The 57,671-nt window shown below is 29.9% G+C and carries 60 protein-coding genes, 3 tRNA genes, 1 pseudogene and 1 riboswitch (2 of these 65 running past the window's edge); of the genes and pseudogenes, 34 read left to right on the top strand and 30 right to left on the bottom strand.

Annotated elements, in window-relative coordinates; genetic code table 11:
• Positions 1-475: the 5' portion of a ComF family protein gene (locus OD91_RS06055; protein ID WP_144895496.1), read on the bottom strand. It extends 212 nt beyond the left edge of the window; only the first 475 of its 687 coding nucleotides appear in the window; the start codon lies at positions 473-475; the stop codon falls past the left edge of the window.
• Positions 476-526: 51 nt separating this feature from the next.
• On the opposite strand from OD91_RS06055, the gene OD91_RS06060 reads away from it, so the two are divergent.
• The gene (locus OD91_RS06060) at positions 527-1,090 is read left to right on the top strand and encodes a class I SAM-dependent methyltransferase (protein ID WP_144895497.1); all 564 of its coding nucleotides are present in this window, start codon (positions 527-529) and stop codon (positions 1,088-1,090) included.
• A gap of 45 nt (positions 1,091-1,135) precedes the next feature.
• Positions 1,136-2,677: a glycine--tRNA ligase gene (locus OD91_RS06065; protein WP_144895498.1), complete on the top strand. Its 1,542-nt coding sequence runs from the start codon at positions 1,136-1,138 to the stop codon at positions 2,675-2,677.
• Between the two features lie 69 nt (positions 2,678-2,746).
• Here the strand turns inward: OD91_RS06065 and OD91_RS06070 are convergent, their stop codons facing one another.
• The 4 genes from OD91_RS06070 to OD91_RS06085 all read right to left on the bottom strand — a co-directional run bounded on the left by OD91_RS06070 (position 2,747) and on the right by OD91_RS06085 (position 7,985).
• Positions 2,747-3,247: a DUF3575 domain-containing protein gene (locus tag OD91_RS06070; protein WP_144895499.1), complete on the bottom strand. Its 501-nt coding sequence runs from the start codon at positions 3,245-3,247 to the stop codon at positions 2,747-2,749.
• 74 nt (positions 3,248-3,321) lie between these two features.
• Positions 3,322-6,699: a hypothetical protein gene (locus tag OD91_RS06075; protein ID WP_144895500.1), complete on the bottom strand. Its 3,378-nt coding sequence runs from the start codon at positions 6,697-6,699 to the stop codon at positions 3,322-3,324.
• 31 nt (positions 6,700-6,730) lie between these two features.
• A complete protein-coding gene (locus OD91_RS06080; RefSeq protein ID WP_186434411.1) occupies positions 6,731-7,228 on the bottom strand; it encodes a methylated-DNA--[protein]-cysteine S-methyltransferase in 498 nt (165 codons plus the stop codon).
• A complete protein-coding gene (locus OD91_RS06085) occupies positions 7,221-7,985 on the bottom strand; it encodes a TatD family hydrolase (RefSeq protein WP_144895501.1) in 765 nt (254 codons plus the stop codon). The genes OD91_RS06080 and OD91_RS06085 overlap by 8 nt, the downstream gene beginning before the upstream one ends.
• Positions 7,986-8,020: 35 nt before the next feature.
• Between OD91_RS06085 and OD91_RS06090 the strand changes: the two genes are divergently transcribed.
• The 3 genes from OD91_RS06090 (at position 8,021) to OD91_RS06100 (ending at position 9,042) form a co-directional block, all read left to right on the top strand.
• A complete protein-coding gene (locus OD91_RS06090; RefSeq protein WP_144895502.1) occupies positions 8,021-8,470 on the top strand; it encodes a retropepsin-like aspartic protease in 450 nt (149 codons plus the stop codon).
• A gap of 41 nt (positions 8,471-8,511) precedes the next feature.
• The gene (locus OD91_RS06095; protein WP_144895503.1) at positions 8,512-8,961 is read left to right on the top strand and encodes a GatB/YqeY domain-containing protein; all 450 of its coding nucleotides are present in this window, start codon (positions 8,512-8,514) and stop codon (positions 8,959-8,961) included.
• Between the two features lie 7 nt (positions 8,962-8,968).
• A tRNA-Arg gene (locus tag OD91_RS06100) sits at positions 8,969-9,042 on the top strand.
• Positions 9,043-9,103: 61 nt separating this feature from the next.
• Here OD91_RS06100 and rpe read toward each other — a convergent pair.
• On the bottom strand, positions 9,104-9,760 hold the full coding sequence (rpe, locus tag OD91_RS06105; RefSeq protein ID WP_144895504.1) for a ribulose-phosphate 3-epimerase: 657 nt from the start codon (positions 9,758-9,760) through the stop codon (positions 9,104-9,106).
• A 98-nt stretch (positions 9,761-9,858) separates the two neighbouring features.
• Complete coding sequence (locus OD91_RS06110; protein ID WP_144895505.1) at positions 9,859-10,722, bottom strand: RNA polymerase sigma factor RpoD/SigA; 864 nt, start codon at positions 10,720-10,722, stop codon at positions 9,859-9,861.
• Positions 10,723-10,951: 229 nt separating this feature from the next.
• Between OD91_RS06110 and OD91_RS06115 the strand changes: the two genes are divergently transcribed.
• The 3 genes from OD91_RS06115 to OD91_RS06125 are packed head-to-tail and all read left to right on the top strand — an operon-like array spanning position 10,952 to position 12,569.
• On the top strand, positions 10,952-11,521 hold the full coding sequence (locus OD91_RS06115; RefSeq protein ID WP_144895506.1) for an RNA polymerase sigma factor: 570 nt from the start codon (positions 10,952-10,954) through the stop codon (positions 11,519-11,521).
• A 2-nt stretch (positions 11,522-11,523) separates the two neighbouring features.
• On the top strand, positions 11,524-11,712 hold the full coding sequence (locus OD91_RS06120; RefSeq protein ID WP_144895507.1) for a hypothetical protein: 189 nt from the start codon (positions 11,524-11,526) through the stop codon (positions 11,710-11,712).
• Between the two features lie 29 nt (positions 11,713-11,741).
• The gene (locus tag OD91_RS06125; RefSeq protein WP_144895508.1) at positions 11,742-12,569 is read left to right on the top strand and encodes a small-conductance mechanosensitive channel; all 828 of its coding nucleotides are present in this window, start codon (positions 11,742-11,744) and stop codon (positions 12,567-12,569) included.
• A 449-nt stretch (positions 12,570-13,018) separates the two neighbouring features.
• Here the strand turns inward: OD91_RS06125 and OD91_RS06130 are convergent, their stop codons facing one another.
• Positions 13,019-13,633 carry a deoxynucleoside kinase gene (locus OD91_RS06130; RefSeq protein ID WP_144895509.1) on the bottom strand — a complete coding sequence of 205 codons (615 nt, stop codon included), beginning with the start codon at positions 13,631-13,633 and terminating at the stop codon, positions 13,019-13,021.
• Positions 13,634-13,803: 170 nt separating this feature from the next.
• A complete protein-coding gene (gene metK, locus OD91_RS06135; RefSeq protein WP_144895510.1) occupies positions 13,804-15,060 on the bottom strand; it encodes a methionine adenosyltransferase in 1,257 nt (418 codons plus the stop codon).
• 254 nt (positions 15,061-15,314) lie between these two features.
• A riboswitch (SAM riboswitch) is annotated at positions 15,315-15,426 on the top strand.
• A 43-nt stretch (positions 15,427-15,469) separates the two neighbouring features.
• Between metK and OD91_RS06140 the strand changes: the two genes are divergently transcribed.
• From OD91_RS06140 to OD91_RS06170, 7 genes are all read left to right on the top strand, one after another.
• Positions 15,470-16,477, top strand: a complete 1,008-nt coding sequence (locus OD91_RS06140; protein WP_144895511.1) for a homocysteine S-methyltransferase family protein — start codon at positions 15,470-15,472, stop codon at positions 16,475-16,477.
• A gap of 11 nt (positions 16,478-16,488) precedes the next feature.
• Positions 16,489-16,770 (top strand): antibiotic biosynthesis monooxygenase, encoded by a 282-nt coding sequence (locus OD91_RS06145; protein ID WP_144895512.1) that lies wholly within the window; start codon positions 16,489-16,491, stop codon positions 16,768-16,770.
• Positions 16,770-19,445: a methionine synthase gene (gene metH, locus OD91_RS06150; protein WP_144895513.1), complete on the top strand. Its 2,676-nt coding sequence runs from the start codon at positions 16,770-16,772 to the stop codon at positions 19,443-19,445. Before OD91_RS06145 ends, metH begins: the two co-directional genes overlap by 1 nt.
• Positions 19,446-19,543: 98 nt before the next feature.
• On the top strand, positions 19,544-20,497 hold the full coding sequence (metF, locus tag OD91_RS06155; RefSeq protein WP_144895514.1) for a methylenetetrahydrofolate reductase [NAD(P)H]: 954 nt from the start codon (positions 19,544-19,546) through the stop codon (positions 20,495-20,497).
• Between the two features lie 124 nt (positions 20,498-20,621).
• Positions 20,622-20,939: a thioredoxin gene (trxA, locus tag OD91_RS06160; protein WP_144895515.1), complete on the top strand. Its 318-nt coding sequence runs from the start codon at positions 20,622-20,624 to the stop codon at positions 20,937-20,939.
• 69 nt (positions 20,940-21,008) lie between these two features.
• Positions 21,009-21,929: a DUF58 domain-containing protein gene (locus OD91_RS06165; protein ID WP_144895516.1), complete on the top strand. Its 921-nt coding sequence runs from the start codon at positions 21,009-21,011 to the stop codon at positions 21,927-21,929.
• A 65-nt stretch (positions 21,930-21,994) separates the two neighbouring features.
• Positions 21,995-22,068: transfer RNA gene (locus OD91_RS06170), tRNA-Asp, on the top strand.
• Positions 22,069-22,122: 54 nt separating this feature from the next.
• Here the strand turns inward: OD91_RS06170 and OD91_RS13715 are convergent.
• The 3 genes and pseudogenes from OD91_RS13715 to OD91_RS06180 all read right to left on the bottom strand — a co-directional run bounded on the left by OD91_RS13715 (position 22,123) and on the right by OD91_RS06180 (position 24,182).
• Complete coding sequence (locus OD91_RS13715; protein ID WP_370511750.1) at positions 22,123-22,290, bottom strand: YegP family protein; 168 nt, start codon at positions 22,288-22,290, stop codon at positions 22,123-22,125.
• 6 nt (positions 22,291-22,296) lie between these two features.
• A pseudogene (locus tag OD91_RS13720) lies at positions 22,297-22,449 on the bottom strand (YegP family protein); the annotation flags it as partial.
• A 104-nt stretch (positions 22,450-22,553) separates the two neighbouring features.
• Positions 22,554-24,182 (bottom strand): sodium/sugar symporter, encoded by a 1,629-nt coding sequence (locus OD91_RS06180; protein WP_144895518.1) that lies wholly within the window; start codon positions 24,180-24,182, stop codon positions 22,554-22,556.
• A 163-nt stretch (positions 24,183-24,345) separates the two neighbouring features.
• Between OD91_RS06180 and OD91_RS06185 the strand changes: the two genes are divergently transcribed.
• The 5 genes from OD91_RS06185 to OD91_RS06205 are packed head-to-tail and all read left to right on the top strand — an operon-like array spanning position 24,346 to position 29,135.
• The gene (locus tag OD91_RS06185) at positions 24,346-25,344 is read left to right on the top strand and encodes a GntR family transcriptional regulator (protein WP_144895519.1); all 999 of its coding nucleotides are present in this window, start codon (positions 24,346-24,348) and stop codon (positions 25,342-25,344) included.
• A gap of 9 nt (positions 25,345-25,353) precedes the next feature.
• Complete coding sequence (locus tag OD91_RS06190) at positions 25,354-26,238, top strand: aldose 1-epimerase (protein ID WP_144895520.1); 885 nt, start codon at positions 25,354-25,356, stop codon at positions 26,236-26,238.
• A gap of 1 nt (position 26,239) precedes the next feature.
• The gene (galK, locus tag OD91_RS06195; protein WP_144895521.1) at positions 26,240-27,397 is read left to right on the top strand and encodes a galactokinase; all 1,158 of its coding nucleotides are present in this window, start codon (positions 26,240-26,242) and stop codon (positions 27,395-27,397) included.
• Positions 27,398-27,405: 8 nt separating this feature from the next.
• Entirely contained in the window at positions 27,406-28,428 is a 1,023-nt protein-coding gene (locus tag OD91_RS06200) for a UDP-glucose--hexose-1-phosphate uridylyltransferase (protein ID WP_144895522.1), read from the top strand.
• 5 nt (positions 28,429-28,433) lie between these two features.
• Positions 28,434-29,135, top strand: coding sequence for a hypothetical protein (locus OD91_RS06205; RefSeq protein WP_222428670.1), 702 nt, complete (start codon positions 28,434-28,436; stop codon positions 29,133-29,135).
• On the opposite strand, the gene OD91_RS06210 is transcribed toward OD91_RS06205, so the two are convergent.
• From OD91_RS06210 to OD91_RS06220, 3 genes are all read right to left on the bottom strand, one after another.
• A complete protein-coding gene (locus OD91_RS06210) occupies positions 29,132-31,453 on the bottom strand; it encodes a TonB-dependent receptor domain-containing protein (protein WP_222428671.1) in 2,322 nt (773 codons plus the stop codon). The genes OD91_RS06205 and OD91_RS06210 overlap by 4 nt on opposite strands.
• A gap of 66 nt (positions 31,454-31,519) precedes the next feature.
• Complete coding sequence (locus tag OD91_RS06215) at positions 31,520-32,437, bottom strand: FecR family protein (RefSeq protein ID WP_144895524.1); 918 nt, start codon at positions 32,435-32,437, stop codon at positions 31,520-31,522.
• Positions 32,438-32,488: 51 nt separating this feature from the next.
• Entirely contained in the window at positions 32,489-33,001 is a 513-nt protein-coding gene (locus OD91_RS06220) for an RNA polymerase sigma factor (RefSeq protein ID WP_144895525.1), read from the bottom strand.
• A gap of 234 nt (positions 33,002-33,235) precedes the next feature.
• On the opposite strand from OD91_RS06220, the gene OD91_RS06225 reads away from it, so the two are divergent.
• On the top strand, positions 33,236-34,408 hold the full coding sequence (locus OD91_RS06225; protein WP_144895526.1) for a hypothetical protein: 1,173 nt from the start codon (positions 33,236-33,238) through the stop codon (positions 34,406-34,408).
• Positions 34,409-34,539: 131 nt separating this feature from the next.
• Here the strand turns inward: OD91_RS06225 and OD91_RS06230 are convergent.
• Positions 34,540-34,612 (bottom strand) — tRNA-Met (locus tag OD91_RS06230).
• Positions 34,613-34,724: 112 nt separating this feature from the next.
• Here OD91_RS06230 and era point away from each other — a divergent pair.
• From era to OD91_RS06245, 3 genes are all read left to right on the top strand, one after another.
• Positions 34,725-35,606, top strand: coding sequence for a GTPase Era (gene era, locus OD91_RS06235; RefSeq protein WP_144895527.1), 882 nt, complete (start codon positions 34,725-34,727; stop codon positions 35,604-35,606).
• A 53-nt stretch (positions 35,607-35,659) separates the two neighbouring features.
• Positions 35,660-36,970, top strand: coding sequence for a ribosome biogenesis GTPase Der (gene der, locus OD91_RS06240; RefSeq protein ID WP_144895528.1), 1,311 nt, complete (start codon positions 35,660-35,662; stop codon positions 36,968-36,970).
• Positions 36,971-37,048: 78 nt separating this feature from the next.
• Positions 37,049-39,433: a GAF domain-containing protein gene (locus OD91_RS06245; RefSeq protein ID WP_144895529.1), complete on the top strand. Its 2,385-nt coding sequence runs from the start codon at positions 37,049-37,051 to the stop codon at positions 39,431-39,433.
• On the opposite strand, the gene OD91_RS06250 is transcribed toward OD91_RS06245, so the two are convergent.
• The gene (locus OD91_RS06250) at positions 39,430-40,635 is read right to left on the bottom strand and encodes a Pycsar system effector family protein (RefSeq protein ID WP_144895530.1); all 1,206 of its coding nucleotides are present in this window, start codon (positions 40,633-40,635) and stop codon (positions 39,430-39,432) included. The two genes, OD91_RS06245 and OD91_RS06250, sit on opposite strands and share 4 nt — an antisense overlap.
• Before the next feature lie 181 nt (positions 40,636-40,816).
• Between OD91_RS06250 and msrB the strand changes: the two genes are divergently transcribed.
• The 10 genes from msrB (at position 40,817) to OD91_RS06305 (ending at position 47,828) form a co-directional block, all read left to right on the top strand.
• On the top strand, positions 40,817-41,266 hold the full coding sequence (msrB, locus tag OD91_RS06255; protein ID WP_144895531.1) for a peptide-methionine (R)-S-oxide reductase MsrB: 450 nt from the start codon (positions 40,817-40,819) through the stop codon (positions 41,264-41,266).
• 3 nt (positions 41,267-41,269) lie between these two features.
• Positions 41,270-41,557 (top strand): glutaredoxin domain-containing protein, encoded by a 288-nt coding sequence (locus OD91_RS06260; protein ID WP_144895532.1) that lies wholly within the window; start codon positions 41,270-41,272, stop codon positions 41,555-41,557.
• A gap of 4 nt (positions 41,558-41,561) precedes the next feature.
• Positions 41,562-42,056 carry a peptide-methionine (S)-S-oxide reductase MsrA gene (gene msrA / locus OD91_RS06265; protein WP_144895533.1) on the top strand — a complete coding sequence of 165 codons (495 nt, stop codon included), beginning with the start codon at positions 41,562-41,564 and terminating at the stop codon, positions 42,054-42,056.
• 19 nt (positions 42,057-42,075) lie between these two features.
• Complete coding sequence (locus tag OD91_RS06270; RefSeq protein WP_144895534.1) at positions 42,076-43,020, top strand: aldo/keto reductase; 945 nt, start codon at positions 42,076-42,078, stop codon at positions 43,018-43,020.
• Between the two features lies 1 nt (position 43,021).
• Positions 43,022-43,537 carry a peptide-methionine (S)-S-oxide reductase gene (locus tag OD91_RS06275; protein WP_144895535.1) on the top strand — a complete coding sequence of 172 codons (516 nt, stop codon included), beginning with the start codon at positions 43,022-43,024 and terminating at the stop codon, positions 43,535-43,537.
• Positions 43,534-43,800, top strand: coding sequence for a hypothetical protein (locus OD91_RS06280; RefSeq protein WP_144895536.1), 267 nt, complete (start codon positions 43,534-43,536; stop codon positions 43,798-43,800). Before OD91_RS06275 ends, OD91_RS06280 begins: the two co-directional genes overlap by 4 nt.
• Before the next feature lie 20 nt (positions 43,801-43,820).
• Positions 43,821-45,377 carry a YdiU family protein gene (locus OD91_RS06285; protein ID WP_144895537.1) on the top strand — a complete coding sequence of 519 codons (1,557 nt, stop codon included), beginning with the start codon at positions 43,821-43,823 and terminating at the stop codon, positions 45,375-45,377.
• Positions 45,378-45,413: 36 nt separating this feature from the next.
• Positions 45,414-46,433, top strand: a complete 1,020-nt coding sequence (locus OD91_RS06290) for an XdhC family protein (protein WP_144895538.1) — start codon at positions 45,414-45,416, stop codon at positions 46,431-46,433.
• A 3-nt stretch (positions 46,434-46,436) separates the two neighbouring features.
• Positions 46,437-47,012 (top strand): NTP transferase domain-containing protein, encoded by a 576-nt coding sequence (locus tag OD91_RS06295; protein WP_144895539.1) that lies wholly within the window; start codon positions 46,437-46,439, stop codon positions 47,010-47,012.
• Between the two features lie 339 nt (positions 47,013-47,351).
• A complete protein-coding gene (locus tag OD91_RS06305; protein ID WP_144895541.1) occupies positions 47,352-47,828 on the top strand; it encodes a hypothetical protein in 477 nt (158 codons plus the stop codon).
• Here the strand turns inward: OD91_RS06305 and OD91_RS06310 are convergent.
• The 13 genes from OD91_RS06310 to OD91_RS06370 all read right to left on the bottom strand — a co-directional run.
• Positions 47,821-48,666 carry a hypothetical protein gene (locus OD91_RS06310; protein ID WP_144895542.1) on the bottom strand — a complete coding sequence of 282 codons (846 nt, stop codon included), beginning with the start codon at positions 48,664-48,666 and terminating at the stop codon, positions 47,821-47,823. The two genes, OD91_RS06305 and OD91_RS06310, sit on opposite strands and share 8 nt — an antisense overlap.
• Positions 48,667-48,676: 10 nt before the next feature.
• Complete coding sequence (locus tag OD91_RS06315; protein ID WP_144895543.1) at positions 48,677-49,519, bottom strand: YgcG family protein; 843 nt, start codon at positions 49,517-49,519, stop codon at positions 48,677-48,679.
• Complete coding sequence (locus OD91_RS06320) at positions 49,516-49,953, bottom strand: TPM domain-containing protein (protein ID WP_144895544.1); 438 nt, start codon at positions 49,951-49,953, stop codon at positions 49,516-49,518. Before OD91_RS06320 ends, OD91_RS06315 begins: the two co-directional genes overlap by 4 nt.
• Entirely contained in the window at positions 49,954-50,559 is a 606-nt protein-coding gene (locus OD91_RS06325; RefSeq protein WP_144895545.1) for a LemA family protein, read from the bottom strand.
• 65 nt (positions 50,560-50,624) lie between these two features.
• Entirely contained in the window at positions 50,625-51,377 is a 753-nt protein-coding gene (locus OD91_RS06330; RefSeq protein WP_144895546.1) for an SDR family NAD(P)-dependent oxidoreductase, read from the bottom strand.
• 7 nt (positions 51,378-51,384) lie between these two features.
• On the bottom strand, positions 51,385-51,633 hold the full coding sequence (locus tag OD91_RS06335) for a hypothetical protein (RefSeq protein WP_144895547.1): 249 nt from the start codon (positions 51,631-51,633) through the stop codon (positions 51,385-51,387).
• Between the two features lie 19 nt (positions 51,634-51,652).
• The gene (locus OD91_RS06340; RefSeq protein WP_144895548.1) at positions 51,653-52,018 is read right to left on the bottom strand and encodes a hypothetical protein; all 366 of its coding nucleotides are present in this window, start codon (positions 52,016-52,018) and stop codon (positions 51,653-51,655) included.
• A complete protein-coding gene (locus OD91_RS06345; RefSeq protein ID WP_144895549.1) occupies positions 52,018-53,076 on the bottom strand; it encodes a phosphotransferase family protein in 1,059 nt (352 codons plus the stop codon). Before OD91_RS06345 ends, OD91_RS06340 begins: the two co-directional genes overlap by 1 nt.
• A gap of 1 nt (position 53,077) precedes the next feature.
• Positions 53,078-54,295, bottom strand: coding sequence for an acyl-CoA dehydrogenase family protein (locus OD91_RS06350; protein WP_144895550.1), 1,218 nt, complete (start codon positions 54,293-54,295; stop codon positions 53,078-53,080).
• A gap of 15 nt (positions 54,296-54,310) precedes the next feature.
• The gene (locus OD91_RS06355; RefSeq protein WP_144895551.1) at positions 54,311-55,084 is read right to left on the bottom strand and encodes an SDR family NAD(P)-dependent oxidoreductase; all 774 of its coding nucleotides are present in this window, start codon (positions 55,082-55,084) and stop codon (positions 54,311-54,313) included.
• Complete coding sequence (locus OD91_RS06360) at positions 55,084-56,898, bottom strand: acyl-CoA dehydrogenase (RefSeq protein WP_144895552.1); 1,815 nt, start codon at positions 56,896-56,898, stop codon at positions 55,084-55,086. Before OD91_RS06360 ends, OD91_RS06355 begins: the two co-directional genes overlap by 1 nt.
• A 169-nt stretch (positions 56,899-57,067) precedes the next feature.
• Positions 57,068-57,397, bottom strand: coding sequence for a MerR family transcriptional regulator (locus OD91_RS06365; RefSeq protein ID WP_144895553.1), 330 nt, complete (start codon positions 57,395-57,397; stop codon positions 57,068-57,070).
• Between the two features lie 9 nt (positions 57,398-57,406).
• Positions 57,407-57,671: the 3' end of a M23 family metallopeptidase gene (locus OD91_RS06370; RefSeq protein WP_144895554.1), read on the bottom strand. 701 nt of this gene lie beyond the right edge of the window; the window shows 265 of its 966 coding nt (coding positions 702-966); its start codon lies beyond the right edge, outside the window; the stop codon is at positions 57,407-57,409.

Raw genomic sequence — 57,671 nt, forward strand, 5'->3', positions numbered from 1 at the left:
TTGATGATACTTTTATTAATATATCTTTTTTGTAAGGAATATTTAATTTACTTTCTAAACTTTTACCAAAAGTAGCTAGTTGATTATATCCTCTTTTTTTTAATTTATTTTCATGCAACGGAACTGGAATAATATAATCTACATCATTAAACTGATTTGATTCTTTTAATAAAACACCAAACCAATTCCCAATCAGAGAACCAATTTCCTGATTTCCTTTATATTTTAAATGATGAATTAAGGTTTTAATTTTTCCTTTTTTTCTGAAATAAAAAAAAGAAATTGCTTTTTCAACTGGAATTCTTCCATAAAAAATCTGAGAAACTTTATTATGCTGATAATTTTTAAAATCGATTATTGGTAAATCATGCCTACAAGCAGTACAAATTATTTTTTCTGATTGCAACAAACTTTCAGAACAAGTTGTACAAATTTTTGGAAAGAATAAATAGAATATATCTTTTAAAAATCGCATCTTTACAAAGCCTTTTTTTTTAGAAAGATAATCATTATTGAACATTTCCTTTTGACAAGCAAATTAAAATTTTTTAAAGAAGCAGTAAAAAACTATAAAACCTCAGGTACAGTAATGCCAAGTTCAAGGTTTTTGGCAAATAAAATGCTTAAAGAAATAGACTTTTCTAAGATTGATGTTTTAGTAGAATTAGGACCAGGAAATGGAGCAATCACTAAATATATTTTAAATAAATTACCTCCTAAAGCCATCTTAATTTGTTTTGAAATAAATGATAATTTTTACGATCAATTATTAGCCTTGAAAAACGATCAATTAATTGTTATCAAAGCTTCTGCCGAAGATATTTTACTTGAAATAAGCAAATTAAACATTTCTAAAATTGATCATATTATTTCTAGTTTACCGCTTACAATTATTCCAAAAGAAGTTTCAACAACTATTTTGAACAATTCTTATACAAGTTTAAAAACTAATGGAACATTTATTCAGTACCAATATAGTTTGTCCTATTTTAAACAATTAAAAACTGTTTTTAAAGACAATATTTCATTAGATTTTGAAGCCTTAAATATTCCACCAGCATTTATTTATAGATGTAAAAAACTAGCGTAGTTTTTTCTTGATAACTTTTTTCTTTCGTTTATCTTTGCGTCTATTATGGCAAATCAAGAAGATCAATTTAAAAAAGTATTATCGCACGCAAAAGAATACGGATATGTGTTCCAATCATCAGAAATCTATGATGGATTAAGTGCAGTATACGATTATGCTCAAAACGGAGCAGAATTAAAGAAAAACATACGAGAATATTGGTGGAAAGCAATGGTGCAAATGCACGAAAACATTGTTGGAATTGATGCTTCTATATTAATGCACCCTACAACTTGGAAAGCTTCTGGACACGTTGATGCTTTTAATGATCCTTTAATTGATAATAAAGATTCTAAAAAAAGATATAGAGCTGATGTTTTAGTAGAAGATTATTGTGCTAAAATTGAAGGAAAGATTGATAAAGAAGTTAAAAAAGCGTCAAAGCGTTTTGGAGATTCTTTTAACAAAGAAGAATTTATTTCTACAAATGGAAGAGTTCTTGGATATCAAGAAAAAATAAATGCAATTTTAAGTCGTTTAGGAAAATCTTTAGAGAAAGAGGACTTAGCTGATGTAAAAGCTTTAATTGAAGAATTAGAGATTGCAGATCCAATGACAGGTTCTAAAAATTGGACAGATGTAAAACAGTTCAACTTAATGTTTGGAACGCAATTAGGTGCCTCTGCAGAAAGCTCTATGAAAGTTTATTTACGTCCAGAAACTGCACAAGGTATTTTTGTAAATTTCTTAAACGTACAAAAAACTGGGCGAATGAAAATTCCTTTTGGAATTGCTCAGACAGGTAAAGCATTTAGAAATGAAATAGTTGCACGTCAGTTTATTTTTAGAATGCGTGAATTTGAACAAATGGAAATGCAATTTTTTGTAAAACCAGGTACTCAGAAAAAATGGTACGAACAGTGGAAAGAAACACGTTTAAAGTGGCATTTATCATTAGGATTAGGTGCAGAAAATTATCGTTTTCACGATCATGATAAATTAGCACATTATGCAGATGCTGCTGCTGATATTGAGTTTAAATTTCCTTTCGGATTTAAAGAATTAGAAGGAATTCATTCTAGAACAGATTTCGATTTAAAAGCTCACGAAGAGCATTCTGGGAAAAAGTTGCAATATTTTGACCACGAAGAAAATAAAAGTTATGTTCCTTATGTAGTAGAAACTTCAATTGGATTAGACAGAATGTTTTTAGCTGTTTTTTCAAATTCTTTAAAAGAAGAAGCTTTAGAAAACGGAACTACAAGAACAGTTTTAAAATTACCTGCAGTTCTTGCACCTGTTAAAGCAGCTATTTTCCCATTGGTTAAAAAAGATGGATTACCAGAAGTAGCAAGAAAAATTGTTGAAGACTTAAAATGGGACTTTAATGTTTTTTATGATGAAAAAGATGCTGTTGGTAAACGCTACAGAAGACAAGATGCAGCAGGGACACCTTTTTGTATTACAGTAGATCACAACGGTTTAAAAGACAATACTGTTACTATTCGTCATAGAGATACAATGGAGCAAAAACGAGTTAAAATTTCTGAATTAAAAGAAATTATTAGCCTAGAAGTTACTATTAAAACTTGGTTACAAAAAATGTAATTTGTAATTATGATGCATAAAAAAATCCTGTAAGTTGCAGGATTTTTTTTATGTAATACATTTTCTATTTTAAAATCTATATCCAACATTTACTCCAGCTCTTGGTACAATAATTGGAGAATTAGACCCAAACAAATTTCTTCCAACTCCAGCATAAATATCTATTACCAAGCCATTATCAGCTACATATTTTGTTCCTACTGCAACTCCAATAGCTCCATCTGTATAATCTTGATAACCTGTAATTACATTATTAGTTATTAGCTCTTTTTCACCAGAATTAATTCCTAAAAAAGCTTCACCAAACATATTCCATTGTCTCTCGCTAGAAAAATAATGACGATAAAAAGGAGTAAACATTCGTTTTTCGTTATATTTTAAATCAGAGCCTTTTTTTTCAAAATTAAACAAGACAGAAATACCTACTGAAGAAATATCACTTAAATATTGTTCATAAGAAACTTCAATTGTTTTAAAAACTAACGCATCTGCTATATCTAATTTTACTTCTTGTTGTGCAAAACTTAAACTAGTAATTAATAAGGCAGCAATTAAAAATATTTTTTTCATAATGTAGTTTTTGATTAAATTATAATGTCAATTTTATTTAACAATTATTTTGCCACAAACATAAATCAAAAATTTTAAAAAACCGCACGTAATTGAACGGTTCCTGTATGAATAGTTTTTGATTCTTCACTCTTTCTACCCAAATAACTTAGATTCAAATTTAGAAAAGTATTTAGTTTTTGATTGAAAAGCAAACTCCAGGTAAAGTTTTTTCCAGCCTGTAAACCTTCTAGCATTTGATAAGCAATTGGTGAATTTGAATTTCCAGAAAATTCATTAAAAAAAGCATTAAAATCTGCACTAATTTGATTCTTTTTCTTACTGATGAAAAAATACTCAACACCAATTTTTTGTTGTTTCATAACTTCAAAATCGCCAATTAAATTTTCCTTGTTTTTAAAATGATAAAATGCAGAAAACCGATGATCTTTATTATACAAAAAACTAATCTTAGGCTGAAACTCATTTGCTCTTATTTGGTAATTTCTATTTGCAAAATTTTGGGTTTCTAAATTATTATTAGATTGTTTTCCTAAAATATCTAACAACCAGAATTTTGTGATTTTATGACTAAATTCAATTTGCTGAACATCAGTTGTATTTTCCTGATTCCCAATAAAATATTGTTGTTTATTTTTAGACTCGCCATAAGTATAAATAAAACTGTATTTCTGTAAATTTCGATTAAAATAAATACTATTTCTAAAATTAAAATTTAAGGTTACTAATTTGTTTTCATCAAAATCAAAAGGATTTAAATTAAATGAGTCACCTACTCTTTCCTGCTCATTTTCGATACTTAAATAACTTTGATTATAAAAATGAGAGAGTACTTTTTTAACTCCCGATTTATTAATCCATTGACTAGGATTGATTGCAAAAGATTGATTCCATTTTGCACGTTGTGTAGCTACAAATCTTAAATTTGGTAAGGCAACCCTTAAATAAGTAGCTTGATCTTGGAATTGCGCAATTTCAAACTCATTAAAATCTTGTACCCCATCATTATTATAATCTCGCCAGGTATAAAAACCTTGCCCAGGCTCCGTTTTTATATATACAAAATCTTGTTGTGGCACATTACCAGATGAAGTTTCATAAACGGTTCCAAATACCAGAAAAGTATTCCACAATTGCTGATTATACACTACTTTAGAATTCAATGATTTCTCGTCCTCAGAAAAAGTATTCTTAGTCATTCTATAATTTGCATATATTGATAAATTACTTGTCTTATTTTTTAATATCTGACTATTTAAATAAAATGTTTTCCTATTATTTATTTCTGTGAATCTATTTGATTTAATACTATCATTATTTCTAAAATTATATCCGAATTTTGCAAAAACTTTAGCAGAGTCTCCAACTCCAAAATAGCTTTCATATTCTTTGAATCTGTGACTTGTATTTACAAACTCTTTTGTGTCACTTTTTTTTCTATCGTTAGTTTCTAAGTTAACAAATCCTCCAACCCAACTTTTATTAAAGTGATGATTTATAGTTGATTTTGCTCTAAAAAAAGAATTATCCTCCAATGAAGAAGTATTATTTAACAAACTAACATCTGTAAAAAAAGATGTATTTTTCAAAACAAATTTCGAGGCCACTTCATGTTTACTTCCATTAAAATTATCGCTAAAACTTAAAGAATTAAAACGATATAACACATAATCTTTCTTTTTGTTTTCTAGTGATAAAGTAGTTGCAATTTGACTTTGATTTCCTGTTGGATTAATTAAATTCCAATCCCTAAAAAACTCAACATTTTGAAAACGTTGAACTGTATTAAAATTTTGATGAATAAATTGATAATTTACATCACTTTTTAGCTGCCATTTATTATCAATTAAAATTTGCTTCCAATTTAATTTTGCCGCAATACCTTTATTCTCATCATTATTAATTGTTGAAAATAAATTCGAATCCTTATTACTAAAAGCTATCTCGGAATTTATACTAGTTTTTTCTGTTGGTCTATATATAGAATTTACAACAGCAACTTGTAATTTACTTGGCGCAACTAACCTAACTATTGGTTGATAATTTCCTAAACTAACACCCACATATTTAAAAATATTACCAGTTGCAACTGTTGACTCTAAAATATAACTTCCTTGATTAAACCCAACATTAGTAAAAATTACTGAATGTAAATCGGTACTTGAATCTTTAGAATATTCAAAAGTTTCTATGTTTCCAATAATTACTTTTTTATATAAAATTTTATTCTCAGAAAACTCATCCATAAAAGCACTTGGAGCAATCATTTTGGAAATATCATTTCCCGCGTTTGCTAAAATTTCTTTTTGACTTGTAGATAAACTTTGTTGTAGAGGTTGATTTTTAGCAGCATTCTCACTATAAAAATGCCCAGACAAAGAAAATTTATCAGATTCATATTCAGTTTTATTATACGTAATAAAACGAGTGTAATTTCTATCAGAAAATTGAAATTCTACTCGAATCCTCATATCGTTAGTAATTGGGTATGTAGTTGTAAATCTAATTTCCGCTAAATTATAATCGATTGTATACTCTTTATCTTCACCTCTATTAACCTGAATTCCATTTACAAAAACTTTTTCACTACCAGCAATCACAATAATTGCTGGTTCGTTATTTGGTCCAAATAATTTATACGGCCCTTGATTACCTTCTAAACCAACAAAATTATAACTAGAAAACCTTCCTCTTACAATAGCTCCAGAAACACTTGCTTTTAAATTTTCATTAAAAGCCGCTTCAACTGCGATTCCAGCAACTTGTTTTTCAAAATTTAAAAAATAGCTATTATTATTTTTCAAGCTTACATCTCCAGCTTTTACACGCCAATTCTTACTAAACATTTCAATAAAAATTCGATCAAAATCAGTGATGTTTTGCGAATAACCATTTTGTTGTAATGGAATGTTAGTATCAAAAATATTAGCTCTTAACGTAACATTTTTAGATAATTTCCCTGATATTTCTAAATCTAAACCTGCATTGGTTACCACATTCTGATTGTTTCCTGAAGTAAGACCTCTCACAATAAATCCTTTTGTATCTAGTCCGTCAAAGAGTTTAATATCTGTTGGTTTTTTATTAGTTGTTAAACTATAGAGTTTTCCAGTATTTGTTCCTTCTGGAACAATTAATTTTTCATCAAAAGGCTGATAGGTTTTAGTAAGAAACTCAGGAAAAACATAATATTCTACAGTAATTTCAGAATATTTTTTTGGATCGATGATTAACAGTGCGTTTAAAAAATCAACTTGATATTCTGTTGATAGAATTTCATTTTTAAATTTATCTAAAACTTTAAATTTTTGTGAATTAAGATTCACAGAATCAATTTGAATAGTATCTTTTTTTATCAAGAATTTCTTAGAACGAAACTCTGTTGATTTCTTTTGAGCAAACCCAAAAAAACCAATACTTATAAAAAAAAAGAACACTACTTTTTTAATCATACTTTAGAAACGTATTGATTACAAAAATAGTCTAAAACAACGATTGTTGTTTTACAGGATTTTCATGATCTAACAACCATTTTTTACGCCAAATTCCACCTGCATATCCAGTTAAAGAACCATCTGACCCAATAACTCTATGACACGGAATAACAATCCAAATTGGGTTTTTACCATTAGCAGAAGCTACTGCTCTTATAGCTTTTACATCTCCTAAAGCCTTAGACTGCTCTAAATATGTTCTGGTTTTGTTAAAAGGAATGTTCAATAATTCTTTCCAAACTTTTTTCTGAAAAGTAGTTCCTTGTGGATTTAATTTTAAATCAAATTCCATTCTTTCACCTGCAAAATATTCTTCTAATTGAGTTCTACAATCTTGCATACATTTTGGTAAATCAGAATTTGTCACTTCGAGCGGAGTCGAGAATTCGTCATCTAACACAGAAATAGATTGAATTCCGTTATTGTCTCCAACAATTTCTGCGGTCCCTAATGGTGTTTTGTAGTATGTGGTTATTAAATTAGACACTAAATATATCTTTAGAATTTTGAGTTGTAATATCTGCTATCTCTTCAAAAGAGAGCGAGTAAATATCGACTAATTTATCAATCACATTGGTAATGTAAGAACTTTCATTTCGCTTTCCTCTATATGGTGTTGGTGCTAAATATGGAGCATCAGTTTCTAAGACAATATGCTTAATATCTATTTCATTTAAGAATTTATCAATCTTACCATTTTTAAATGTTGCTACTCCACCAATTCCTAATTTCATATTATAAGAAATTGCTTTTTTAGCTTGTTCTAACGTGCCAGTGAAGCAATGAAATATTCCGAATAAATCATCACTTTTCTCAGTTTCTAACACCTCAAAAATTTCATCAAAAGCATCTCTACAATGAATAACAATCGGTAACTTTTTCTCTTTTGCCCATTGAATTTGAGTTCTAAATGCTTCTTGTTGTTGCTTTAGAAAAGTTTTATTCCAATATAAATCGATACCTATTTCACCTATTGCATAAAAATCACGTTTATCAATCCATTCTTTCACAAGCGCTAATTCTTCTTTATAATTTTCTTTTACTGATGTTGGATGTAAGCCCATCATCAAAAAAACATCCTTAGAAAATTTAGCCTCTAAAGCTAACATTCTCTCTGTATAAGAACTATCTATTGCTGGAATAAAAAATCGAGAAACACCAACATCTTTTGCTCGTTGGATCATTGCTTCTCTATCTTCATCAAACTGTTCGGAATATAAATGTGTATGCGTATCTGTAATCATTAAATCGACTATCTTTGAAACAAAAATACAGTTAAATGAGTAGTTTAAAAAAGGTATTAAAGAAAAAGAAATATATCAAAATAAAACTAAAGAAAATTACTACCAATCATTTAGAATTAAAGGCTAAGATTAATGGTGTAAAAGGTCGATTTATCTTAGATACTGGAGCTTCCAATTCTTGTGTTGGATTAGATTTAATTGATTTTTTTAATTTGGATGCAGAAGAAAGTGAAACCAAAGCTGCCGGTGCTGGAGCTACTGATATGGAAACTCAACAATCAAAAAATAATGAATTAATTATTGGTGATTGGCAGACAAAAAAATGTCACTTAGTTTTATTTAATTTAGTTCATGTAAATACCGCTTTAACACAACATAATGCTGATGAAGTTCATGGAATAATCGGAGCGGATATTTTAGAAAAAGGGAAAGCATTTATTGATTATAAAAAGAAATTACTATACTTAAAGAAGCCTAAAAAATAAATTCTATAATTGTATATTTACATCTATAAAAAATAAAGAAAATGAGTTTGCAAAAACAAATAATGGACGATATGAAAGCTGCTATGAAAGCTAAAAACACAGTTGCTTTACAAGCTTTAAGAGCTGTAAAATCTGCTTTTTTACTAGCCAAAACTGAAACTGGAGCTGGAGAAGATTTATCTGAAGAACAAGAAATGAAAATAATTCAGAAGCAAGTAAAACAACGTAAAGACAGTGCTGAAATTTTTATCAAACAAGGAAGACAAGATTTAGCAGATCCTGAATTAGCAGAAATTGCAGTCTTAGAAAAGTTTCTACCTGAAGCTTTATCTGAAGAAGAAATTGAAGGTGTTGTGATTTCAACTATTGATGATTTAGGCGCATCTGGTATGAAAGACATGGGTAAAGTGATGGGAATTGTTTCTAAAGCACTAGCTGGACAAGCAGATGGAAAAACAATTTCTACCATTGTTAGAAAGAATTTGATGTAATAAAACGGGCTCTATAGTTCAACTGGATAGAATATCAGATTTCGGCTCTGACGGTTGCAGGTTCGAATCCTGCTAGAGTCACATAAAATAAAAAAGCTCGATGTAAATTTACATCGAGCTTTTTTGTCTTATTACTTTATTTTTAACCTACAATCGCTTTTAAACCAGCAATTGTTTCAGTAGGATTATCACTTTTAAAAACATAACTACCTGCTACCAAAACATTAGCTCCAGCCTCAATTAATGAGTTTGCATTTTTATCAGTAACACCTCCGTCAATTTCTATTTGACAACTTGATTTAGAAAACTCAATCAACTGTTTTAACTGACTTACTTTTTTATATGTATTTTCTATAAATGATTGCCCTCCAAAACCAGGATTAACACTCATAATACATACCAAATCCAAATCTGCTATGACATCTTCTAAAACAGCAATTGGCGTATGAGGATTTAATGCAACACCTGCTTTCATTCCTGCAGCTTTTATTGCTTGAATCGTTCTATGTAAATGAGTACACGCTTCATAATGAACCGTTAAAATATCTGATCCTAAATCTGCAAATGTTTGAATATATCTATCTGGATCTACAATCATTAAATGCACATCAATCGTTTTTTTAGCATGTTTTGTAATCGCTTTTAAAACTGGCATTCCAAATGAAATATTTGGCACAAAAACGCCATCCATAATATCTATATGAAACCAATCGGCATCAGAATTGTTTACCATTTCTACATCACGTTGTAGATTACCAAAATCTGCTGCTAAAATTGAAGGTGCAATTAAATTACTCATTAGTTTGTTGTTGTGATTTATTCAACAAAAATAATCATATAAAAAAGAAAACTCTCGAAATAATTTCGAGAGTTTTACATATGTTATTTACAATCTAGTTATCCTAGATAAGTCATTAAAATTCTACTTCTAGACGTATGTTTTAATCTTCTAATTGCTTTTTCTTTAATTTGTCTAACACGCTCACGAGTTAAATCAAACGTTTCTCCAATTTCTTCTAAGGTCATTGGTTGATGTTCTCCTAAACCAAAGTATAATTTCACTACATCTGCTTCACGTGGAGTAAGCGTTTCTAAGGCTCTATTAATTTCTATACGTAAAGATTCGTGTAATAAAACTCTATCTGGATTTGGTGATTCACCAGAATTTAATACATCATATAAATTAGAATCTTCTCCTTCAATTAATGGTGCATCCATAGATACATGACGTCCAGAATTTTTCATAGATTCTTTTACGTCATTTACAGTCATATCTAATTTCTTAGCTATTTCTTCTGCACTTGGCGGGCGTTCGTTTTCTTGTTCTAAGAAAGCGTACATTTTGTTAATTTTATTGATAGAACCAATTTTATTTAACGGTAAACGTACAATTCTAGATTGCTCTGCCAATGCTTGTAAGATCGATTGTCTAATCCACCAAACTGCATAAGAGATAAATTTAAAACCTCTAGTTTCATCAAAACGCTTAGCTGCTTTAATTAATCCTAAATTACCTTCATTAATTAAATCTGGTAATGTTAATCCTTGATTTTGATATTGTTTTGCTACAGAAACTACAAAACGTAAATTAGCTTTTGTTAATTTTTCTAAAGCTATCTGATCGCCAGCTTTTATTCGTTGTGCTAATTCTACTTCTTCATCAGCAGTAATTAAATCTACTTTACCAATTTCTTGTAAATATTTGTCTAGTGATGCGGTTTCTCTATTAGTAACCTGTTTTGTAATTTTAAGTTGTCTCATCGAATTATAACTGAAATTTTAATGATTAATACTCGGCCTGCATCTACTTATACGTAAGACTTTATAAAAATGTTACAAAAATTTTCATATTTTTTATTTTTTCTTAAAAGTTTTGATTCGTCGATTCATCGATTTAAAAATACAGTTCGCCTTTTTTTAATATTTACTTGTGACTAATTCCTTTTTTTTGTGTCTAACCAATAAGTGATTTGAAGAAATCTAACCGTCTTTGAAAACTAAAACCGACATAAAACTAAGCGACGAAGAGCTTGTTTACAAAATAGTAGAAACAAATAATACTCATTTGTTTGCAGTTTTGTACGATAGATATTCTTCAGTAGTTTATAATAAATGTTATGGGTTTTCTAAGAACAAAGAAGAAGCTCAAGACTTAACACATGATGTGTTTATTAAACTTTTTGTAAAATTAAGGAGTTTTAAAGGCAAGTCTAAATTTTCTACTTGGTTATATTCATTCACCTATAATTTTTGTGTAAATTATGTTCAAAGAAATTCGCACAAAAAGAAAGAAAGAATAACTATTGTAACAGATGACATTAAAGAAGATGATAACTTTGATGAAATTGAAGACTCAACATTATTTGAATTAAAATCAGATAAGTTGGCTAAAGCATTAGAATTAATAGATGCTCAAGATAAAATGATTCTATTGATGAAATATCAAGATGACATGAGTATTCAAGAAATTCAAGATGCATTAGAATTAGGTTCAAGCGCAGTAAAAATGCGTATAAAAAGAGCTAAAGAAAAAGTAGTAAGAAAGTATCAAGAATTGTAAGTATGGAAAATCCCTTCAAAAAAATACTTCACAACCACGAAGTCCCAGAAATACTTAAAAAGAAAGTATTAAACGATGTGGCTATGATAAAATTAACCATAGACTTGGCGGATCTTTTTGTGGTAAAATACCCAAACACTATTGGTGATTTATTAGGCGGTGGATTTTCTAAAACCAAAAAAACAAACTAAAAACTATTTACTAACTAAAACTATAAAAAATGAATTCGCTATTTAACCTAAAAATTGACATTCTAGGTCCTTTTAAAGATGTTTTTGAAGATATTGTTGCTTCTTTACCAACAGCAGCTGGCTTTATTGGATTTGTAATACTTTCTTGGTTAATCATTAAAGTACTACTTTACATCATTAAAAAAGCATTAAGTAAAACAAAATTAGATGAATGGTCTAAAAAATTAAGTAAAACAGAAATCTTCGGAAATTCTACGATTAATGTAGTATTAACCAAAGTAATTCTTGCAGTTTTAAAATGGTTCCTGATTTTTGTTTTTGTGATGGTAGGTGCAGAAATGTTTGGTTTAGAAAGTGTTTCTAACGGTATTAGAAGTTTCTTTGCTTATCTACCAAGATTATTAACTGCCTTAGGGATTTTTGTTGCAGGTGCGTATTTAGGAACAATTGTTAAAAAAGCAATCTTATCAATGTTTAAATCACTTGAAATTTCTGGTGGTAACTTGGTTGGAAATATTGCTTTTTATTTAATTGTCATCTTTTTATCAATTACAGCATTAGACCAGGCAGGTGTTGACACATCTGTAATAAAACAAAACTTAACACTTATTATTGGTTCTGTTTTATTAGCATTCACAATCGCTTTTGGCTTAGGTTCTAAGGATGCAGTAACAAGATTATTATTTGGTTACTACTCTAGAAAAAACCTTGAAATTGGTCAGAAAATAAAAGTAAACGGAATTGAAGGTGTTATTATTAGTATTGATAATATCTGTATGATTGTTACAACAACAGAAGGAAAAGTTGTGTTACCCATAAAAGATGTAGTTGACAATAAAGTAGAGATTATCAATTAATAAGTGACTTTAATAAAAATACGTGTCATACAATAAAGTGAAGTAAAATGAGTACAATAGATAAAGAAAATAAATTTAAAACTTTTACAAAAAAAATTAAAGCGAATAAGAAGCTAATCGAAATCTTACGTAAAGGAATCATTTCTTTGGTTATAATTTTTATAACAATCGCATTTATAACACTTTATTTTAATTCTACAAATACTATAAATTATAGTGGTGTTTTTTATACAATACTTGTATTAAATTTTGTCTCTTTAATTTATATCAAACATATGATTACAGTTAAAGAAAGAGAGAATATAAACTTGGATTATAAAATTTATAATCTATTAAAACTATGATAGTTTAAGTTGGGGGACATATTTCTATCATATTTGTGGAGTAATAACCACAAAAAAAAGACCGCATTTATTGCGGTCTTTTATTTTTTAATTAATGGTTTATTTTTAAAATAAACCATTAATTTGTGCATCTATTCTATCAATTATATATCCTAAATCTTCTTGATTTTCAACAAAATCTAAATTATCAACATCAATTACTAATAACTTTCCTTTTTTATAGGTAGATATCCACGCCTCATAACGTTCGTTTAATCTACTTAAATAATCGATACTAATCGTATTTTCATACTCTCTACCTCTTTTATGTATTTGACCAACTAATGTAGAAATATCAGCTCGTAAATAAATCAATAAATCTGGTGGAGTCACTAGATTTTCCATCAAATCAAATAAAGAAGAATAATTTTTATAATCTCTATTAGTCATTAAACCCATTGCATGAAGATTCGGTGCAAAAATATGAGCGTCTTCATAGATAGTTCTATCTTGAATTATATTTTTTCCAGTTTCTTTTAGTTCTAAAATTTGTCTGAATCTACTATTTAAAAAGAAAACTTGAAGATTAAAAGACCAACGTTCCATTTCTGAATAAAAATCGTCTAAATACGGATTTTCATCAACAGATTCAAAATGTGGTTTCCAATTATAATGTTTTGCTAAAAGTTTAGTTAACGTTGTTTTTCCAGCGCCAATGTTTCCTGCAATTGCTACGTGCATAAGTTGTTTGTTGTTATAAAAAGGACGATAAAGGTACTAAAATTTTATAATTGTTTTTAAGCAATTATAAAATCAATTTTCTTTAAAATCTAGCATAATAAGAATTCATGAATCTAAACAAAAAAAGACGAACTTAAAAGTTCGTCTTTTTTAAAAAATATAAAGTTTTATTATAAATTAAAAGCTTCTTTAACTTTATCTACATAATCTAATTTTTCCCAAGTAAACGTTTCTACTTCTTGAGAAACAGTTTCTCCCATTGGATTAGAAAAAGTTACCGTTTTCTTTTCTGATGCTCTTCCCATATGACCATATGCTGCAGTTTCAGAATAAATTGGTGTTCTTAATTTTAAACGTTGTTCAATAAAATATGGACGCATATCAAAAATAGTCTCTACTATTTTACTGATTTCTCCATCTGTTTTATCGATTGTTGCCGTTCCGTAAGTTTCAACATTAATACTTGTTGGTTTTGCAACACCAATAGCGTAAGAAACTTGAACTAAAACTTCTTTACACAAACCAGCTGCGACTAAATTTTTAGCAATATGACGTGTTGCATAAGCTCCAGATCTATCAACTTTAGAAGGATCTTTACCAGAAAACGCTCCACCTCCGTGCGCTCCTTTCCCTCCGTATGTATCTACAATAATTTTTCTTCCAGTTAAACCTGTATCTCCATGAGGTCCACCGATTACAAAAACTCCAGTTGGATTAATATGATAGGTAATATCCTTTGTAAATAATGCTTGAATTTTAGCAGGTAATTTTGCAACTACCCTTGGAATTAAAATACTAACAATGTCTGATTTAATTTTAGCAAGCATTACTTCTTCACTTCCATCAAAATCATCATGCTGAGTAGAAATTACAATTGCATCGATTCTTTGCGGAACATTATCATCAGAATACTCAATAGTTACTTGAGATTTTGCATCTGGTCGTAAATATTTAATATCTTTATTTTCTCTACGTAATTCAGCTAACTCAATTAATAATCTATGTGATAATTCTAATGCTAATGGCATATAATTATCCGTTTCATCTGTTGCATAACCAAACATCATTCCTTGATCTCCTGCTCCTTGGTCTTCTGGATTTGCTCTAACAACTCCTTGATTAATATCTGGTGATTGTTCATGGATTGCAGAAAATACACCACAAGAATTTCCATCAAACATATACTCACTTTTAGTATAACCAATTTTATTGATTACATCTCTTGCAATTTTTTGAACATCTAAATAGGTTTTAGACTTCACTTCTCCTGCCAAAACAACTTGACCAGTGGTTACTAAGGTTTCACAAGCAACTTTACTTGTAGCGTCAAATGCTAAGAAATTATCAATTAAAGCATCCGAAATCTGATCTGAAACTTTGTCTGGATGTCCTTCAGAAACACTTTCTGAGGTAAATAAATATGACATAAATTAAATTTTATAGTTTTATTAAGGATTGTTTGATTGCAAGTTTGCTAAAAGAAGTAAAATATACTGCTTTAGCATTTTTATTTAAAGCTTTTTTAGCTTTAAGAGGTTGCAATCAGTTCAAATTTTTCCTCAAATATGCTGCAAAGTTATATATTATATTCATCATTTAATAAACTTATGTAAAAAAATAATCAAAAAATTTGGATATTAAATTTTTATAAGCGAATATTTGCTTGTTCATTGACTTAATGAGGTTATCATGAAAGGTGGAGGAAATAGATCCAATGAAACCTTAGCAACCCTTTATTTTAAAGAAGGTGCTATATTCTACTAGTACTTAAATTGTATTTAGACAGATAACGGAAAAAAATCTTTTCCTGATAACACATTACGCTAAACATCAGGAATGTCAGATATTTATAAAGAATTACAAAAAAGAATTTTAGTTTTAGATGGTGCAATGGGGACCATGCTTCAAGCCTATAAATTTACAGAAGAAGATTTTCGTGGCGAACGTTTTAAAGATTACGCAACGCCACTACAAGGGAACAATGATTTGTTGTCAATTACGCAGCCGGAAGCCATAAAAACAATTCACGGAAAGTATTTTGAAGCAGGTGCAGATATTGTAGAAACCAATACATTTTCAGGAACTACAATAGCAATGGCCGATTACCAAATGGAAGATTTGGTGTATGAATTGAATTATCAATCTGCAAAAATAGCAAAAGAAGTTGCTGATGAATTTACCGCTAAAGAACCTCATAAACCTCGATTTGTTGCAGGATCAATAGGGCCAACAAACCGAACAGCAAGCATGTCTCCAGATGTAAATGACCCTGGATACAGAGCTGTAACATTTGATGAATTACGCATAGCATATAAACAGCAAACAGAAGCATTGCTTGATGGCGGTGCCGATTTACTTTTAATAGAAACAGTGTTTGATACGTTAAACGCTAAAGCAGCATTATTTGCTGTAGAAGAAGTAAAATCAGAACGAAATATTGAAGTCCCAATAATGCTAAGCGGAACAATTACAGATGCTTCAGGCAGAACATTATCAGGACAAACAGCCGAAGCTTTTTTAATATCTGTCTCCCATATTCCTTTATTATCGGTAGGATTCAATTGTGCTTTAGGTGCAAATTTATTGCAGCCTCACCTAGAAGCTATAGCCAATAAAACAGATTTTGCAGTTTCTGCACATCCAAATGCTGGATTGCCAAACGCTTTTGGAGAATATGATGAAACACCAGAAGAAATGGGGGAACAAATTGAAGAATATCTAAAAAAAAATTTAATTAATATTATAGGTGGTTGTTGTGGTACAAGTCCAGCGCATATTAAAGTAATAGCTGATATCGCAGCAAAATACAAACCACGTCATGCTGAATTAGTTTCGGCTTCATAATAGGTAAAAGTATGATTTTAGAAGTAGCCATATTAAACATAAAAGAAGGATTATCTAACGATTTTGAAGCTAATTTTCAAAAGGCAAAATCTATCATTTCTTCTATGAAAGGCTACATTTCTCATGAATTAAAAAAATGTATTGAAGAAGAAAATAAATATATTTTATTGGTGAATTGGGAAACGCTAGAAGATCATGAAATTGGATTTAGAAAATCAGAAGAATATAAAGAATGGAAAAAGTTGTTACATCATTTTTATGAACCCTTTCCAACTGTAGAGCATTATAAATAATGAAGATTAATCAAACAAAATACATGAAACTATCTGGTTTAGAACCTTTGGTTCTAAACGAAAACAGTAATTTCATAAACGTCGGAGAACGAACAAATGTAGCAGGATCACGTAAATTTCTTCGTTTAGTAAAAGAAGAAAAATTTGATGAAGCGTTAGATGTAGCACGTCATCAAGTGGATGGTGGTGCGCAAATTATTGACATTAATATGGACGATGGTCTTATTGATGGAAAAGAGGCCATGGTTCGTTTTTTGAATTTAATTGCTGCCGAACCTGATATTTGTAGAGTACCTATAATGATTGACAGCTCCAAGTGGGAAATCATTGAAGCTGGATTACAAGTAGTACAAGGAAAATGTGTTGTAAATTCAATTTCATTAAAAGAAGGAGAAGAAAAATTCATTTGGGAAGCTACTCAAATTAAACGTTATGGTGCAGCTGTAATTGTAATGGCTTTTGATGAAGTTGGACAAGCGGATAATTACGAACGTAGAATTGAAATTTCAAAACGTTCTTATGATATTTTAGTTGATAAAGTAGGTTTTCCTTCCGAAGATATTATTTTCGATTTAAACATTTTTCCTGTAGCTACAGGAATGGATGAACATAAAAAAAATGCCATCGATTTTATTGAAGCAACCCGTTGGGTGCGTCAAAACTTACCAAATGCTAGTGTTAGTGGAGGTGTGAGTAATGTGTCTTTTTCTTTTAGAGGAAATAATGGTGTACGTGAAGCAATGCACTCAGTGTTTTTATACCACGCAATTCAAGCTGGCATGAATATGGGGATTGTGAATCCAGCGCTTTTAGAAGTGTATGACGATATTCCAAAAGATTTATTAGAACATGTTGAAGATGTTATTTTAAACCGAAGAGATGATGCTACCGAACGTTTATTAGACTTTGCAGAAACTGTAAAAGGATCAAAAGTTGAAAAAGGATTGGATTTATCTTGGCGAGAAAATCCAACACAAGATCGTATTACTCATGCTTTAGTAAAAGGTATTGATGCTTTTATAGTCGAAGATGTAGAAACGGCAAGACAAGAATCTGAAAAACCTATAGATGTTATTGAAGGTCATTTAATGATTGGTATGAATGTGGTAGGTGATTTATTCGGCGCTGGTAAAATGTTTTTACCGCAAGTGGTAAAATCAGCACGTGTAATGAAAAAAGCAGTTGCTTATTTAAATCCATTTATTGAAGCCGAAAAAACAGAAAAACAAGAACCTGTTGGAAAAATATTAATGGCAACCGTAAAAGGTGATGTACATGATATTGGTAAAAATATTGTAAGCGTAGTACTAGCCTGTAACAACTATGAAATAGTTGATTTAGGTGTAATGGTACCACCAGAAAAAATTATTGCAACTGCAAAAGAACAAAATGTAGATGTTATAGGTTTAAGTGGTTTGATTACTCCATCATTAGACGAAATGGTGTACTTAGCAAAAGAAATGGAGCGTCAAAACTTTACCATTCCGTTATTAATTGGTGGTGCAACAACCTCTAAAGCTCATACAGCTGTTAAAATAGATACCCAATATAAAAATGCGGTAGTTCATGTAAATGATGCATCAAGAGCGGTAACTGTTGTAGGTGATTTATTAAACAAGAAAACGTCGCAAGAATATGTGACTAATATGAAAAAAGACTATGATTTGTTCCGTGAAAAGTTTTTAAAACGCGGAAAAACAAAATCATATATTTCTATAGAAGAAGCACGTAAGCGAAAATTTAAAATAGATTGGGAAACAACCAATATTACAAAACCTAACGAATTAGGCGTTCAAACTTTAGAACAACTAAGTTTAAAAGAATTAATCCCATATATTGATTGGAGTCCGTTTTTTAGAAGTTGGGACTTACATGGTAAATATCCATCTATTTTAGAAGATAAGGTTGTAGGTGAACAAGCAAGGAGTTTATTTAATGATGCTCAGGACATGTTGAATAAAATTGTTGCAAATCAATCTTTTAAGCCTAAAGGGATTTTTGGATTATTTGAAGCAAACACCATAAATGACGATGATATCTCGGTTCAAAAAAACGAAAAAGAAATTGCAGTGTTTAGAACACTACGTCAGCAATTAAAAAAACGTGATGGTATACCTAGTTTCGGATTAGCCGATTTTGTTGCCCCAAAAGAAAGTAATAAAAAAGATTATGTTGGTGCATTTTGTACCGCTATTTTTGGAGCTGATGAATTAGCAAAATCGTATAAAGAAAATCTAGACGATTATAATGCTATTATGACACAAGCATTAGCAGATCGATTTGCTGAAGCTTTTGCAGAATATTTACATCATCGTGTTAGAACCCAACATTGGGGTTATGCAAGTGACGAAAATTTAAGTAACGAAGATTTTATAAAGGAAACCTATAAAGGAATTAGACCAGCACCAGGTTACCCTGCATGTCCAGATCATTTAGAAAAAGAAACGATTTGGGAATTATTGAATGTAGAAAACAAAATTGGTGTAACCTTAACGGAAAGTTTAGCCATGTGGCCTGGAGCTGCAGTATCTGGTTTTTATTTTGCAAATGAAGAATCTAAATATTTTGGTTTAGGAAAAATTACTCAAGATCAAGTAATTGATTTTGCAGATAGAAAAGGAATCACTTTAGAAAAAGCGAACAAATGGTTACATCCTAATTTAGCGGAAGAGTAAGCTTGCGTTAGCGATTGAAACGGCATCCTTTTTTGAGGAACGAAAAAAAGATATAGTGTAAAGCGCGACCCTTGAGGTAACGCCCAAGAAAAATAAATATGAAAGTAACAGATCACATAAAAAAAGCAAATGGTAAAACATTATTTTCGTTTGAAATAATACCGCCAAAAAAAGGGAAAAGCATTCAGGAATTATATAGCAATATAGATCCGTTAATGGAATTTAAGCCTCCTTTTATTGATGTAACAACTTCTAGAGAAGAGTTTATATATATTGAGAAAGAAGGGCTGTTTGATAGAAAAATTACTAGAATGCGTCCTGGAACTTTGGGAATTTGCGCTGCTATAAAACATAAATATAATGTAGATACTGTTCCGCATGTATTATGTGGTGGTTTCACAAAGGAAGAAACCGAATATTTACTGGTAGATTGTCATTATTTGGGTATTAATAACGTGATGGCTTTACGTGGTGATGCCATGAAAGGTGAGCAATATTTTAAAGCGACCAAAGGCGGACATTCTTTTGCTACTGAGTTAGTTGCTCAAATTCAAGATTTAAATTGCGGGAATTATTTACATGATGGCGTAACTGTTGATGATAAATCTGACTTTTGTATTGGGGTTGCTGGATATCCTGAAAAACACATGGAGGCTCCGTCTTTAAATACTGATTTAATGCGTTTAAAAGAAAAGGTTGATGCTGGAGCAGATTATGTAGTAACTCAGATGTTTTTCGACAATAAAAAGTATTTCGAGTTTGTAGAAGCTGCAAAAAATATTGGGATTAATGTGCCTATTATTCCGGGAATTAAACCTTTAGCAGTAAAAAGGCATTTACAATTATTACCTCAAGTTTTTAAGATTGATATTCCAGAAAATTTAATTCAGGCTATAGATTCATGTAAAGACAATAAAGCAGTAAGGCAAGTGGGTATTGAATTTGCAATTGAACAATCTAAAGAATTGTTAGCTGCAGGTGTGCCTGTTTTACACTACTACTCTATGGGGAAATCTAGCAATATACAGCAAATAGCTTCTGCTATATTCTAAATTTGTAAGGATAGAAAGGATTGATAGACAGATAAGAAAAAGTAATTTTATAAAAATTGCTTTGGTAAAATATTTGTTTACTTTTGTAGGAACAAATTAAGAATAACAATTAAAATAAAATATAATGGCATTAGAAATAACAGATGCAACGTTTGATGAAGTAGTATTAAAATCAGACAAACCAGTTTTAGTAGATTTTTGGGCAGCTTGGTGTGGACCGTGTAGAATGGTTGGACCTATTGTTGATGAAATTCATACTGAATATGATGGTAAAGCTATTGTTGGTAAAGTAGATGTTGATGCAAACCAAGAATTTGCAGCTAAATACGGTGTAAGAAATATACCTACTGTGTTAATCTTTAAAAACGGAGAAGTTGTAGATAAGCAAGTTGGTGTTGCGCCTAAAAACGTCTACACTGGTAAAATAGACGCAGCTTTATAAAAAGCATTTTTATAAAAGATATCTAAAAAGGTTTGGCTAAGGTCAAACCTTTTTTTATTTTCGGTACATATGAATCTTTCAGAAACAAAATCTTCAGAAATTAAAAACTTAGACTTGTTAGCTAAACAAGTTGTTGAGGGTTTTATAACGGGTAAACATAAAAGTCCGTTTCATGGATTTTCTGTTGAATTTTCTGAACACAAATTATATAACAAAGGAGAAAGTACGCGTCATATTGATTGGAAGCTTTTTGCCAAGACCGAAAAACTCTACACTAAAAAATACGAAGAGGAAACTAATTTACGTTGTCATATTATTATTGATAATTCTGCTTCGATGCATTATCCAGTTGTAAAAAATCAATCTATCGATTCTTTAAACAAAATTGGTTTTTCTGCAATAGCCGCTGCTTCTTTAATGGAGATTTTAAAACGCCAGAGAGACGCTGTTGGATTAAGTATTTATTCTGACACCTATGAGTATTACGCCCCGGAAAAAGGAAGTGAACGCCACAGAAAGATGATTTTACATCAACTTGATCAATTATTAACTTCTGAAACAACAAAAGGAACAAAGACGTATCAATATTTACATGAAATTGCAGAAAAGATCCATAGAAGATCTTTAATTTTTTTGTTTACGGATATGTTCCAAACCACCAAAGAAAAGGAGGAACTTTTAGAGTCACTTCGTCATCTAAAGCACAATAAACATGAAGTCGTTTTGTTTCATACATACGATGGAAAGACTGAATTTGACTTTAATTTTGATGATTCGCCTAAAAAATTCATAGATATTGAGACTGGCGAAGAAATTAATTTATATGCTCAAAATATTCAAAAAGAATACACAAATTTAGTTACCGAATATTTTAAAGAATTAAAAAACAAATGCTTACAATATAAAATAGATTATGTTCCTGTAGATATCAATCTAGGCTTTCATCAAATATTAACTACTTATTTGGTGAGCAGAAAAAAAATGATGTAAAATTTTAATTTTTTGTTTTGCCAATACAAGGAACTAACTTATATTTGCAACCGCATTTATGCAACGGTTTGGTAGTTCAGCTGGTTAGAATACCTGCCTGTCACGCAGGGGGTCGCGGGTTCGAGTCCCGTCCAGACCGCAAAAAAAGCTTCTCATTTGAGAAGCTTTTTTTATATATTTATTTTGATAAATACTATACCTCTTCTACAGAAGCATCAGGCGCGTTTTTCTTAACAGAAGCAATTCCGTTTTCCATAGCTCCATCATTAGAATACATTTCGCTATTTCCAATAACTTGTCCGTTAGACGATTTTAAGTTGAAGTAAGGACTTCCATCTTTTGCTACTGCCCTTTCAAACATAGCATCGTTTTGCGAGTTTGTTCTAACAGATTCTATTCCGTTATCACACCCTGCTTTATTAGCATACCCTTGACTTGATAAAATTATTTGACCGTTACCAGCTTTTAAGTTAAAACGAAACTTACCTGCTTTATCAGTTTTAATTTCAAATTTTCCCATTTTGTTTGATTTTTAAATTATGGATATAAATATAAAAAAATATTCAACCAAAAAAAACCTAGAAGTAAACTTCTAGGCTTTTATATTTTTTAAAACTTTTTATTTTACCAGAAAAGGCAATATAATACAGCTGTAATAATAGAAATTACAATAGAAACAATATTAAATAATGGTGATGTTTTAAACAACTCTTTACTTAAAGGTATTCCTTTTTCATCATCTGCTCCTTTATTTTGTAAATAACTAATTACAATAATTACTAGCATAGTTAATACCGCTGTTAAGCCCATTTGATGCATCCATGGCTCTAAAGCTGCAATAGGTATGTATTTTAAAGCTAACGCAATAGGAATTGATAAAACTGCTCCCCAAATCGCTGCATTATTAGTTGTTTTCTTCCAGAATAATCCTAAAATAAATACTGCTAAAATACCAGGACTTACTACTCCAGTCCATTCTTGGATAAATTGAAATGCTTGATCTATACCTCCTAATAAAGGGGCCATAATCACTGCAATAATTAATGCTACTGCGGCAGAAATTCTACCAACATTTACAGTCTGCTTATCATTTGCATTTTTATTAATGTATTGCTTATAAATATCCATCGTAAAAATAGTAGAAGTCGAATTTAACATAGACGCTAAAGAAGATACAATTGCTGCTGCTAATGCTGCAAAAGCCACACCTTTAAGTCCAGTTGGTAAAAACTGTAATAACCAAGGATATGCTTTATCTGCTTGTTCTGCAGATGGTAAACTTAATGTTCCTGCTTCTCCTAAAGTAGCCATAATCGCTGGATCATTCACCATAACATACGCCGCAATACCAGGTACAACAACAATTAATGGAATTACAATTTTTAATCCTGCTGCTAATAAAATACCTTTTTGAGATTCTTTTAAAGATTTAGCTGCTAATGTTCTTTGTATGATATACTGATTGAATCCCCAGTAATAAATGTTTGCAACCCAAAGACCACCAACTAATACCCAAATACCAGGTAAATTATTATAGTTCTCGTTTGCTTCATCTAAAATCATATGAAATTTATCTGGTGCAGCTTCCATCACTTTAGAAAATCCTGCCATCACTCCTTCGCCTCCAGATACTGTATTTAAAGCTATATACGTTGTAGCCATACCACCTAAAACAAGAAAAACAACTTGTATTACATCTGTCCAAGCAACCGCAGATAAACCACCATATAAAGAATATGCTGCTGCAAATAATGCTAAACCAATTACGGCGTAAATCATATCTACTCCCATAATTGTTTCAATGGCTAAACCACCTAAATACAATACAGATGCAAGGTTAACAAATACATATAAGGCAATCCAGAAAACTGCAAGTATCGTTTTTAAATTGGTAGAAAAACGCTTCTCTACAAATTCTGGAATTGTATACAGTCCTTTTTCAATAAAAATAGGTAGAAAATACTTACCTACAATAATTAAGGTAATGGCTGCCATCCACTCATATGAAGCGATTGCTAGTCCTAATGCAAAACCAGAACCTGACATTCCTATAAACTGTTCTGCCGAAATATTGGCTGCAATTAATGAAGCACCAATTGCCCACCATGGTAAAGATTTACTCGCTAAAAAGTAATCTTCAGCATTTTTTTGATGCCCTTTTTTATCTCTCGAAACCCATAATCCAACACCAAGTATAAGTACACCATAGGCAATGAAAATTACGTAATCCCAAAAATGAAATCCACTAGTCATATTTTAGTTATTTAAATTAAATTTAGTTGTTTTTAATCTGATTACAAACTATTCTCCTTAATTGAAAACAATTTATAACCTGCCAAATTTATACATTTTATTTTAAAAAACCAACTAGTAGGTACTGGTTGGTAAAATATAAATTTTATATATATTTGCAGCTATGGATTTTATTTCGATAAATAAAGATATTAGCACCCCTAAATATAAGCAAATCATTGACTCTATTGAAAATGCTATTATTGAAGGATTGCTAAAAAAAGAAGATAAAATTCCATCAATAAACGATATTAAAAACAGTTATCAATTATCAAGAGATACTGTTTTATTTGCGTTTAATGAATTAAAAAACAGAGGTATCATTAAATCTGTAGTTGGAAAAGGGTATTATGTAGCAAGTGAAAATGTTACTGTTATTCAAAAAATATTTTTACTTTTTGATGAGTTAAATTCCTTTAAAGAAGACTTATATAATTCTTTTTTAAAACACTTAGGCAATGATGTTCAAGTTGATATTTATTTCCATCATTTTAATGAAAATATTTTCAGCAAGCTGATTCAAGACAATCAAGGTGATTATAATTATTTTGTAATTATGCCAGCGAATTTAAAAAACACCAATGATGATATTAAAAAATTAGCGAATGATAAAGTTTATATTTTAGATCAAATTCATGATGACTTAACTGATTATCCAGCGATTTATCAAAATTTCGAAAAAGCGCTTTTTAATAACTTAACTAAGATAGTAAACGACATAAAAAAGTATCAAAAGCTAGTATTGGTTTTTTCTAAAGAAAAACAACCAGAAGGTATTCTTAATGGGTTTACAACTTTTTGTGAAGCAAATTCGATCTCTTTTGAAATTATAAATTCTTTTGATAACAGAGCAATAGAAAAAGGTGAACTCTACATTATTCTTGATGATAAAAATTTATTGAGAGTAATTAAAAAAATGAAAGAAGAAAAACTAACGCTTGCAAAAGACATCGGGGTGATTTCCTATAATGACACGTTACTAAAAGAAATTGTTGAGGGTGGTATCACTACTATTTCTACAGATTTTAATGCGATGGGGAAACGTTTGGCAGAAATGATTTTAAATAAAGAAAAAACTCAAATTGAGAATCCAAATAATATAATAATTAGAAATTCTATTTAACCCTTTTTAATGTATACAATAAAACAAAATAATCATCATTTAATAATTGAAAATACACAGCAAAAAGTGTATTCTAAAATTCATTTAAATGAAGGTGCTAGTTTACAAGAATTAACACTTAACGGACATGCATTAATTACTGATTTAAGTCCATTAACGTATAGTGACACCTATGCATCATCAATATTATTTCCTTTTGCGAGTAGAATTAGAGATGGTAAATATGAATTTAATGGAGAAAAATTTCAACTAGATACAAATCAACGAGAAGAAAAAAATGCCTTGCATGGTTTGGTTTATAATAAACTATTTACGGTTCTTAAAAAAGAAGAGCATAATGATTATGCGGCTGTTTTACTAGAATATGTTGAAAATGATAAATCGCAAGGATTTCCTTTTACCTATACGATTCAAATTGAATACAGATGTACGCAAACCGAATTATCAGTAAAAATAAACGTAAAAAATACGGATGATCGTGTTTTTCCATTTACCATTGGATGGCACCCGTATTTTAATAGTAGTGATCTTTATAGTAGTTACCTAGACTTTAATAGTGATAAAACATTAACCTATGATGCAAAAAACATCACTAAAGAAGTTGTAGATTTTAATAATGATTCATCATTTACTATTGAAGACAAACAATTAGACAATTGTTTTCTTTTAAAAGATAACAGTGTAGAATTTACAACACCTAAGTATCGTTTTTCTATTGAATCTAGCGCAAAAGAAAACTTTTTACAAGTGTACACACCACCTAAGAAAAATATAATCGCAATAGAACCAACTACCGGTGTTGCGGATAGCTTTAATAACAATATTGGATTACAAACTTTAGCTTCAAATGAGGTATATAAAATAGATTGGACTTTAAAATTAAAAAACATATAAAATGAATAAGGCACTTATACAAAAAGTAGAAAAAAGCTTTATAGAGAAATTTAATACGAACCCAATGTTAGTATTTTCTCCTGGTAGAATTAATTTAATTGGAGAGCATACCGATTATAACGACGGGTTTGTTTTTCCTGCAGCTATCGATTTAGGAATTGTTGCTGGAATTCAAAAAAGTGACACGAATACTTCTACAGCTTTTGCGATTGATAAAAAAGAAGCGATTGAGTTTTCTTTTGACACTTTAAAACCATCTTCTGAAGGAAACTGGGAAAACTATGTTTTTGGTGTTGTAGCAGAAATCTTAAACCGCGGAAAAGTTTTAGGTAATTTTAATATCGCTTTTAGTGGAAATATTCCTGGAGGATCTGGAATGTCTTCTTCTGCTGCTCTAGAAAACAGTGTTGTTTATGGATTAAATGAACTTTTTAATTTAGGGTTTACTAAAGAAGAAATGATTTTTATTTCACAAAAAGCCGAACATAATTATGTGGGTGTAAAATGTGGAATCATGGATCAGTACGCAAGTATGTTTGGAATAGAAAACAACGCGTTATTGCTGGATTGTAGAACGATAAAAGCAACACCTTATAAAATCGATTTTAAAGGATATGAGTTGTTATTAATCAATACAAATGTAAAACACAAATTATCTGACAGTGCATATAACGACAGACGTTCTGCTTGTGAAAACATCTCAGAACTTTTAAAAATAAAAGCTTTACGTGATGCCACTGAAGACGATTTAGCAAACATAAAAGACAGTGTTTCTGAAGAAAATTATCAAAAAGCATTGTATGTAATTCAAGAAAATAAAAGAGCAGAAAAAGCGTCTGAAGCTATTACAAATGATGATTTAAAAAGTCTTGGAGCATTAATTTATGCATCACATGACGGATTGCAAAATCAATATAAAGTTAGTTGTAAAGAACTTGATTTTTTAGTGGATCAAACGAAAGACAACCCTAATATTTTAGGAGCAAGAATGATGGGTGGCGGTTTTGGTGGCTGTACTATCAATTTGATTAAAAAAGAAGAAATCGCAGATTTTTCATCTAGCATTTCAGAAGCCTATAAAAATCAATTTAATATGGATTGTTCAATTTATTCGGTACAACTTTCTGATGGTACTCATTTAATTAACGACAATAAATAAAAAGAAAAATGACTACAGATTTACAAGATTTTTCACATAAAAGATTTAATATTTTAACCGGAGAATGGGTATTAGTATCTCCACATAGAGCAAAAAGACCTTGGCAAGGACAGAATGAAAAAGCGGCTACAGAAAAAAGACCAAGTCATGATGCTTCATGTTATTTATGTGCTGGAAACAAAAGAATAACTGGTGATGTAAATCCAGACTATCAAGATGTATTTGTTTTTAATAACGATTTTGGAGCCTTACAAAGCGACTCTAAAGTATTTGAAGTCAACGATAATTTATTACAAGCACAAAGCGAACAAGGTATTTGTAAAGTAATTTGTTTTAGTCCGGATCATTCTAAAAGTTTGGCAGATATGGATGCTAACGATATTCAAAAAGTTGTAGCTATATGGCAACAAGAATATAAATCGTTAGGAGAAAATGAATTCATAAATTATGTTCAAATTTTTGAAAATAAAGGTGCAGTTATGGGATGTAGTAATCCGCATCCACATGGACAAATATGGAGTCAGTCTACATTACCTAATGAGGTTGTAAAAAAAGATTCGCAACAACAAACCTATTATAGTAAGAATAATAAAAGTTTATTAGGCGATTATTTGCAGCAAGAGATCGATAAAAAAGAGCGCATTATTTACGAAAACGACAACTTTGTTGTCTTGGTTCCTTTTTGGGCAATTTGGCCATTTGAAACAATGATTGTTCCAAAAGAATCTCAATCAACAATTTTAAAAATGTCTGATGTACAAACATTAGATTTTGCAAAAGCTGTTTCGGCAATTACAAAGGCATATGACAAATTATTTGAGTGCTCATTTCCGTATTCTAGTGGAATTCATCAAGCGCCAACCAATGGAGAAGATAATTCTCACTGGCATTGGCATATGAGTTTTTATCCACCATTATTAAGAAGTGCTACCGTTAAAAAATTTATGGTTGGTTATGAAATGTTTGGAACACCTCAACGTGATATTACTGCAGAAATTGCGGCAAATAGATTAAGAGATTTAATTGAATAATCTCAATGAATTATTTAATAACATATAAGAAAATCGGCATAATTATTTATTTAATCATGCCGTTTTTTGCTGTTAATAGTATCGCACAAAAATCAATTCCAGAAAACTATACACTTATTTATTCTCAAGATTTCGAATCTGAAAAAGCTATTGGTGATTTTAAATTCACAGATGATAACGCATGGAAAATAGATGATTCTAATTCAGGAAAAAGTTTACATCTTCATAAACAAAGTAACTACAAACCAAAGGTAAGATCGCCATTTAATATTGCTATTCTACAGAAAGTAACCGTTGGTGATTTTATTTTAGAAATAACTTTAAATCAAACAAGTAGAGAATATAATCATAGAGATTTATGTTTATTTTTCGGCATACAAAACGAATCTCAATTTTACTATACACATATTGCGAGTGTAGCCGATAAGCATGCAAATAACATCTTTTTAGTTGATAACAATCCTCGAATTAAAATAGCAAGTAAAACTTCCAAGACAATTAATTGGGGTTCAAAAACTTCTTGGCATACTGAAAGAATAGAACGTAATACTAAAGAAGGAACGATAAAAGTATTTTTTGATGATATGACTCATCCAAAAATGGAAGCTAAAGACACAACATTAACTTACGGAAAAATTGGACTTGGTTCTTTTGACGATACTGGAAAGTTTGACAACTTAAAAATTTGGGTTCCAAAAACAAATTAAAAAGCGACTCTAAAAACTAAATTTGGAGTAAATCCTAAAGAATATCTATTAATTTCTTGAAGTAAGAAGTTTTCTATAGCACTATCAAAATTTGAAGATATTTTATAAGATCTACCTAAAATATTTTTTCTATTAGCAATATTTAATACCGAAAAACCTATTTTTCCTACCCACTTTTTAGTTGTTGAAAGGTTAAATTTATAAGTAGCCGAAAAATCTAATCTACTATAATTTGGCAATCTAGCTCCATTAGTTTTATTATAATTAATCTCTGGTGTATCATCTATTAGACTTATTCCCAAAGCATTTGTATAGGGAGTTCCTGTTCTCATATTAAAACCTAAAGAAAAATTAAAATTATTATATGCATAAGAATGCGCCCAAGTAAGATGATGTTTTACATCAAAATTACCAGGAAAAAACTCCCCATTATTTACATCTTCAAACTTAAATTGATTATTAATAAATGAATAACTTATCCAACTTCTATAGTTATCGATTTTCTTTTTTATTAAAACATCAATACCAAAAACAGTACTTTTTCCTTTAAAAAATGAAACATCAGTAGGATTATCAAAACCTTTGGTTAACGAGGTTAAACCATCAATTTTTTTATAATATCCATCAATATCTATTTTTGTTCCATTTTTATTAAAAGCAAAACCTGTAGAAACTTGATTACTTTTTAACACGGGGATTTCTTCTCCGTCTGCAAGAATCCAAGTTTGATTTTCTAATCCTAAACCTTCATCTTGAAACTCTACAATTTGACTTACCGATTGATATAATTGCTCAACAGATATTTTATATTTTAATTCTGATGACAAACGTACTTGAGCTCTAATTCTAGGCTCAACAAACAACTTTTCTAATGTGGATATATAATTTACTCTAAGACCTCCATTCAAAATAAAATCGTCTTCTTTTTTATATTGATATTCTCCAAACAACGAATGCACTTTGTTCTTTTGTATGTCTTCGTAGTTATTTACTTCTTCTGGTAAATTTTCTTCTTTGTTTTTAAAATTTAATTGATATCGTATTTTTTGTTGTGATAGTTGATATCCAAACGCAACACTATTAGCCTTGTTTAATATCCAATCTGCATTTGCCAAAACACCAAAATCTTCAACGTTATTTTGTCTTATAATTTCACTTATAGAAGTGGTTTCAAAAGTTGATAATCCGTTATAATCTAGATCTAAATTAGAAATATAGGCTTGTAAACTATAACTCAGTTTTGTGCTTGAATCATGATTCCATAAAATACTAGAACCATGGTTTTTTATATTTAATTGATCTCTTATTGTTTCGTTAAATTCATCAATCGTAAAACCAAAATCTAACACATTCTTGGCAAACAAATTACTTACCGTAATTTTATCTTTTTCTGATGGTTTAAAAATTGCTTTTAGTGTAATATCAGAAAACTTAAAAAGTTCAGAGTTTTGAGTAATATCTTCTCCTTCTAAGATTTTCTGTTCATCCGAAATTTTTGTGTTCTGAAATACTTTTTTAGAAATATTTGTAAACGTAACCGATTCAAAAACATCATTAAAAGAACGTCTTGCAGATGCAATTAAGGCTACTTTTTTTGTGACAGGAATTTTTAAGTATGCATCTGCATGGGTTAAATTAAAACCAACCCCACCTTCAATTGTATCTGGAATTTTATCTGAAGATGTAATATCTATTACACTCGAAATTCTTCCACCATATTTAGCTTTTGTTTCGTTTACATATAACTTTACATCTTTTGTGATGTAAGGATTAAACGCAGAAATCATTCCGAAGAAATGACCCGAATGATACATTTTTATTCCATCCCAAAGAATTAAATTTTGATCTGGTGTTCCACCTCTAACATATAAACCAGAAGCGGTTTCTGTTGGACTTTGAATACCTGGAAGTAATTGAAGACTTTGCAAAACATCGGGCTCTGTTAAGCCTGGAAGTATCCCTAATTTACTTGGTGAAAAAACGATGGATCCATCATTTTTTTTGTGAATTCCTGAAGTAAGATATTCTTTTACAACTATTTCATCTAAATTCTGAATTTTAGATAAGTCTATGGTTGTTCTCCTTTTTAGAATATAATATCGATTGGTAACTTTTTCAAACTCAACTTCTGATTGATATTCAATAGATTCAAATATAGTTTCAAGCGTTACTTTTTGTAAATCAAACGTGATTAGTTGATTTTTAATTAATTCTGAGTTGTATGAGAATTTAATTTCAAACTTATTTTCAAGCGTAACTAAAACTTCTTGTAAGGGTACTTTATTAAAAGACAATGATGTCTTTTTTTGAGACATCATTGTCAATGAAAACAAAAAAAATATAAGGATTATTTTTAATTTCATATACGGTTGACAATAAAGTTACTATTTCTTATTAGTAAGAACAATCGTTTTATCGCCTTTAAAAGTATATAAAATATCCATAGTAGTGAAAACTGTTTTTAGGGCTACCTTTAAATTTTTATGAGAAAACACACCTGTATATTTTTTTGATGTATCTATTTTATCGGAATTAATTGACACATTAAATTGATTCTCTAACGCTTTAATTACTTGTGCTAACGACGCATTTGTAAACGTACTTTCTCCTTGCAACCAAGATGGTTTTACGTCAGAAAATTGCCACTCCTCTACTTTAGAATTTACAATTCTAACAGCGTTTCCTGGTTTTAAAATAATATTATGATTAGAACTTTTTACAGCTACACTTCCTTCATGACATTGTACCTCAAAATAATTGTTATTGACCAACACATTAAATTCTGTTCCTAAAACCTCAACTGTTCCAATAGCAGTAATCACTTTAAAGGTTTTCCCTTTTTCAACATCAAAAAAAGCTTCACCTTTTAAATTTATTTCTCGTTGTTCTTCCCAAGTTTTACTATTAAATTCTAATTGTGATTGTGCATTTAATTGCACCTTAGAATTATCTGGAAGAACAACTGCTAATTGTTCTCCAAAACCTGTTTGAAATTCAGAAGGAGTATCATTCATAAAAAATAAAAGCCCTAAAGCAACAATTAATACTGCAGCAGCACTATACATCCAAGTCGGAATTAATCGTCTAACTTTTGATTGATTTTCTTTATGTAATTCTTGTTGAATTTTATGTAGAGCAGCTTTTTTATTATAAGCTGGTGCTTCTAATTTTTGTGCACTCTCATTAATCTTATTAAAAGCTGTGTACTCTTTAGATTTTTTAAACGACGTTAATTCTTCCTCGGATAGATCGTTAGAAATCCATCGTGCTAAAAAAGTGTCGTCTGAGAAATGTTTTTCCATTTTTTAATTCCTTTCTATTACTAAAACAAGTAACTATTGTTTTACCCTACTTTAAATATCACCTATTTTTTCTCTCAATGTTTTTAAGGCTAAGCTCATACGCTTTTCTACTGCTTTTACAGTGATTCCTATAACCTCAGCTATTTCTGCATATTTTTTCTTATCAATTCTACTTAATAAAAAAACTTCTCGTTGTTTTTCTGGTAAATCTGCAATTGCTTTTTTTAGCTTTACCATAAACTCCTTTTCTTCTAATATAAATTCTGGCGTTTCATTTGTACTCTCTTTTACTAAATGTACTTGATGTTTCAATACAACTTTCTGATAGGCTACTTCATTTAAAAAAGCATTTTTAGAAATAGTATATAAATAAGACTTTGCTTTTTCGAAAATTACTTTTGCGCAATTCTTCCAAAGTTTAATAAATGAATCTTGAACTATATCTTCTGCTTGTTGAAGATTACCACATTTATAGTAAATAAAATTGCGCAAAGTTTCTGAATGATTATTAAAAATCATTTCATAATTCTTTTGTTCGCAAACAGATTTTGTTTCTGGGTTCATTAAGTGAAATCAACTTTTATAATCTCGAGTTCAAATCTAAAGAAAATTTAGCAAAGGATATTTCATTTATACAATAACCCGTCAACTATTTTTAATCAACATTTATTAAAATTAAAATATTGATTACCAGTATTTTAGATAAAAAATCTATTTTTATTCAAAGAAAAAGTAGGGTAAAACTATAGTTGACTGTTTTAATTAAAACGAATAAATATTAATTTAAAAGTTATTATCATGAAACTACAATTTAAAATTCTACTTATGGTGTGTGTCTTTTCATTTTTCATCACTTCTTGTGAGCAAAATGAAACCATAGAAGCACCTCAAACAACAACTAAAGTTGCAAAAAAACGATTATTTAAAGCCGCAAAAGCAGCTGTAAGTAAAAGTAAAAGAACTCCGAGTACAAGTAATAATAATCATGCAGCAAAACGTATCGCTTCTATAGATTGTTTTGCATATGTGTTTCCAATTACTATAAAAAATGGCGAAGAAGAAACTGTAATAAATAGTAAAGAAGAACTAGCCGATTATTATGATGCAGTTGAAATCGGTTCTGAACCAGAAATCGTCTTTCCTATCACTATTAAATTAGAAGATAATAGTGAAGAAACTATTACTAATTTAGAAGAATTAGATGATGTATATGATTCTTGTATGGGTGAAGAAACACCTTGTTACACGCTTAATTACCCTTTAAGTTTAGTACAAGAAGATTTTACCACTAACACCTCAAACGAAACAGTAATAAATAGCGAAATTGAACTTCATACTTTTATTGATATGGCATTTGACAAGGATGAAAATGCTCATATTACTTTTAAATATCCTTTAGAGTTAACATTGAGCGACGGGAGTATTTCTACTATAGAAAATGATGATGATTTTGATGCAATTGATAGTTATTGTTATAATTATGATGATTGTGAAGATTATGATGAGTTTGATTGTTTTGAAGTTCAGTTCCCTATTAAAGCAAACCTAAATGGCGAAGAAATTACAATTAACTCAAATGATGATTTAGAAGAATATATTTCTAAGTTAGAAGATTATACATTTCCTGATTTTGTTTTCCCAATAGACATAAAATATACTGATGATACATTAGTAACATTAAATTCTCTAGAAGAATTGGAAGATGCTTTTGATGACTGTTTCTATGAAGAAGATGATGACACTATTTGTTTTGACATCACATATCCTATTAACTTAGTTAAAAATGAAGATACAGAAAACACAGTTACAGTAAATAATGATCAAGAGTTTGATGCCTACCTAGATAGTTTAATAGAAGATGATTATTTATATATTGGTTATCCCTTAACAGTAATTTTACAAGACGGAACTAAAAAGACAATTGCAGACGATGATGAGTTTATTGCCTTAGAAGAATCTTGTGATAATTAATTAAAGAACCCCCAGATTAAAAAATGATTATATAACTTGTGGGGACAACGAAAAGTTATTTTACCCTCGCTACTATTTAGCGAGGGTTTTTTGCATAAAAAAAGAGAATCAAAATTGATTCTCTTTTCTAGTAGCGGGAACTGGACTCGAACCAGTGACCTTCGGGTTATGAGCCCGACGAGCTACCTACTGCTCTATCCCGCGATTTGGACTGCAAAGATACTATATAAACAGACTATTTACCAAACAAAATCTATTAATTTTTAATATTATGCTTTTTTTATTATCAACCTAAAAAACAAACTATCTTTGCAGCATGATACATAAAGCCGGTTTTGTAAATATTATTGGAAATCCAAATGTGGGTAAGTCTACGCTAATGAATGCATTAGTTGGCGAAAAACTATCTATCATAACTTCAAAGGCTCAAACGACAAGGCATAGGATTTTAGGAATTGTAAATCATGATGAGTATCAAATTATTTTTTCTGACACACCAGGAATTCTAAAACCAGCATATGAATTGCAAGAATCTATGATGGATTTTGTAAAATCTGCTTTTGATGATGCCGATGTGTTGATTTATATGGTAGAAGTTGGTGAGACTGCACTTAAAAATGAAGCTTTTTTCGATAAAATCATCAATAGTAAAATTCCAGTAATCCTATTATTAAATAAAATTGATAAATCATCACAAGAAGATGTGGAAGCAAAAATTGCTTTCTGGAGAAATAAAGTACCAAACTCTTTTGTCTATGTAATTTCTGCTTTAGAAAAATTTAATGTACAGACGGTATTCTATAAAATTATTGAGCTTCTTCCTGAAGGCCCTCCTTTTTATCCAAAGGATCAATTAACAGATAAATCAGAACGCTTTTTTGTAAATGAATCTATAAGAGAGAAAATCTTAATGCATTACAAAAAAGAAATCCCATATTCTATAGAAGTAGAAACCGAAGAATTTGTTGAAGAAGAACATATTATAAAAATTCGTGCTGTAATTATGGTAGAGCGTGATACTCAAAAAGGGATTATAATCGGACATAAAGGATCTGCCATAAAACGTGTAGGAACTGAAGCTAGAAAAGACTTACAGAAATTCTTTGAAAAGAAAATATTTCTAGACTTATATGTAAAAGTCAATAAAAATTGGCGTTCTAACGAGCGACAACTTAAAAGATTTGGGTATAAAGACTAAATCTAAACTTCAGTAATTATTATTTAAGGTATCTTTGCACAAAATTTAAAAGAATGAGCAGTATTGTTGCCATTGTTGGAAGACCTAATGTAGGAAAATCAACACTTTTTAACCGTTTAGTTCAACGTAGAGAAGCTATTGTAGATTCTGTAAGTGGGGTTACACGTGATAGACATTACGGGAAATCTGATTGGAACGGAAAAGAATTTTCTGTAATTGATACGGGTGGATATATTGTTGGTTCTGATGATATTTTTGAAGCGGAGATAAGAAAGCAAGTTCAGCTTGCTATAGATGAAGCAGATATTATCATTTTTGTGGTTGATGTGGAACAAGGAATTACACCAATGGATTCTGAAGTTGCAAAATTGTTACGCAAAGTAAAAAAACCAATTTTTACCGCTGTAAATAAAGTTGACAACGCAATGCGTGAAGCTGATGCAGTAGAATTCTATAATTTAGGTTTAGGAGATTATCATACCATTTCATCCATTAATGGAAGTGGAACTGGAGATATTTTAGATGATATTGCTAAAATAATGCCCGAACCAGAAGAAGTCGATTTAGAATCTGAAGCTTTACCTAGGTTTGCCGTTGTTGGAAGACCAAACGCAGGTAAATCATCTTTTATTAATGCACTAATTGGTGAAGACAGAAATATTGTCACCAATATTGCAGGAACAACAAGAGATTCTATCGACACCAAATACAATCGTTTTGGATTTGATTTTAATTTAGTTGATACTGCTGGAATCAGGAAAAAATCGAAAGTAAAAGAAGATTTAGAATTCTATTCTGTAATGCGTGCCGTTAGATCTATTGAATATGCTGATGTAATCATTTTAATGATAGATGCTACTCGTGGTTTTGAAGGACAAGATCAAAATATTTTTTGGTTGGCAGAAAAGAATAGAAAAGGTGTAGTAATCTTAGTTAATAAGTGGGATTTAATTGAGAAAGAAACCAATACATTACGTGATTTTGAAGCTAAAGTTAGAAAACAAATAGAACCTTTTACAGATGTCCCAATTGTGTTTATTTCTGCACTTACCAAACAACGTTTATTAAAAGCAATCGAAACCGCTGTTCAAGTTTTTGAAAACAGAAAAACCAAAATTGCGACAAGTAAGTTTAACGACGCTATGTTAGAAGTGGTAAAAAACTATCCGCCACCTGCAACAAAAGGTAAATTCGTGAAAATTAAGTACTGTATGCAATTGCCTACACAAACGCCTCAGTTTGCTTTTTTCTGTAATTTACCACAATATGTTAGAGATCCTTATAAACGTTTTGTAGAAAACAAATTGCGTGAAATTTATGACTTTTCTGGCGTACCTATCACAATTTACTTTAGACAGAAATAACTCCTTTTTTTGTAAGCAAAAGCGTTTAAAACGACTACAAAATAACAATTTTGTAACTTTGTAAAATATTTTTCGCCTATGAAAATCTTTCAATCAAAATCAGAGACTGATATTGAATTGCCTTTACAGCTAAATATTTCTTTTAGTAAAATGTTTACGGTATATGAAAAATATGGGTCGAAAGAATATGAGAAACATCCCTATCACAAATCTGCAATAGAGATGATTAGGGAGCTGAAGAAATATCCAGAATTATTTGAAGGTTTTTCAGATCATACTTTATTAGAAAAATATAAAACACAAATAGATTTACTTTTAGAACCTCTTTTTCCTGAGGCTTTACTAGAAAATGAAATAAAGGCGGCAACAATTCCATTTTCATTTACCTCATTTAAGTTTACAACTCGATTTGAAAATATCTTAAATAATGCTGGAGAAAATTATGATTTTTCAGTTCGTAATTTCGAAGATGATTCCATGTATATTATGGCATGTACTTTTATTCTAGGCTATGTTTATGGATATCAAGTAGATTTAAAAAGACCATTTTATTTTGATATTCCCAATACAATTTCTGGATTAACAAAACATTATAGAGCTGCATTTAATGCCGATTTTTCTGAAGTTATACCAACAGAAAAAGCACCAAAAATCACAAAAGAAGATTATTTAGAATTATTAGATAATTTTGATAATATTGAGGTTTGGAGAAAAAAATTTCCACCAAACAGTTATATATTTAAAGGATTTGGAATCATTAATTTATTTGATGTAACAGCAGATGAAACAATTTCATCTATAAGAACTAACTTATTAAAAAGTGATGATGATTTAATTGAGAAATTGGAGAAAAACCTTCAAGAATTCTATAACATAAAAGATTTAATGTTAGGGTATTCTGTTTTCGACACCACAAATAATTTAGAAAAAGTACATATTAAAAGATCTAAAAGTTTATTATTTAAAGATCGATTAGAGTTTTCTTGTAGTACAGATTTTTGTCATCACACATCAAAAAAAATATTTAAAGAACAAGAAACAGTCGCTATTTCTAATGTTGAGAAATATGGTGAACTAACAAATCAAAACTCCTTATATAAAACATTAATAAAAAGAGGAATCCAGAGTATAATTTTAATTCCGATTAAATCTTCTAACGGAAATGATTTGGCTATGTTAGAAATTGCATCACCAAGACCTTACGAGTTAAATTCTATCAATCAGAATAAATTAAAAGATATAATTCCTGCCTTTGAAGCTGCAGTAGAAAGAGCTGCAGAAGAACATAAAAATAGTATAGAAGCTACCATTCAAGAAAACTACACCTCTTTACACGAAACTGTAATGTGGAGGTTTGAAGAAGCTGCTGAGAAATATCATAGAGATGTCCAAACAAATCCACAAGACATAAAATTAGAGCAAATTATATTTAATGATGTATTTCCTCTTTTTGGTCAATGTGATATAAAAGGTTCTTCGATAGCAAGAAACAATGCTATAAAAGATGATTTAACTACCCAGTTAACATTAGCAATTAATGTATTAAATGAAGCTTGTAAAACAGAGAAATTACCTATTTACGACGAGCTTGTTTTTCGAGTTTCAGAATATTTAAAAGAAGTAAAAGAAGGGTTGAAAGCTGGTGATGAAATTGGTATTATCGACTTTTTAAAGAAAGATATTTATCCTGTTTTCACCCATATAAAAGACATCAATAAAAAATTGTCTAATCAGGTAAACTTATACATGAATAGTTTAGATAACAAATTACAAGTTGTCTATAAAAAGCGTAAAGATTACGAAAACAGTGTAACGTTATTAAACGATAAATTGGCAAAATTTATTGACAGAAAACAAGAAGAAGCACAAGCAATGTTTCCTCATTATTTCGAGCGTTATAAAACCGATGGTGTAGAATACAATATGTATATCGGACAATCATTAGTTAAAAACAAAACCTTCGACAACTTATATCTCTACAACCTTAGATTGTGGCAATTACAAGTTATGTACGAAATGGAGAATCTTGCTTTTAATGCAAAAAAAGTAATGAATCACCCTTTAGAAGTTGCTTCATTAATTTTAGTACATAGTAATTCTCTTGCCATTAAATTTAGAATGGACGAAAAGAAGTTTGATGTTGATGGCGCTTATAATATTAGATATGAAATTATTAAAAAACGTATCGATAAAGCACATATAAATGGAACTAGCGATCGTTTAACTGTTCCTGGTAAAATTGCCATCGTTTATTCTCAAGACAAAGATGCAAAAGAGTATTTAAAATATATTAAATTCTTACAATCTAAAAAACTTTTTGGCAAGGTAGAAAAACTTGAATTAGAAGATTTACAAGGAGTTTCAGGTTTAAAAGCATTGCGTGTTGAAGTCTTATATCAAGAAAACTATTCAGGCAAAAACACGATTACTTTTAACGATTTAATTAAAGAAATAGAAGCTTAGATTCCAGCTGGATCTTGCATTTTAAAAGACAAAATAAAAGCTAAAACACTAACAACTATACCAATCATAAAAACGGTATACGTCACTCGTAAAAGTTTATATTTTCTATTTAAAACCAATCCTAGAAAGTATAAATCTTTGGTTAAAGAACCGTACAAATAATCTCTGTCTTGCATCATTTCATTCATAGCCCATTCAAAGTCTGGCAACTTCATTTGATGAAAATTTCCAAAGAATAATAGGTTTACCTTTTTATTCGCAACATCTTCTTTTGTGAATTTCCCTTCAGTAACATTGGGTCTTGTAGACAAAACAGATAACACTATTGAAGCTACTGTAAAAATGATAAAAACTAAAGATGGAATAATTAAATATTGATTTGAAGGGTTATCTAATTTTGAAACCAAATTTGATAAGACTAAAGAAATAATAATTGCATTTACCGATAAAAGAATATTCGCTTTTGTGTCTGCAATATCACTTAATGTGATATGATTTCTTAAAGCAACTCTAAACATAGTTTCTATACCTCTTTCGGGTAATTCAACCTTGTTTTTCTTAAAACTTAATTCTTCTTTTTTCTGATTAAACTTTTTATTTTCTTGTTTTATTTTCTTTTGATATTTTAATAAGGATGCAACATTTTTCCCTTTCGTTTTAGACCAGTTTTTTAATGCATAATCTGTATAAAATCGATGCTTTTGCGTTAAAAATTCTAAATTTAAATCAGTCCATTCAGATTCAGAAAACTGTTTATTTTCTGTTAGTTCCCACTCTTTTCTAAGCAATGCTGCATGATCATTAAAACTTTTACTCCCTAAATGAGAACAATCTGCATCTCTAATAATTTTTTCAAAATCATTTTTTGGTAGATGTTCCATTTTTGTAGCTAAAATCAACTTAGAAACAACCTGAATTCTATCATCAGAAATTTTTTGCGATTTTAAAAAATCAGTAAGAACTCGTATACTTTCTTCTTCATGATTTTCTTTACCTTTTGTATATCCTACATCATGAAACCAAGAAGCTAGCAACAAATTTTCAGCAGATCCTCCTTCAATTTTAAGAGCTTCAATAAATTCATTTGTTTTCTCAACAACTCTTTGAGTATGCGATAAATTATGATATACATAATTATTTTCTAGACCTTCATTTAAAAGTTTAAAAACAACTTTTTCTGCTTCAATTAAGATGGTACTCATAAGATAAATTGATTTAAAACAAAGATATACATTTTAGATTTTAGATACTTTGAACTCATATTTTGTCGTAAATTTAGACAATGCTTTCAAACATCATTTAATTGTAAGAATTAGTGTCTTTTTACGACTATTATTTTATTAAAAAGCATCATATTATTAATTAAAAAGAAAAGGAAAATATATGCTTACTTGGAAAGAAATTATCAGTTTTAGTCAAAAAGGAAACCCTACTCCAGAGAAAAGAGTAGAAAAATCAGAAGCTGAATGGAAAGAGCTGTTAACTCCAGAACAATTCAGAATTACTAGGCAAAAAGGTACAGAAAGACCAAATTCTGGTGATTTATGTAGCATTTACGATGAAGGCAAATACAATTGTGTTTGTTGTAATACTCCGTTGTTTGATTCTACCATAAAATTTAGTTCGGGAACGGGTTGGCCTAGTTTTACGCAACCTATAGAAGAAAATGCTATAAAGTATCATAAAGATATTTCTTTTGGTATGATTAGAGTTGAAGTTATGTGCAATACCTGCGATGCTCATTTAGGACATATTTTTCCTGATGGACCAGAACCAAGTGGTTTACGTTATTGTATAAATTCAGAATCTATGAAATTAGAAAAAACCACTTAAAAAATGGATAGCAGTAGTTTACATACAATAAAACTTTATGGAGCTGAATATTGTCATAAAACAAGGTACTACAAAGATTTATTGAATGAATTTAAGGTTCCGTTTGATTTTTTAGATGTTGATAAAAATGATTCTTTTGCAAAAGAATTGCGCAATCTTTATATCAATAAAAGACTTAATTTTCCAACAATAACCATTGATAAAAAGAAATTAAGAAATCCACGAAAAGAAGAACTGAAGAAATGGATAGATAGAATGACACCAGAATTAATAAAACAAAAAGAAGAATAGAAAAATGAGCATTTATAAAAAAGCATATATAGCAGGAGGTTGCTTCTGGGGAATGGAAGATCTCTTTAGAGTTCGCCCAGGAATTAAAGACACCGAAGTTGGTTATCTAGGTGGAGAAAATGATCATCCGACTTATAAAAATCATCCAGGGCATGCAGAAGGAATTGAATTAACATACGATCCAACAGAAACTAATTTCAGAGAAATTTTAGACTATTTTTTTAGAATTCATAACCCAACAACAATAGATAGACAAGGAAATGACATGGGCTCTAGTTATCGATCTACTATTTTCTTTCAAGATGAAACTGAAAAACAAACAGCAGAAGAAATAATAACGTTGGTAAATGCTTCTAAAAAGTGGGATGAAAAGGTAGCTACTACTTTAGAATCGTATACTAAATTTTGGGCTGCAGAACCAGAACATCAAGATTATTTGGTAAAACACCCAAATGGTTACACCTGTCATTTTGAACGTGATTTCGGAAGTTTTTTATAAAATTTGATATAACAAAAGCATGACTTTAGGATTAGGAACTGCTGCCATTGGCAGACCACAATACATAAATATTCGTCAAAAAAAGCAATCTGAATTTGACCTAATCTCTTTTAAAAATGAAGGGTTTAAAGTTTTAGAAGAAGCATATAATTTGGGTATCCGATATTTTGACACAGCTCCAGGTTATGGTTTAGCTGAAAAATTAGTACTTGAATGGATGAAAACTAAAAACGATCCAAGTATCGAAATTTCAACAAAATGGGGATATATGTATGTCGCTGATTTTAATCCAAAAGCTACAATTCATGAAGTAAAAGAGCATAGTTTAGATAAGTTAAATGAACAATGGGAAGTATCAAAAAACTTCTTACCAAATTTAAAATTATATCAAATACATTCTGCAACTTTAGAAACCGGTGTATTAGAAAACCAACCAATTTTAAACAAACTAGCAACTTTAAAGAAAGAGCATCAAATAAAAATTGGAATTACAACAACTGGCGAAAATCAAGTTGAAGTTATAAAAAAAGCATTAGCTATTTCTGTGGATGGCGAACCATTATTCGATACTTTTCAAGTAACCTTTAATATTTTAGAACAAAGTTTAGTAGAAGTTGCAAATGAACTTGATAAAAATGGTAAAAAAATAATTATAAAAGAAGCCTTAGCAAACGGTCGTCTTTTTAAAAATAATAAATATTTACATTACCATAAGTTATATAAAAGTTTAGAAAATTTAGCTAAAAAATATCAAGTTGGTATTGATGCTATTGCTTTAAAATTCTGTAAGCAAAACCTTCCTAAAAGCACCATCTTAAGTGGTATTAGTAATAAACAACACTTAATCTCAAATTTAGAATTTACTAATTTTGAACTTTCTACTGATGAGTTGCAAGAATTAAAAAGCTTTAAAGTAGCTCCAAAAGAATATTGGAACGAACGTAAACAGTTAACTTGGAATTAAAATGAACTCTTTAATAAAAATAGCTTTTGGGGGTGGATGTCATTGGTGTACAGAAGCTGTTTTTCAATCGTTAATTGGAGTTATAAAAGTAGAACAAGGTTTTATTGCTTCTACAAATGAAAATAGTTCATTTTCTGAAGCCGTTATTATACATTTTGATGATACTAAAATTGAATTAAAAACATTAATAAAGATTCATTTACAGACACACAAAAGCACATCTGAACATTCTATGAGAAAGAAATATCGTTCGGCGGTATATGTGTTTTCTGAAGATCAAAAAAAAGAAGTGACGCAAATTATTACTAAATTACAAAACGATTTTAACAATCAAATAATTACTAAAGTTTTAGAGTATTGTAATTTTAAACCATCAGAAAATCAATTTAAAAATTATTTTTATAATAATCCTGAGAAACCATTTTGCAAAACATATATCGATCCAAAATTAAAATTATTAGAAAGACAGTTCTCTAATCATCTAGCTTTAGAAAAAATTAAAATCTTAACAATATGAGTATTATTCAAAACCTAAAAAAGTACTTTACATCAAAATCTGAAGGAAATAATACATTGAAATCCCCAGAAAGTGTTTGTCCAAATTGTTGGGGGAAACAAGAATGGGAAGGTGAATTTTATTCGAAAATTAAAGCACAAAACATTACTCCAGAACACAATACGTATAATAGTTTTGTACATCAGGTAGCAGAAAAATTAGATAAAATAACTTTAAAAGAAGATACCTTAGTTTGTGAAACCTGTAAGACTTCATACAAATAATTAGCTTTTACATTACTTAAATGAAACTCAACCTAAAAGACACTTTTAACAAAGAATTACCAGCTGATGTTGTATTGGAAAATACGAGAAGACAAGTTACAAATGCTTGTTTCTCTTATGTTTCCCCTAAAAAAACTACATCTCCAAGTTTAATTCATGTTTCTGAAGAAATGCTTCAAGAAATTGGAATATCTGAAGAAGAAAGTAAATCAAAAAAATTTTTAAATGTCTTTACAGGAAATTCGGTTTTAGAAAACACTAATCCCTATGCCATGTGTTATGGCGGGCATCAATTTGGAAATTGGGCAGGACAATTAGGAGATGGTAGAGCGATTAATTTATTTGAAATCGAACATAAAAACAAACATTGGGCTTTACAATTAAAAGGTGCTGGCGAAACTCCATATTCAAGAACTGCAGATGGTTTAGCTGTTTTAAGATCATCAATTAGAGAATATTTATGTAGCGAAGCCATGTATCATTTAGGTGTTCCAACAACCAGAGCGTTATCATTAAGTTTAAGTGGCGATAAGGTTTTGCGTGATGTTTTATATGATGGAAATCCAGCCTATGAAAAAGGCGCTATAGTCTCTAGAGTTGCCGAATCTTTTATTCGCTTTGGAAATTTCGAAATTTTATCATCTAGAAATGATGTTGAAAATTTAAAAAAACTGACAGATTTTACAATAAAAAATCATTTTAAACACCTTGGAAAACCATCCAAAGAAACTTATTTAGATTTCTTTAAAGAAGTTACAAATCGCACCTTAGAAATGATTATTCATTGGCAACGAGTCGGTTTTGTACATGGGGTTATGAATACAGATAACATGTCCATCTTAGGATTAACAATAGATTACGGTCCTTATGGTTGGTTAGAAGGTTTCGATTTTGGTTGGACGCCAAACACAACAGACCGACAACATAAAAGATACCGATTCGCAAATCAGCCCAACATAGGCTTATGGAATTTATATCATTTAGCAAATGCTTTATATCCGTTAATTGAAGAAGTAAAACCTTTAGAAGAAATTTTAGACAGTTATAAAACCAACTTTGAAATCAAATCTTTAGCAATGATGAAATCTAAATTAGGATTATTTTTTGATGATGAAAATGATTTAAAATTGATTCAAAGCCTAGAAGACACTTTACAATTGGTTGAAACCGACATGACAATTTTCTTTAGAAATTTAAGTGATTTTAATGTAGATAAAAACGGATTTGATGTCATTAAAAAAGCATTTTATGATGTTGAAAACATTTCTGATGAAGTAAGAAATCAATGGAATAGTTGGTTTTCTCAATATGGCAAAAGATTAAAACAAGAAGGTTTTTCTGACAAAGAGAGAAATGAAAAAATGAATTTGGTAAATCCTAAATATGTATTGCGTAATTATATGGCACAATTAGCCATTGACAAAACAGATAAAGGCGATTATTCTTTAATTGAAGAATTATATCAACTCTTAAAAAATCCTTATAAAGAACAACCAACGCAAGAAAAATGGTTTGCAAAGAGACCAGAATGGGCAAAAAATAAAGTAGGTTGCTCCATGTTATCTTGTAGTTCTTAAAAAGTTGTATTTTTAGAACTAGAAATTGTTCTATACATGACCCACGAATTCAAAAAAATTATTCAACAATCGATTTTAAATCAACAGAAAAACATACAGAATGTTTTAGCTACAGTTGTTGACTTAGATGGTTCATCTTATAGAAAACCAGGTGTTAGAATGCTACTTTCTTCAGACGATAAAATGGTTGGAGCTGTTAGTGGTGGATGTGTAGAAAAGGAGATTCAAAGAAGAGCACAGACCGTTTTTAACGATGGAAAATCAAAAGTTATTACTTATGATGGTCGTTATCGATTAGGTTGTGAAGGTGTTTTATACATTTTATTAGAGCCTTTTTTTGTTTCAAAAGATTTTTTAAAGGCGTTTACAAATAATTTAGAAGAGCGAAACTCTTTTCAGCTTCACTCCTATTATAAAAAAGAAGACGAATCTTTTGGAAATCTTGGTTCTGAAATTCAGTTTAAAGATGGAGAAAAATTTACTTTTTCTAATGATTTTAAGCCTAAAGATTCAACTAAAACGTTAATCTTTAAGCAAACATTACAACCACTTTTTCAATTGATTATTATTGGAGGTGAGCATGATGCTGTAACCTTATGCAAACAGGCAAATCAATTAGGTTGGCAAGTAGATATTATTACATCAGTAAAGGACCCAAAAAAACTTTCAGATTTTCCAGGTGCGAATTCTGTAGATGCTCAAACTCCTGAATTAATTGAATTTAATACTATTAATAACAATACAGCTATTGTTATTATGAATCATAATTTTACGTATGATTTACGTTATTTGATTAAATTAGAAGAGCAAAGTCCAATTTATATCGGTGTTTTAGGAGCTGCAAAAAGAAGGGAAAAACTTTTAAATGAACTTTTTGAATTTGCTCCAGATATTTCTGATGCATTTTTAGAAAAACTCCATACCCCAGCAGGTTTAAATATTGGCGCAGAAACCCCTGAAGAAATAGCACTTTCTATTTTAGCAGAAATATTATCTGTAGTTAGAAAAAAAGAAGTGTTTTCGTTAAAAAAAATCACAGGAAAAATTCATAATTAATTGATGAATAATATTGCTATTTTAATATTAGCTGCTGGAAAATCATCTAGAATGGGAAGTGTAAAACAACTACTTTCATATAAAAATACTACACTTTTAGGTTGGACGATAGAAACTGTTCAAAAATTAAAAAAAGAGGATATATTTTGTGTTCTTGGAGCCTATGCAAAAAACATTGAAAAAGAGGTTTCTAAATATAATATTGAAACAATTTTTAACTCGAAATTTGAAACTGGATTAAGTTCTAGTATTGTTAATGGTATCGAATATTTAAAAAACAGAAACTATAGTTCTGTATTAATTCTATTGGCAGATCAACCCAAAATAACATCAACCTATATTAATGTATTGATTAAAAAATCAATAGAAAATCCCACTAAAATAATAGCTGCAAATTATTCTAATCATAATGGTGTTCCTGCAATTTTTCCAAAACCTTTTTTTACTGAATTATTAAAGTTAAAAGGAGATAAAGGCGCAAAAGATTTACTTAAAAATACTAATCAAATTATTTCAATTCCATTTAAGGAGTTATCTGATATTGATACTCAAGAAGAATATCAAAAATTAATTAAATAATGTATCCCTATCATAACAAAATAAAGCAGCGCATTAAAAATGACGAGCTAATAAAGTTTGAATATGTAGATAACTACAAACAGATTTCACCATGTTTATTACTATATTTTAATACAGAACCTTATATAAGACCGATTAGAGAACATCGATTTGAAGAGTACAAAATCTTGCTAAAGGTTTAATTTTACACTAAATAAATTTACCGTTCATCTAAATCCTACTACCTAATATCGTTAAAAACCAACCATTTACAGACCTTTTTTTGAAGTTTCCTTTTTAAATTTGTATTTTTGTAACGTGAGGGGACATTTATTAAGCATTATTGCATCGTTATTTATAATGACGACAACGTATAGTCAGTCATTAACATCAGTAGAAATTGATTCGGACATTTCTAAAAAAAGCCGAAAAAAAACATCTTCCACTCTTAAAAAAGAGGCTACACCTATTTATTTTGACATTAAAGACTTAGATGTTTATCCTAAGCCTAAGAGAGCAAAATGTAAAAAGAAATGGGATAAAGAGAGACAATTGCGTTGCATTAACAACCATATCGGAGATCAGTTTGCTAAAGAATTTGATTCAGAAATAGCCCGTAAACTACGATTAAGAAAAGGAACTCACAGAATACAGGTTAACTTTGTTATTGACGAAATTGGGAATATTACCAAAATAAAAAGTTTTAGTAGAAGAAAAGGTCTACAAGCAGAAGGTGAGCGTATTTTTAAAGAATTACCTAGAATGTTACCTGGAATGTATCACGGAAAAACAGTAAAAGTAAACTACAACTTCGAGTTTGCTATCCGTATTAATTAATTTCTAATTCATATAAGTTTCCACCTTTTAAATGCGATTTTTCATCGGTTATAAAAACTGTGTTGTTGTTTTTAAAAGTTATACTTTCTTTTTGAGAAACATAGCCTAAAGGAATTTCAGTTAGTTCTCCAGAAAAGAAATTATCATTTTTAAAATTAGTGAATACTAATACTTTTTTAGGTGTTAATAAAACTACTTTTTCTTTATTAGGTGAAATTGCTGCTGAAGTTATCCAACATTCTAACTCGTTACAATGATTAAATTCCGATATAAATTCAGCTTTATAATTTCCTTTACTTGCAGGAATTCTATACAAACTTGTTTTACCAAAATGATTCTTAACTCTACTTTTAGTAAAAATATAAAGTGAATCTTTTAAATAAAAAAAAGCTTCAGCATCAAAAAATCGTTTGCTTTTTTTTGGAGGGAAGGTATATTGATTTGGATAATAAAACTTAATTTTTTCTACCTCAACTTTCTTTTTTAATAAGTTATTATGATTAATTTTTAATACAGAAAGGTTTTTTCTTTTACTTACATTATTACCAAAATCACCAATGTATACATTTCCACTCTCATCGGTAGTTAAATCCTCCCAATCATGGTTTTTCGCATTGACTTTTATTTCTTTTTTAATCTTTCCATTCTTAGAAATTCCATATAAAACTGCGGAGTTCCCACCATCATTTATCATCCATAATAAATTGGAACTTTTTTCAGCTTCAATTCCAGAAACTTCTTTTAAAGATTTAGGTAAGTCAGTAAGTAAAGTAAGATTGCCAAAGTTTTGACAACTATAAAGTAAAAGGATAGATAAGTAGAAGGTTATTTTTTTCATGGTAAAGAATTTACCAACCACCAGAAGCGCCGCCGCCGCCGCCCATTCCGCCACCGAAACCTCCTCCAAAGCCACCGCTACCAAATCCACCACCAGATGATGAACCTCCAAAACCACCAAAGCCGCCACCTCCGCTTCTACCAGAGTTGCTTAAAATAATAGTCTCTAATATATCTCTTGCGACCGTATCTCTCCTGTAGTTTCTTCTACCTCCACCTCTATTATTTTTATTTCCTCTAGAAATTAAAATGATAAAGACAATAAATAGAATAAAAAATATTATAGGCATGATATTAAAATCACTAGACACTTTTCTAGTTCCCTTATATTCACCATTTAATGTTTTAAAAATAGCATCAGCACCTTTATCTAGACCACTAGAATAATCTCCTTTTTTAAATTCTGGAATAATTACTCGTTCAATAATTCTTTTAGAAGTGAAATCTGTTAACAAATGTTCTATTCCAAAACCTGTACTAATTGCAATTTTTCTATCTTTTTTAGCTAATACAATTAAAATCCCATTATCTTCTTTTTCTTGACCCAACCCCCATTTGGTAAGCCAATTTGCTGCTAGGTAATTTATATTCTCGCCCTCAGTAGAATTAATTATAGTTACAACAATTTGAGTTGAAGTAGAATCTGAATACTTTACTAATTTATTTTCTAAACTAGCTTTTTGACTACTTGAAAGTAGATTTACATCATCATAAACACTCGTTTGAAATTTTGGAGTTTCAGGAATTTGAAACCCTTGAGAAAAAGAAAATTGACTTACTATTAAAACAACAATAAAAATTGCTCTTTTATAATAAACTGATAATTGATTATTGATCATTGATGTACGAATCATCCTTTAGAAATTTCATTAGATAATTCATCTTCATCATTCAATTGCCAAGGAAAATGATCTTTTAGTTCTTCACCAGCTTTTAAAATTCCGTCAACAATTCCTTGTTTGAAATATCCTGATTTAAAATGATTTTGCATTACATTTTTAGTAGTATTCCAAAAAGAATCATCAACTACGTTATTGATTCCTTTATCTCCATAAATAACAAATTTTTTATCATGAACAGCTACATAAATCAAAACAGCATTTGACTCTTTTGTATTATCCATTTTTAAGAGATGAAATACTTCTAACGCCCTCTCATAATGATCTACCTTAGAAGTAGATTCAATATGAATTCGTATTTCGCCAGAAGTATTTTTCTCTGCAGTTCTAATAGCAGAAATAATTTCTTTTTCTTCTTGTTGAGTAAGAAACGCTTCTACTTTAGACATTTATTTTTTCTTGAAATCAAAGTTTACATCTGGTGCATTTTCTGAGCCTGGTTTTGATTTAAAACGATTCATTTCATCAAAATTAAACCAACCAGCTAATACTGAGTTAGGAAACACTTTTATATGTTTATTATACTTATTTACTCCTTCATTAAAACGATCTCTTGCAACATTAATTCTGTTTTCTGTACCTTCTAACTGACTTTGTAATTCTAAAAAATTAGCATTAGCTTTTAACTCTGGATAACGTTCTACTGAGACCAATAACTTAGATAAAGCCCCACTCATTCCTGCTTGTGCTTGTTGAAATTGTGCCATTTTTTCTGGTGTTAAATCACCTGCATTAATATTTACCGAAGTTGCTTTGGCTCTAGCATTAATCACTTCAGTTAAAGTTTCTTTTTCAAAATCTGCAGCTCCTCGTACAGTTTTCACTAAGTTGCCGATTAAATCATTTCTACGTTGATAAGAACTTTCTACATTAGACCAAGTAGTTTTTGCATCTTCTTGCAAACCTACTGCTTCATTATTAAATCCTACTGCCCAATTGTATAGTCCAAAAGCAATTACTGCGATGATAATTACTGGAATTAACCATTTTTTCATAATTTCTAAATTTTAATTTATTATGTTGATTTTCTGTTTGTTCAAATTTAATTAATATTTTCTACTTAAAGCGATGTTCCACCATCTAAAGTAATAGTTTGCCCAGTTATAAACTTTGTATTATCCGAAGCCAACCAAACAACAGCATCAGCTATTTCTTCTGCTTGACCATATCTTTTCATTGGAATTACACTTTTTAAAATAGCATCCATTTCTGGTTTTGCACCTAATAACTGGTTTAACAAAGCTGATTCTGTATATCCAGGACAAACCGCATTTACTCTTATATTTTTTGTTGCATATTCCATCGCTGCAGATTTTGTCATACCAACTACAGCAAATTTACTTGCGCTGTAACTAATATTATTTGGTGAAGCTTTTAAACCTGCTAAAGAAGCAATATTTACAATATTTCCTCCACCTTGTTTTAAAAATTGTTGCAATGCTACTTTCATACAATAAAACACACCAGTCTGATTTACAGCAATAACTTTATCCCAATCTTTTATACTTGACTCATGGGTTTTTAATAAATTAGGACCAATTCCGGCATTATTTACAATAACATCCAATTGTCCAAATTTCTCTACCGTTTGACTAACTAAATTTTCTACTTCAGTAAAATCAGCAACATTTGCTTTTATAGGTACCGCATTTCCTCCATTTGTTACAATTTCATCAACAACTTTTTCTGCATTTTCTAAATTTATATCAGAAACTACAACTGTTCCGCCATGCTTAGCAAAATGAATTGCTGTTGCTTTTCCTATTCCAGAACCTGCTCCTGTAACAATAATTATTTTATTTTTTACATTCATAATTTTCTTACTTGTTGTATTTCTTATGTTGAATATTTTTCTTCTCTAAAATCGCATAAAATTTGCGAGGTGAAATTTTTAAACTTTTGGTTATTTCACTTACTTTTTTCTTGCCTTTTTTATAGAGTTTTAAATTCTCATTTACTTTTTTATTAAAGAAATGACTTTCTATTTTTTCAACAATTTGTAATTCATTTAAATTCGATTCAATAGCATATTTTTCGATTTCCGATTTAATTTTTGATAAATTACTCATATTTATGGCTTTTAAAGTTCTATTTACAAAATATTAGTTTTGATTCTGATAAAGCTGAAGCTCTTAATTCTCTTGGGTATTCTTTAAACTGCAACAATTTAAAAAACTCATTTTTGTTAGCGTATTTAACAATAAGGATTTCATCCCATAATTTTTCTTCTGACGAACCTAAAATCATAGCCTGAGGTTTTCCTTTAAAAATGATTTCAGCATTTATTTTTTGAAAAAATGGAAAAGCAGCTTTCATATACTCTTTGTAAATTTCTTTTCCTGATTTACTTGTAGGTGAAACAACATCTTTATAATTTAAATAATTCATCATAAAAACTGGTGATTCTTCATCAAAATTTGATAATACTTGAAGCGCTTCTTTGTTGATTTCCATTAATCTATTGATTTAGTTTTAATCGCTTTTACAGCTAACTTACAACATAATTCTGCAGCTTTATTTAGGTTTGCAAAACGTGGATCTGTTGTTAATCCTTTAGAATATCTAAAATAAATTTGTTGTGCTATGACCGCAATTTTAAATAAACCAAAAGCATAATAAAAAATTAAATTATCTACATTTCTCCCTGATTTTTCAGCATATAATTGAGCAATTTCACTTCTAATAGGATTTCCTTCAAAAATAGTTGGAGACGGTATTCCTTGCTTCACAAAATCATGATCTGTAGCTACTGTCCAATATCCTAAAGAAGTACCTAAATCCATTAAAGGATCTCCTAAAGTTGCCATTTCCCAATCTAAAACAGCAGAAACTTCTTGCCATGAATCATCCATAAAAACAATATTATCATATTTAAAATCGTTATGAATTAAGCAATGATCATATTTTTTAGGTTGATGTTCTTTCATCCATTTCATTACAATTTCCGCTTCTGGATATTCATCGGTTTTTGCCTTTAAATATTGTTTTCCCCAGTTTGTAACTTGTCTTTCTACATATCCTTCAGGTTTCCCTAAATCACCTAACCCTATTGCTTTATAATCTATAGCATGTAATTCTACTAAAGTGTCTAGCCAAGAATTTGCAATTGTTTTATACTCTGATGATGAAATATTTCTTTTATGAGCTTCTTTATAATTTAAGATGATGCCTTCTACTTTTTCCATGATATAAAAATCACTTCCTAAAATAGATTCATCATCACAAAAAACATACATTTTTGGAACTTTGGAAAATGCTTTTATAACACCACTTTGCACTTTGAATTCACGACTCATATCATGACCTCTCTTAATTGCTCCTTTGGGCGGTTTTCTTAAAACAAATTCTTTATTTTCTATTTTTAATAAATACGTAAGATTCGAAAATCCGTGTGTGAATTGTTCTACAATCAAATCACTTTCTGTAGAATTAATAATGTTACTTTCTTGCAGAAATTTCTTCAGCAGAACTTCATTTAATTCTTCCCCTTTTCTTACTTTTTGATTACTCATCTTAATTACTTCCGTATTTTTTAATACAACTTTTTCCTAGTTGATACATATGTACTTCATCGGGTCCATCTGCTAAACGCAACATTCTTGCAATTGCAAAATAATGTGGCAAATACGTATCTGGACCAACACCTTTTCCTCCAAAAATCTGCATCGCTCTATCAATAACTTTCAAAGCCATATTAGGCGCAACAATTTTTATCATCGCAATTAAATCTTTAGCCTCTTTATTGCCTAGTTTATCCATTTTATCAGCAGCAGAAAGTGTTAACAAACGAGCTTGTTCAATTTCACATTGTGATTTTGCAATTTCATGACGAATACTACTATAATCATAAAACTTTTTACCGAAAGTTTCTCTTTCTAAAGTTCTTTTAGACATCATTTCTAATGCGTATTGAGCCATTCCTACCAAACGCATACAATGATGAATTCTTCCTGGTCCTAAACGGCCTTGCGCAATTTCGAAACCTCTCCCTTCTCCTAAAATTAAATTCTCTTTTGGAACTCTAACATTGGTTAATTGAATTTCTGCATGTCCTTCTGGAGAATCATAAAAGCCTAAAACAGAAAGCGGCCTAATCACTTCTAACCCTGGAGTATCCATAGGCACCAAAACCATACTTTGTTGTTGATGTCTGTTCGCATTAACATCCGTTTTTCCCATAACAATAGCCACCTTGCAATGAGGATCCATTGCGCCTGAAGACCACCATTTTCGCCCATTTATCACATATTCATCTCCTTCTAAAACAATTGAAGTTTCAATATTTGTAGCATCTGATGAAGCTACTTGAGGTTCTGTCATTAAAAAAGCAGAACGAATTTCGCCATTCATTAAAGGTGTTAACCATTTATTTTTTTGAGCTTCATTTCCGTATTTTGCTAATACTTCCATGTTTCCTGTATCTGGAGCAGAACAGTTAAAAATTTCTGAAATCCAGATTTTTTTACCCATTATCTCTGCTAAAGAAGCATATTCTAAATTGGTTAACCCTGGACTTAAATCACCATAATCTTTTGGAAGAAACAAATTCCATAAATCAGCTTCTTTTGCTTTTTGTTTTAACATTTCCGTTTTAGGAAAACGTTTCCACATATTTTTTTGATCACTTTGAAAAGCTATAAATTCGTTTTCTATTGGCACAATATGTTCTTCAATAAAACTATTCAGTTTTTTCTGTAATTCTTTTGTTTTATTTGAGTAATTAAAGTCCATAATTTTATCTAAGTTTTATCCAGCAATCATATAACCACCATCAGCAGTATAAACTCCCCCAGTCATATAATTTCCAGCATCTGAAGCTAACAAGCAAGCTAAGCCTACCATTTCTTCTGGCATTCCCATTCTTGCACTTGGTAAAGATTTTTCAATCTTACCTAATATTTTTTCATTTTGCCACAAAGCTGCACTGAATTTTGTTTTAATCAATCCTGGGCAAATAGCATTTGCTTTTACACCATATTGCCCCCATTCTTTTGCCTGATTTTTAGTCAACATTAAAATAGCGGCTTTACTGGTACTATAAATCCCTAATCCAAAACCAGGAGTTAAGGCTTCAACTGAAGCAATATTAATAATACTTCCATTTTTATTTGCTTGAAAATGTGGTAGCACTAAATTTGATAAAGACCAAGGTGCTTTTACATTTACATCCATAATTTTATCAAAAATTGCAGGATTTACATCTTCAATAGGTCCAAAAACTGGATTGATTGCAGCATTATTTACTAAAACATCAATTCGTCCAAAAGCTTCAATTGTTTTATCAATTAAATTTTTACGCTGCTCTTCTTTCCCTATATGACAAGCAATTCCAACTGCTTTTAATCCTTCTGTTATAAATTCTTTTACAACTTCATCACATGCTTCTTGACTTCTACTCGAAATTACAACTTGTACTCCTTGTTCCGCTAATCCTTTAGCAATAGCTTTCCCAATTCCTTTACTAGAACCAGTGATAATTGCTACTTTATTTTCTAAATTAAATTGTTCTTTTATATGCATTATAAAATATATTCTTTGTCTTTTTTGATGGTTACTACTTCATCGCTCATTAAAGATTCTGCTAAAGAATTTGTTTTAGGAACTTCATATTTAAAGTAAAATTTCATGGTATGAATTTTACTTTCGTAAAAAATTTCAGAATACTTTCTATTAGAATTATTCAATTCATTTTTAGCATCAACAGCCATTTCTAACCATAACCAACCTAAAACAACAATACTTAAATATTCCATAAATAAATTAGCATCTGCTAAATAACGTTCGTAATTTCCTTTCATAGCAAAAGGCATTAAATGTCCTAAAACTTTTTGAGAAAGTTTTAATTTATCACCTAAAACTGCTGCATATTTTTTTAGCTCTTCATCATTAGATGCTAATTGAATTGTTTGCATAATTTCTGCAGCCAATAATTCTAATGCTTTTCCATTTTGCATTGGTACTTTTCTACCCAATAAATCTTGAGACTGTATACCTGTTGTCCCTTCATACAAAGCAGAAATTCTAATATCTCTATAATATTGTTGCAACGTGAAATCGGTACAAAAACCATATCCACCAAGAACTTGCAAGCCATTATCTACCGATTCTGCACCAGCTTCTGAAGGGAAAGTTTTTACAATTGGAATTATCATTTCTAACAGTAAATTGTACTTTTCTTTTTCTTCTTTTGATGTTGCTGTAGAAATTATATCATGATATTTTGATGCTAAAAACACCAAACTTAAAGACCCTTCTGCTATTGATTTTTGTAACAATAACATCCTTCTTACATCTGGATGTTCTATAATTAAACTCTGTTTTTCGGTTGGATTTTTCTTTCCATCTGCAGTTAATTTTCTTCCTTGTGGTCTTTCATTTGCATATTGTAAAGAAGCTCTATAGGCTGCCATTGCAATTGCAGAAGCTCCTCTTCCAACTGCTATTCTTGCACCATTCATCATCAAAAACATTTGATTTAAACCTTTGTGCATTTCACCAACTAGCCAACCTCTACAATCATCAGTATCTCCAAAACCTAAGTGTGTTGTACAATATCCTCTTTGCCCCATTTTTTGAAAATCGGCAACAGTCATCACATCATTATATTCAAGAGTTCCATCTTCTTTAATTCTCTTTTTAGGAACAACAAACAAAGAAATTCCTTTAGTTCCTTTTGGAGCACCTTCAATTCTAGCTAATACTAAATGCACAAAATTATCTGCATATTGATGATCTCCTCCAGAAATAAAGATTTTTTGCCCCAAAATTTTATAATAACCTTCATTAGTTGGTGTTGCTTTTGTTACTATATCTGAAAGCGAACTACCTGCTTGCGGCTCAGTTAAACACATGGTTCCTCCCCAAACTCCAGACAACATATTTGGTACATATTTTTCCTTTAAACTATCACTTCCAAATTCTACAATTAATTCTGCAGAGCCTTGCGTTAAACTTGGATAACCTGGTAAATGATTGTTAGCAGCATCCATAATATAAACTGCTGCTTGGAGCGCTGAAAATGGGATTTGCAAACCTCCATCCTCATAATTAAAAGCACCAGCAATAATACCCATCTCTCCAGATTTAAGCATTACTGTTTTTACTTGTTCATGAACAATTACGGTTCCATCTTTATGATATGCAGGAGTTTCATCCATTTCTTGAAAATATGGATACAACTCTCTATCAGAAAATTCTTTTATTGATTCAATAAATAGGTCTAAAGATTCCAAATCGTGATCTTGAAATCGTTCTCTTGTCAATAAATCTTCTAATCTGTGAATATCATAAAGTATGTATTTAAGTGTCTCTAGGTCTACATACTTTTTTGGCATCTGATATAATTTAAGTTGATTTTAAATTTTGAGCAGCTCTGTTTTCACTGACTTTGCCTTCCAAATATAACAAAAATTATTATGCATGCATAATATATTGAACTTTGGTTTTTATCAAACAAAAACTATTTTACAATATAATTGCAAGAAAAAAATACAAAGGATAAGCTTATAGTTGATTTTTAATTTTGAGAAGTTCTGCTTTTACAAGCTCTAATCGACTTATAATATCATGATTATCTATAACCTGATTTGGGTTTTTCTTCAACTTTTGCTTTGCTCCATCTAAAGTAAAACCTCGCTCTTTAACTAAATTATAAATTAGTTTAAAATTTGCAATATCATCGGGGGTAAATAATCGATTTCCTTTAGCGTTTTTTTTAGGTTTGATGATGTCAAACTCTTTTTCCCAAAAACGTATTAAAGAAGTGTTTACAGAAAAGGCTTTGGCTACTTCTCCAATTTTATAATATCTTTTTTCTGGTAAATCTATATACATACTTGCAAGTTAATCAAAAGATTGACTTTCTTCGGATGTTTTTTGTAAAGAGGCAAACTCTTCTGGAGTTAAATCTCCATAATAAAAATTAATAGGATTTAATGCTCTATCATTTTTATGCACCTCATAATGTAAATGTGAAGAAACCGATAAACCTGTATTACCAACAAATCCAATAACATCACCTCTTTTTACTTTAGCTCCCTTTCTAACATTGGTATTTTTCATGTGTGCATAAATGGTTTTATACCCATATCCATGACTGATATACACA

Origin of the sequence: Lutibacter sp. Hel_I_33_5 (genome assembly GCF_007827455.1) — a bacterium.
GTDB lineage: Bacteria > Bacteroidota > Bacteroidia > Flavobacteriales > Flavobacteriaceae > Polaribacter.

Coding starts and splice junctions, on each gene's coding strand:
- OD91_RS06065 (WP_144895498.1), top strand. CDS start 1,136: ATGGCAAATCAAGAAGATCAATTTAAAAAAGTATTATCGCACGCAAAA.
- OD91_RS06070 (WP_144895499.1), bottom strand. CDS start 3,247: ATGAAAAAAATATTTTTAATTGCTGCCTTATTAATTACTAGTTTAAGT.
- OD91_RS06075 (WP_144895500.1), bottom strand. CDS start 6,699: ATGATTAAAAAAGTAGTGTTCTTTTTTTTTATAAGTATTGGTTTTTTT.
- OD91_RS06085 (WP_144895501.1), bottom strand. CDS start 7,985: ATGATTACAGATACGCATACACATTTATATTCCGAACAGTTTGATGAA.
- OD91_RS06090 (WP_144895502.1), top strand. CDS start 8,021: ATGAGTAGTTTAAAAAAGGTATTAAAGAAAAAGAAATATATCAAAATA.
- OD91_RS06095 (WP_144895503.1), top strand. CDS start 8,512: ATGAGTTTGCAAAAACAAATAATGGACGATATGAAAGCTGCTATGAAA.
- rpe (WP_144895504.1), bottom strand. CDS start 9,760: ATGAGTAATTTAATTGCACCTTCAATTTTAGCAGCAGATTTTGGTAAT.
- OD91_RS06110 (WP_144895505.1), bottom strand. CDS start 10,722: ATGAGACAACTTAAAATTACAAAACAGGTTACTAATAGAGAAACCGCA.
- OD91_RS06120 (WP_144895507.1), top strand. CDS start 11,524: ATGGAAAATCCCTTCAAAAAAATACTTCACAACCACGAAGTCCCAGAA.
- OD91_RS06125 (WP_144895508.1), top strand. CDS start 11,742: ATGAATTCGCTATTTAACCTAAAAATTGACATTCTAGGTCCTTTTAAA.
- OD91_RS06130 (WP_144895509.1), bottom strand. CDS start 13,633: ATGCACGTAGCAATTGCAGGAAACATTGGCGCTGGAAAAACAACGTTA.
- metK (WP_144895510.1), bottom strand. CDS start 15,060: ATGTCATATTTATTTACCTCAGAAAGTGTTTCTGAAGGACATCCAGAC.
- OD91_RS06140 (WP_144895511.1), top strand. CDS start 15,470: ATGTCAGATATTTATAAAGAATTACAAAAAAGAATTTTAGTTTTAGAT.
- OD91_RS06145 (WP_144895512.1), top strand. CDS start 16,489: ATGATTTTAGAAGTAGCCATATTAAACATAAAAGAAGGATTATCTAAC.
- metH (WP_144895513.1), top strand. CDS start 16,770: ATGAAGATTAATCAAACAAAATACATGAAACTATCTGGTTTAGAACCT.
- metF (WP_144895514.1), top strand. CDS start 19,544: ATGAAAGTAACAGATCACATAAAAAAAGCAAATGGTAAAACATTATTT.
- trxA (WP_144895515.1), top strand. CDS start 20,622: ATGGCATTAGAAATAACAGATGCAACGTTTGATGAAGTAGTATTAAAA.
- OD91_RS06165 (WP_144895516.1), top strand. CDS start 21,009: ATGAATCTTTCAGAAACAAAATCTTCAGAAATTAAAAACTTAGACTTG.
- OD91_RS13715 (WP_370511750.1), bottom strand. CDS start 22,290: ATGTTTGAAAGGGCAGTAGCAAAAGATGGAAGTCCTTACTTCAACTTA.
- OD91_RS06180 (WP_144895518.1), bottom strand. CDS start 24,182: ATGACTAGTGGATTTCATTTTTGGGATTACGTAATTTTCATTGCCTAT.
- OD91_RS06185 (WP_144895519.1), top strand. CDS start 24,346: ATGGATTTTATTTCGATAAATAAAGATATTAGCACCCCTAAATATAAG.
- OD91_RS06190 (WP_144895520.1), top strand. CDS start 25,354: ATGTATACAATAAAACAAAATAATCATCATTTAATAATTGAAAATACA.
- galK (WP_144895521.1), top strand. CDS start 26,240: ATGAATAAGGCACTTATACAAAAAGTAGAAAAAAGCTTTATAGAGAAA.
- OD91_RS06200 (WP_144895522.1), top strand. CDS start 27,406: ATGACTACAGATTTACAAGATTTTTCACATAAAAGATTTAATATTTTA.
- OD91_RS06205 (WP_222428670.1), top strand. CDS start 28,434: ATGAATTATTTAATAACATATAAGAAAATCGGCATAATTATTTATTTA.
- OD91_RS06210 (WP_222428671.1), bottom strand. CDS start 31,453: ATGATGTCTCAAAAAAAGACATCATTGTCTTTTAATAAAGTACCCTTA.
- OD91_RS06215 (WP_144895524.1), bottom strand. CDS start 32,437: ATGGAAAAACATTTCTCAGACGACACTTTTTTAGCACGATGGATTTCT.
- OD91_RS06220 (WP_144895525.1), bottom strand. CDS start 33,001: ATGAACCCAGAAACAAAATCTGTTTGCGAACAAAAGAATTATGAAATG.
- OD91_RS06225 (WP_144895526.1), top strand. CDS start 33,236: ATGAAACTACAATTTAAAATTCTACTTATGGTGTGTGTCTTTTCATTT.
- era (WP_144895527.1), top strand. CDS start 34,725: ATGATACATAAAGCCGGTTTTGTAAATATTATTGGAAATCCAAATGTG.
- der (WP_144895528.1), top strand. CDS start 35,660: ATGAGCAGTATTGTTGCCATTGTTGGAAGACCTAATGTAGGAAAATCA.
- OD91_RS06245 (WP_144895529.1), top strand. CDS start 37,049: ATGAAAATCTTTCAATCAAAATCAGAGACTGATATTGAATTGCCTTTA.
- OD91_RS06250 (WP_144895530.1), bottom strand. CDS start 40,635: ATGAGTACCATCTTAATTGAAGCAGAAAAAGTTGTTTTTAAACTTTTA.
- msrB (WP_144895531.1), top strand. CDS start 40,817: ATGCTTACTTGGAAAGAAATTATCAGTTTTAGTCAAAAAGGAAACCCT.
- OD91_RS06260 (WP_144895532.1), top strand. CDS start 41,270: ATGGATAGCAGTAGTTTACATACAATAAAACTTTATGGAGCTGAATAT.
- msrA (WP_144895533.1), top strand. CDS start 41,562: ATGAGCATTTATAAAAAAGCATATATAGCAGGAGGTTGCTTCTGGGGA.
- OD91_RS06270 (WP_144895534.1), top strand. CDS start 42,076: ATGACTTTAGGATTAGGAACTGCTGCCATTGGCAGACCACAATACATA.
- OD91_RS06275 (WP_144895535.1), top strand. CDS start 43,022: ATGAACTCTTTAATAAAAATAGCTTTTGGGGGTGGATGTCATTGGTGT.
- OD91_RS06280 (WP_144895536.1), top strand. CDS start 43,534: ATGAGTATTATTCAAAACCTAAAAAAGTACTTTACATCAAAATCTGAA.
- OD91_RS06285 (WP_144895537.1), top strand. CDS start 43,821: ATGAAACTCAACCTAAAAGACACTTTTAACAAAGAATTACCAGCTGAT.
- OD91_RS06290 (WP_144895538.1), top strand. CDS start 45,414: ATGACCCACGAATTCAAAAAAATTATTCAACAATCGATTTTAAATCAA.
- OD91_RS06295 (WP_144895539.1), top strand. CDS start 46,437: ATGAATAATATTGCTATTTTAATATTAGCTGCTGGAAAATCATCTAGA.
- OD91_RS06305 (WP_144895541.1), top strand. CDS start 47,352: ATGACGACAACGTATAGTCAGTCATTAACATCAGTAGAAATTGATTCG.
- OD91_RS06310 (WP_144895542.1), bottom strand. CDS start 48,666: ATGAAAAAAATAACCTTCTACTTATCTATCCTTTTACTTTATAGTTGT.
- OD91_RS06315 (WP_144895543.1), bottom strand. CDS start 49,519: ATGATTCGTACATCAATGATCAATAATCAATTATCAGTTTATTATAAA.
- OD91_RS06320 (WP_144895544.1), bottom strand. CDS start 49,953: ATGTCTAAAGTAGAAGCGTTTCTTACTCAACAAGAAGAAAAAGAAATT.
- OD91_RS06325 (WP_144895545.1), bottom strand. CDS start 50,559: ATGAAAAAATGGTTAATTCCAGTAATTATCATCGCAGTAATTGCTTTT.
- OD91_RS06330 (WP_144895546.1), bottom strand. CDS start 51,377: ATGAATGTAAAAAATAAAATAATTATTGTTACAGGAGCAGGTTCTGGA.
- OD91_RS06335 (WP_144895547.1), bottom strand. CDS start 51,633: ATGAGTAATTTATCAAAAATTAAATCGGAAATCGAAAAATATGCTATT.
- OD91_RS06340 (WP_144895548.1), bottom strand. CDS start 52,018: ATGGAAATCAACAAAGAAGCGCTTCAAGTATTATCAAATTTTGATGAA.
- OD91_RS06345 (WP_144895549.1), bottom strand. CDS start 53,076: ATGAGTAATCAAAAAGTAAGAAAAGGGGAAGAATTAAATGAAGTTCTG.
- OD91_RS06350 (WP_144895550.1), bottom strand. CDS start 54,295: ATGGACTTTAATTACTCAAATAAAACAAAAGAATTACAGAAAAAACTG.
- OD91_RS06355 (WP_144895551.1), bottom strand. CDS start 55,084: ATGCATATAAAAGAACAATTTAATTTAGAAAATAAAGTAGCAATTATC.
- OD91_RS06360 (WP_144895552.1), bottom strand. CDS start 56,898: ATGCCAAAAAAGTATGTAGACCTAGAGACACTTAAATACATACTTTAT.
- OD91_RS06365 (WP_144895553.1), bottom strand. CDS start 57,397: ATGTATATAGATTTACCAGAAAAAAGATATTATAAAATTGGAGAAGTA.